The following is a 55580-nucleotide window of genomic DNA, read 5'->3' on the forward strand; positions in this document are numbered from 1 at the left end:
ATCAGAGGTGTTCATCTCGCTGCGGGCCATGCTCGACGACATTCCGCCGCAGCGGATGTACACCCTGGCGGCCTCGGCGATGTCGACGGTCTCGGCGGGCATCCTCGGCGCCTATATGGTGCTCATCGACCCGAAGTACGTGATCGCGGCCATCGTGCTGAATATGCTGGGCGCCTTCGTGGTGTGCTCGCTGATCAACCCCTACAAGGTCGGCGCCGCCGACGATGCCCGGCTGATCGGCGAGGAGATCGCCGACAGCCGTAAGCGGCAATCGTTCTTCGAGATGCTCACCGAATACATCCTGGTCGGCTTCAAGGTCGCGTTCACCGTCGCGGCCATGCTGATCGGATTCATCGCCTTGCTCGCCATGGTCAACGGAATCTTCGCGGCGCTGTTCCACGGCACCACGTTCCAGGACCTGATGGGCCACGTCTTCGCCCCGCTGGCCTGGTTGACCGGCATCCCGTGGGACGAGGCGGCGGCCGCGGGCCGGTTCATGGGCACCAAGCTGGTGTCCAACGAAGTGGTCGCCATGCAGGAACTGAACCGGCAACACGCCGGACTGTCGGACCACACCGTCGCGATCGTCTCCACCTATCTGGTGTCGTTCGCGAACTTCTCCACCATCGCCATCGTCACCGGCGCGGTCCGCAGCCTCAGCGAGAAACAAGGCACCGTCATCGCCCGCAACGGGCTTCGCCTGCTCTACGGCGCCACCTTGGTCAGCTTCCTGTCCGCCACCATCGTCGGACTGCTGAGTTGACGGTTCAGCCGTTGGCCCCCTCGACCGCCCGCAGTTCGGCCTTCCACTCCCGGAAGCCCTCCTCGGTGCGGCCGCGGCGCCAATATCCGGAGATCGACGCCGCCCACTCGGCGGAAACGCCGCGATCCTTGCGGATGTAGCGGCGCAGGTCTTTCATGACTGCTTCGGCTTCGCCGTGGATGAACACCTGGACCTGCCCCGGCGTCCACGGCGCGGAGCGAACGGTCTCGGCGAGCACCTCGCCAGGGGGCCGCGCGCCGCGGTGCAGCCAGGTCAGCTCGATGCCGTCCGGCTTCTTCACCGGCAGTTCGTCGTCCGGACCGGCGACTTCGACGAACGCCAGCCCCGTCGCCTCGCCGGGCATCGCCTCGAGCGCGGCGGCGATGGCGGGCAGCGCCGCCTCGTCACCGGCCAGCAGATACCAGTCGGCGTCCGGGCGCGGGGCGTAGGCGCCGTTGGGGCCATGGAAATCGATGGTCTCGCCGGGCTGGACCGCGGCAGCCCACGGTCCCGCGATGCCCTCCGCGCCGTGGTAGACGAAGTCGACCGCGATCTCTCCGGCGACGGGGTCGACGGACCGGACGGTGTAGGTGCGCAGCACCTCGTTCCCGTCCTGCGGGAAAATGAATTTCACGTACGAGTCGGTGAACTCGCTGGGACGGAACGCGGCGAAGCCGGGACCGCCGAGGTACACCCGGATCAAGTGCGGGGTGAGCCATTCGGTGCGCTGCACCGTGAGGGTGGTGCGGGGACGTGCCAAGAGAACCTCCGATATAAATAATTAGGATTGCCTTACTTACCCTACCTGTGTTCCGCTCAGGCTGCGGCCAACCGCTGACGGCGCGCCGTCCTGGCGAAAGGATGATGCCCATGACGCAGTCCGTGCCGACCCCGACCCACGCCGTGCAACAGCGCTACCGCGACCCGCAACCGGTCGAACCCGCGCAGTGGAACCAGGTCCTGCAGGTGCTGCACGAGCATCGCTCGGTGCGCCGCTACCTGTCCGACCCGGTGCCGGACGCCACACTGCGGCTGCTGATCTCCGCGGCGCAGTCCGCGCCGACCTCGTCGAATCTGCAGGTCTGGAGCGTCATCGCGGTGCGTGACCCGCAACGCAAGGCGCGCCTGGCCGCGCTCGCGGGCGATCAGGCCCACATCGTGCAAGCGCCGGTGCTGCTGGTCTGGACGGCCGATTTCGCGCGCCTGCGCCAGCTCGCCGAAGACCGGAGCGCGCCGCTGGAGGGTGCGGACTACCTGGAATCGAGCTACGTCGGATTCATCGACGCCGCGCTCGCGGCGCAGAACGCGGTGGTGGCGGCGGAATCGCTCGGGCTCGGCACCGTCTACATCGGCGCGCTGCGCAACAAGCCGGAGGAAGTCGCCGCCGAGCTGGGATTGCCGCCGCAGGTCTTCGCCGTCTTCGGCTTGCTGGTCGGTCACCCGGATCCCGCCGAGGACACGCGGGTGAAGCCGCGCCTGCCGCAGGACGCCGTCCTGCATCGGGAGACCTACGACTTGGACGCGCAGCGGGTGCACGTGGCCGAGTACGAGACCCGGATCGCGGAATTCTATGCCGAACAACGGCTCTCGCATTCCTGGACCGAACGTGTGCTGGCCCGGCTCGCCTCCGCGGCGGCACTCAACGGCAGGCATCGGTTGCGGGAATCGCTGGCCAACCACGGCTTCCGCTTGCACTGACCCGCCTCAGGCCGCGACCTTCTCGGTGAGCAGTTCGAACGATCGGGCGCGGTCGTCGATGTCGTAGACCAGCGTGTTGATCATCAGCTCGTCGGCCTGGGTGCGGCGCAGCAGATCCTCGAGCTGACCGCGCACCGTCTCCGGGGAGCCGAGCAACTGCCCGGCCCGGCGCTGCCGGATGAACGTGCGCTCCTGTTCCGACGGACGGAACGCGGCCGCTTCCTCCGGCGTGGCCAGTGCCTGCGGTGTGCCGCGCACCAGGTTCAGGAAGGCCAGGTCGCGCGGGCCGGCCAGGATTTCGGCGCGCTCGTCGGTGTCCGCGCAGATCGCCGCGACCGCGACCATCGCATGCGGGCGCTCCAGGCGCTCCGAAGGCCGGAAGTGCTCGCGGTAGAGCGCGAGCGCGGGCTCGGTGTTGTCGGGGGCGATGTGGTGTGCGAAGGCGAACGGGACCCCGAGCAGCGCCGCGACCTGGGCGCTGTAGCCGCTGGAGCCGAGCAGCCAGACCTCCGGTTCCTCACCGCGCCCGGGCGTGGCGGCGATGCCGCCGGGGTCGGACCCGCGGAAGTAGCCCAGCAACGCGGCCAGTTCCTGGGGGAACGACTCCGCCGACAGTCCGTCCGCGGTCCGCCGCAGCGCCCGTGCGGTCGCCTGGTCGGTGCCCGGCGCGCGTCCGATGCCCAGGTCGATCCGTCCGGGATGCAGCGCGTGCAAGGTGCCGAACTGCTCGGCGACGACCAGCGGCGCGTGGTTGGGCAACATCACCCCGCCGGAGCCGACGCGGATGGTCGAGGTGGCCGCGGCCAGGTGGGCCAGCAGCACGCTCGGCGCCGAACTGGCGATGCCGGGCATATTGTGATGCTCGGCGACCCAGAAGCGGTGGTAGCCCAAAGCCTCGGTACGCCGGGCCAATTCGGTGGTCGCGTCGAGCCCCTCGCCGACGGTGCGGCCGGACTGCACCGGCGCGAGATCCAGTACGGACAGCGGGACGTCGATCATGGGTCTCCTCACAGTGGCGATCTCCACTGCCAACGTCGCGGGTCCCCGGTGTATTTCGCCGGCCGGCTCAGCCGCGCGCGATCGCGCGGAACACCTCGATGGTCTCCTGCTCGTCCTGGGTGGTGCCGTAGTCGCTGAGTTTGACGATGACGGTGCCGCTGGGCGGGTCGACGTAGACGTACTGGCCGTAGACGCCGACGGCGGTGAGATCGGCGCCGTCCCCACCGGTCGGGTGCCACCACTGCGCGCCGTAGGGCCAGTCGCCCACCCGGTGGACCGGGGTGCGGATGCGTTCGATCCAGGTCGGCGGCACGATCTGCGCATCGCCGACGCGCCCGCCGTCCAAGACGATCTGGCCTATCTTGGCGAAGTCGCGGGCCGTCGCGTTCAGGCAGCAGAACGCTTTCTCCTGACCGCCCGCGCGATCGAGATTCCACAGCGCGGCGTCCTCGGCGCCGATCGGAGCCCACAGGTCGCGTTCCAGCAGTTCACTCAGTGGCAGGCCCTCGGCCCGCGCCAGCGCCATGCCCAGCAGTTGGGTGTCCACGCTGCGGTACTCGCCCGCGCTGCCCGGCGGAAACCGCAGGCCCTGATGCTCGCGGACGAACCCGGCGAGGTCCTCGGTGAGGTACATCCGGGCGGTGCCGGTCAGCGGCATGTACTTGTTGTAGTTCTCGTCGACGTCGACGCCGGAGGCCATGTCCAGCAAGTCGCGGATGGTCACGGTGTCGTACGGGCCGCCGGTGGTCAGCTCGGGCAGGATTCGCACCAGGCGGTCGTCTTCGTTGAGCCGCCCCGCCGCGATGGCGCGGCCGGTCAGCAGTGACACGACGGACTTCGCTACCGACCACGAGGACTGGCGGGTGGTGGCCGTGACGCCGTCGCGATACCACTCGTGGGTGAGAGCGCCGCCGCGCAGAACGAGGAACGAATTGGTGTGCGTGGCGCCGAGGAAGTCGGCGACCGAGATCTGCGAACCCTTCCACGGCACCCCGTCGGGCAGCGGCCGCGGTGCGACCGGCAGCGGACGCGGCGTGGGGGAGGCGGCCACCGTGCGGCTCTCGAACAGTTCGCCCTGTGTCGAAGGCGGGTCGGTCAGCAGTCGCAGCAGCGTCGGCGGGGCCGGGATGTGCAGGACCGCGGTCGTCGCGAACGCCGCGCCGGCAAAGACTGCGACGACAGCGAGCAGGACGACGGCGGTGCGGAGCGCGTAGCGGTGCGTTCGCGTGCGCCGGGACGGCGATTCGGTCATGACGGGAACCCATCGTCGGGGAATCCGATGATGGCATGCCGGACGCCCGTCCGGTAACCGCGCACGACCGCCGCGGTCGGCCCGGAGACGACGCGCGCGCGGGCGGGGCGGTAGCGTGACCACGTGCTCCGGACCGGACGTGCGATGATCCGACGTCGCGTGTTCGGCGACCGGATCGTCGCATCGCTGCCCAGCGAAAGGACCGCAGTATGACAGCCTCCGACCGTCACCTCCAGGACGCGGGACCATCGGTTCCGGCGGACACCGGCGACTCGGAGGGTTATGCCCGGGGCCTGAGCCCGCGCACCATCCAGATGATCGCCATCGGCGGCGCGATCGGCACGGGCCTGTTCTACGGCGCGGGCGGCGCGATCGAGCAGGCCGGGCCCGGCCTGATCCTGGCCTACCTGGCGGCGGGCCTGGCCATCTTCGTGATCATGCGGGCGCTCGGCGAACTGCTGACCTACCGGCCGATCTCGGGGAGTTTCGCCGAGTACGCGCACGAGTTCCTCGGCCGCTTCGCCGGCTTCGTCACCGGCTGGTCGTACTGGGCGGTGTGGGTGGCCACCTGCATGGCCGAGATCACCGTGGCGGGCAAGTACGTGGAGTACTGGTTCGACATCGCCCCGTGGGTCACCGCGCTGGTCGTGCTCGCGGTGATGTTCTGCGCGAATCTGATCTCGGTGCGGCTGTTCGGCGAGGGCGAGTTCTGGTTCTCCACCATCAAGGTCACCGCGATCGTCGGCATGATCCTGCTCGGCATCGGCGTGCTGCTGTTCGGCTTCGGGCACGCGACGAACCCCACCGTCACCAATCTGTGGGCCGACGGGGGCGTGTTCCCCAACGGCATCGGTCAGTCGCTGCTCGTTTTGCAGATCGTGCTGTTCGCCTACGTCGGCGTGGAGTTGGTCGGCGTCACCGCCGGGGAGGCGCGCGAGCCGCGCAAGACTCTGCGCAAGGCGATCAACACGCTCCCCTTCCGGATCGGCCTGTTCTATGTCGGTGCGCTCGTTGTGATCATGTCGGTGTCCAGCTGGCGCAATTTCCACGCGGGCAAGAGCCCGTTCGTGGAGGTCTTCGAGCTGATCGGCATCCCGGGCGCGGCGGGCATCGTCAACTTCGTGCTGCTCACCGCGGCGCTGTCGTCGTGTAACTCGGGGATCTACTCCACCGGCCGGATGCTGCGCACCTTGTCGCTGCACGGCGAGGCGCCCGCCCGGCTGAACAAACTGAGCGCGAACGCGGTGCCTTATGTGGGGATCTCCGTGTCGGCGGCGGCGATGGTGATCGGCGTGATCGTCAATGTCATCTCCCCGGACAAGGCCTTCGCCTACATCACCTCGGTGTCGACCATCGGCATCATCTTCGTCTGGGGCGTCATCCTGGTCTGTCACCTGCTCTACCGGGCCAAGGTCGCCCGCGGCGAACTGCCCGCCAGCGACTACCGGCTGCCCGCCGCGCCCTACACCACCGTGCTCGCGCTGGCGTTCCTCGGTTTGGTGGTCGTGCTGCTGTTGTTCACCGACAGCGGGCGCACGGCCCTCGTCGTCGGCGCGGTGTGGGCGGTGCTGGTGTCGGCCGGATACTTCGTGCTGCGCAAACTCGGCAGTTCCAGCACGCCGACCGACGTTACGCACACCAGCTGACGGCCCGTTTCCGCTAGACGGCGAGGAAGAGCGCGGCGGCGCCGATCGCCTCCACCGCGCCGTAGAACCAGGTGGGATAGAACGCGGTTCGCTCATCGAGCACGGCCGAGAGCACCCGGCCGAGGGCCATGCCCGCCAGTGCCGCGCCGATCGCGACCATGATCCCGCCGCGCAGCCCTGCGAGGTCGATGGCGGCCACCGCGAGCACGGCCGCCATCGCCAGTCCGAAGCCGCCGTAGACGGCGCGCACCTCGTAGCGCGCGCTCGGTTCGGTGAGCCGGATGCCGAACGGCTGAATCAGAGCGGCGGGCGCGGCGATCGCGTAGCTACCCATACCCAGGAAGAACACCCCGATTATTACGCATACGGCCTGCGCCACTGCGACCTCCAGAATCTCGTTCGGCTGGAACGCCAGCTTGCGCCGGCCGCGGTGCGAACGCTTCCGAAAACCCGCTGTCTCGCCTCAGGCGTTCGCCGAACGCCGGGGCATCATGGCCGAGGCGACGAGCAGGACGACGGCCATCGCCGCGATCGTGACGAAGACCAGATGCACCGCCGAGGCCAGTGTGGCGGGCTCCGGATGATCGGTGTGGCCGACGCGCGAGTTCACGATGGCGCCGAACACCGCGACGCCCACCGCACTGCCGATCGAGCGTGCGAACATGTTGGCCGAGGTGACCACACCCCGCTCGGTCCATTCGGCGCTGGTCTGCGCGGCGATCAAGGTGGGGGTGGCGACCAGTCCCATCCCGGTGCCGATCACGAAGCAGGACGCCGCGACCTGCCACAGGGTGGAATGCTGCGTGATGAACAACGTGCTGGTGGCGCCGAGGGCGGCCAATCCGCTACCGATCAAGGCAGTGGTGCGAAAGCCGAAGCGCAGGTACACCTTTCCCGCTTGGGACGCGGCCAGCGGCCACCCCAGCGTGAGTGCGCCCACCGTCAGACCCGCGACCAGCGCCCCGGTGCCCAGCACGCCCTGGGTGAAGGTGGGGACATAGGAGGTCGCGCCGAGCACGACGGCGCCGACCAGCACCGACGCCAAGCTGCTCGCGATCACGACGCGCCGGGTGAACACCCACAGCGGCAGGATCGGATTCCGCGCTCCGCGTTCCACCAGCCCGAACAGCACGAGCACGACCGCGCCGCCCGCGAAGATCCCGATGCTCGACGGAGACGACCACGCCCAGGCTTGCCCGCCTTCGAGCAGTCCGAGGATCAACGCGCCCGCGCCGAACGTCAGCAGTGCCGCGCCCAGATAGTCGACGCTCTGCCGCTGCCGGGGCGCGCTCTCGGCGAAATTACGCACCAGCATCCATCCGGCGAGCGCGGAGAGCGGAAGGTTGATCAGGAAGATCCAGCGCCAGCTGACGTACTCGGCGAACAGGCCGCCCAGCAGCGGGCCCGCCACACTCGACATGGCCCACACGCTGGCCAGATAGCCCTGGACCTTGGCACGCTCGGACAGCGTGTACAAGTCGCCCGCGATCGTCATCGTCATCGGCTGGATCGCTCCCGCGCCGATACCCTGGACGGCGCGGAAGACGATCAGTCCGAGCATGCTGGTCGCGACGCCGCACAGCAGCGAACCCAGCGCGAACATCGCGATGCCGAACAGGATCACCGGTTTACGGCCCACGGTGTCGGCGAGTTTGCCGTAGATCGGCACCGTCACCGCCTGCGCCAGCAGATAGATGGAGAACAACCAGGGGAACCGCGCGAAGCCGCCGAGACTGTCGGTGATGGTGAGCACCGCCGTGGCGATGACCGTCGAGTCGAGCGCGACCAGCGCGGTCGCCAGCATCAGCGAGCCGAGAATGGCACCGCGCTCGGATCGGAAACCCACGGACACCGTCGCGGTCTCGGTCGCCACCCGCGGCCCCTCTCGTTCGCCTGTCTAACCACCTCGAACGACCGTATCCGGTTGCCGACTATTCCCGCATGGAATTTTTTTTCCGCCCTGTGAACCGGGAAGGGCTGCGCACCGGAGCATCGGTGAGCAGCCCGTGCTCCGATCTCAGTGGGACAGATCCGCCCCGGTGGGTGGCGGTTCGGCTTCGAGTACGGCGAGTTCCTCGTCGGTGAGCAGCCGCGAGCGGATCAGGAAGCGCACGCCTTCGGGCGCTTCGAGAGAGAACCCGCTACCTCGGCCGGGCACCACGTCCACGGTGAGATGGGTGTGCCGCCAGTAGTCGTACTGGTCGGCGCTCATCCAGAACGGGGTGTCCGCCGCCGGATACCCGAGCAGCACGTCCGACCCGCCGACCCGGAATTCGCCGCGCGGGTAGCACATCGGTGCGCTGCCATCGCAGCAGCCGCCGGACTGATGGAACATCACCGGACCGTGCTGTTCGATCAGTCGGCGCAGCAGCGCTTCCGCGGGTCCGGTGAACTCGACGCGGCGGACCGGCTGCGGCATCAGAAGAATCCGAGCTTGTCCGGCGAGTAGCTGACCAGCAGGTTCTTGGTCTGCTGGTAGTGGTCGAGCATCATGCGGTGGTTCTCGCGTCCGATGCCGGACTTCTTGTACCCGCCGAAGGCCGCGTGCGCGGGGTAGGCGTGGTAGCAGTTGGTCCACACCCGGCCCGCCTTGATCTGGCGGCCCAAGCGGTAGGCGGCGTTGATGTCGCGGGTCCACACACCCGCGCCGAGTCCGTAGAGGGTGTCGTTGGCGATCTTCAGCGCCTCGTCCACGGAGTCGAACGTGGTCACCGACACGACCGGTCCGAAGATCTCTTCTTGGAAGATCCGCATGTCGTTGCGGCCGGAGAAGATCGTGGGCTCGACGTAGAAGCCGCCGGGGAACTCGTCGACCTTGCGCGGGCCGCCGCCGGTGAGCACCTCGGCGCCTTCCTGGCGGCCGATGTCGATGTAGGACAGGATCTTCTCGAACTGGTCGTTGCTGGCCTGCGCGCCGATCATGGTGGCCTCGTCGAGCGGATTGCCGCTGCGGATGGCCTTGGTCCGCTCGATGCACCGGGCGATGAACTCGTCGTAGATCGAGGAGTGGATCAGCGCGCGGGACGGACAAGTGCACACCTCACCCTGATTGAGCGCGAACATCACGAAGCCCTCCACGGCCTTGTCCAGGAAGGCGTCGTCGGCGGCCATGATGTCGGGCAGGAAGATGTTGGGACTCTTGCCGCCCAGTTCGAGCGTGACCGGGATGATGTTCTCGCTGGCGTACTGCATGATCAGCCTGCCGGTGGTGGTCTCGCCGGTGAAGGCGACCTTGGCCACGCGCGGGCTGGCCGCCAGCGGCTTGCCCGCTTCGACGCCGAAGCCGTTGACCACGTTGAGGACTCCCGGCGGCAGCAGATCGGCGATCAGTTCGACGACCTTCAGGATCGAGGCCGGGGTCTGCTCGGCGGGCTTGAGCACCACCGCGTTGCCCGCGGCGAGGGCGGGCGCGAGCTTCCAGGTGGCCATGAGGATCGGGAAGTTCCAGGGGATGATCTGGCCGACGACGCCGAGCGGCTCGTGGAAGTGGTAGGCGATGGTGTCGGCGTCGATTTCGCTGATCCCGCCTTCCTGGGCGCGGACCGCCCCGGCGAAGTAGCGGAAGTGGTCGACCGCCAGCGGCAGGTCGGCGGCCAGCGTCTCCCGTACCGGTTTGCCGTTCTCCCACGTTTCGGCCACCGCCAGCGCCTCGAGGTTGTCCTCGATCCGGTCGGCGATCTTGTTGAGGATGTTGGCCCGTTCGGTCGTCGACGTCGCGCCCCACGCGTCGGCCGCCTGATGCGCGGCGTCCAGGGCCAGGTCGATGTCGGCGGCCGAGGACCGCGCGACCTCGCAGAACGTCTGGCCGTCCACCGGCGACGGGTTCTCGAAGTAGCGGCCTTCGACCGGCGCGGTCCACTCACCGCCGATGAAGTTGTCGTAGCGCGTGGCGAATTCGACGACGCTGCCCTCGGTTCCCGGCTTCGCGTAGCTCATGGCGGGTGACTCCTCGCTGGTTGCGGACGTGATGCACACGGCGGGTCGGCCGTGATGCGGGTCACTATGCCCCGCGAGGGTTGACGAAACGTTGAGGCGCGCGAGCTCAGTCGCGCAGCGCGCCGTGCAAACGGGCGACCGCGAGCGCCCGGCGCCCGTCGCCCCGGAGAAGCAAGCGCAACGCGTGTTCGTGGATCTCGATGTCGTGCGGTGCGCGCTCCCCGTAGCGCAGCGCGTGCTCGACGTTTCCGCTGGACAGCACCGCGGTGCGCACACCGACTTCCAGGTACTCGCGCCACTGCACGATGCCCGGCGTGTCCGAATCCGGCAGCAAGGGGCCGCGATACAACTCGACCGCCGTCGCGGTGTCGCCCGCTTCGAGCGCCGCGAGCACGTCCACGGCGTCACAGGACAGGGGGCTCACCAGACGATAGACCCGGCTGGTGATGTCTCCGCCGGTGGCGCGACGCAGATAGGACATCTCCGATTTGAGCGTGCTCGTGCCGACCGGCCGGTCGCCGTACACCGCGAAGTGCAGGCGTTCGTGGGTGAAGCCCTCGGGCTCGAGCGCCAACAGCGTCAGTAGCTCCAGGTGCCTCGGGCGTAGCCGGACGGGTGCGCCGTCCCGGATCAAGCGGGCCGCGCCGAGGCAGGTCAGTCGGACTCCGGGCGCGGCCATCCGGTGGTGCAGCTTGGTCTCGATGGCGGTGACCAGGGTGCGGGCGGTGGACATGGCCAGCGGGTGGGCGCGGTCCCAGGTGGTGGACAGGTCGAGTACGCCGAGCTGGCGACCGTCCGCGCCACGGATGGGTGCGCAGTAGCAGACCCAGCCGTGCAGTGCGGCGACCAGGTGCTCGGCGGAGAACACCGTGTGCGGCTGTTCGGTGCGCAACGCCAGCGAGAGCGCGTTCGTGCCCATGTGCGCCTCGTCCCAGCGACCGCCCGGCGCGAAGTTCACCTGTTCGGCGCGGCGGCGCATCACCGGACCACCGTGCGACCAGAGGATGGTTCCGGTCTCGTCGGTGATCGCCGCGACGTAGCCCGCGCCCTCGGTGATGTCGCGCAACTGATCGGTCAACTCGGATACCGGTGTGCGCAAAGAAGACGCGGCCCAGCGCGCGGTCACGTCGGCGTCGGCGACTGGCGCGTGCTCGCAGGACGGATCGACGGTGCGCAGCGACCGCAGCCATGATTGCGCCACCTCGCTGCGCAGCGCGGAATCACCCTGCGGTGTCCCGGCCGGTATCCATCGGGACCACTCTTGTTCCAGTGCAGCGCGCCGCTGCGAGAGGGAACTGCGCTGTGCCATCTCGCGGATCCTGTGTCTCGCTCCGATCGTCTTCGTGCCATCCCATCATGCCCCAGCGCACGGCCGGGCATTTGGTTTTGGCTCGCGGTCCACGGGGCTGGACGGCAACCATCGACGGTCGGATCGCCGCGTCCCCCTCGGCGAGTGGCGCGCGAGCGCACGCGCCAGGGAATCCCGGCGGTTCGACCGGCGATCGGTGTGCGGTCGCCCTGCGGCGGCCGCACACCGAACCGGCCGACTACGGCGTGGAGAAACCGATCAGCGCACCGATGCCCGCGCCGATCGGGATGGTGACCAGCGCGCCGACCCCGCCGAGGAAGAAGCCGAGCACGGCGCCGATCCCCGCGCCGATGAGGGCGCCGATCCCGGCGTTGTACTGCTTGCGGGCGAGCGTCTCGTCCTCACCGACGAACTGGTTGAGGCGCTCGGTGGTGGCGGGCGAACCCACCGGCGTCACCGTGAGGGTGCGGCCCGCGTCGGTGATCGCGGGGGCCAGCCCGTGGGTCGCGCCGGAGGCCTGGAACGCCAGCGGCAGCGTCGCGACGACCTGTCCCGTTTCGCTACGCAGCTCGACCGCCGCGGCGTCGGCCGTCAACGCGAAGGTGCCCGCGTCGAGGGTGGTGACCACCCCTGTGCCGTCGGCGGCTGGAGCCGAGGTGAAACCGAGGCCCTGCTCGACACCGTGCACACTGACCTGCGCGGGCGTCGCGGGCTGGGCGTGCGCGACGCCCGTCGCAATTCCGGTGGCCCCGACCGCGAGTAGGGCGGTTGCGGCGAATCTATTGACTCTCATCGTATTTCCCCACTTAGTCGTGTCGGCCACGAGTGCCGACGAATCCCCAAGATGCCGGTTCTCGGCCCCACCATTCTGGCCGCAGTGGATTCCCGAAGCAATCGTTCTGCGAATTCCGTGGAAAAATCCGTGCCGCGCTCGCGACGAATGCGCGCATGAATTATGCGGGGACACTGGTGGTTTCGTCGATACGATGCTGCCGATTGCCGAATATGTGCTATTGGCCTGCGGCGCAGCAAAATTGGTCAAGCGCGTGGGGCGATTTCAGCAAAAAGTCCTGGTTCCGAGAGTGATTCAGTCAATAGCGACAGCTGGGCGCTGCGGGGATGCTGCGTCAATGCCCCCACTGCACTCAGGTGAGCGGTGGCCGCGGCGCCGGTAGTGCGTGGTCGCGGTCGTCGCGGCGGCGCTCATCCCACGGGCCATCGCTGATGCCTCGAGCGTAGGGGTGCCGGCAGCGAAGTGGGATCGGCGATCGTCTCGCCCCCGGCGGCAGATGATTCCGGTTCCGCACGCGCGATGCCGCGCGGAGCCGGGATCACCTGGCCGACTGTGCGGATCGTTGGTCTCAGAACGCGCTACCGGAGCCGGGCAGCAGCCAGGCGATGCCGGGCCAGACGCCGAACGGGCTGCCCCAGTAGCCGAACGGGCTACCCCAGTAGCCGCCGTAGCCGCCCCATCCGCCGTAGCCACCCCAGCCGCCGTAGCCGCCGTGGCCCCACCCGCCGTGGCGGTGCCAGCCGCCGTGGATCTCGTCGGCCTGGGCCGTCTGTGTAACGGTCGGCTGCGCCACAGCGGGTGCGGCGACCGCGGGCACGGCGGCCGCGGCAACGGGGGTCAGTGCGAGCGCGGCGACCATCGCCACGCGGACAACCGCTCGCCGGGCGCGTCCGGTCTCGACGTCGTGAATCATCGGTACTTCCTCACTTCGGTACGTCATCGTCCGGTCGGTGACCGATTCGGAAGGTCATCGACCCAATCTCACCACCACGCATCGTACCGTTGAATAACGGTACGTTCAATGTGGTTCGGTCGTGCGAAAATTCGCGGCACGTATGTCGGCGCTCGTGCCGGGCGGTCACGCTGGGTACCGTCGGGTCAGCGGACACTCGAGAGGAGTCGATTGATGGCGACCAGTGCCGACGTGCTGACCGACGCTTACGAGCGGATCAGGGAGGTGGTGCACGAAGCGGTCGACGGACTGGGGGAGGACATCCTCGCTCACCGGATCGATGCCGGCGCCAACTCGATCGCGTGGTTGATCTGGCATCTGACTCGTGTGCAGGACGACCACATCGCGGATGTGGCCGGTATCGAGCAGGTCTGGACCGCCCATGGCTGGTACGACCGCTTCGGGCTACCCATCGACAAGGGCGCGACCGGCTACGGCGACCAGCCCGCCGACGTGGCGGCGGTCCGAGCGCCCGCCGAGTTGCTCACGGGGTATTACGACGCGGTGCACGAACAGACGCTGCGCTTCGTCCGGGGACTGGTGGACGGCGATCTGGACCGCGTCGTGGACACCCGATGGGATCCGCCGGTGACCCTGGGTGTGCGGCTGGTCAGCGTGATCTCGGACGATCTGCAGCATGCGGGTCAAGCGGCATTTCTGCGCGGCGTGCTGGAACGAACGAGATAACCGGCACCGGGAAGTCGCCGGCCCTGCGTGGCCCGCGCTGTGACGTAAGTTGATGCCGCGCAAGCCGAATGTTCACAGAGAGTGCCGCCGTGGTCGTGAAGAGTGTTCTGGTCGGTGTCGCCGTGCTCGTTCTCGTGGGAGTCGTCGTGCTCACGGTGGTCGGCGCGCACTGGTATATATGGCGGCGACTCGTGCGGGACACGACCACAGCGGGTTCCCGCACGCGTCGCGTCGGCACCGCCGTTGTTTTGGCAGGACCCTTGCTGCTGTTGGGCACGACGGTGGCGGAGTTGGCGTCCGCTCCGTTCGCGTTGATCCGGATCATCGCCTGGCCCGGCTACCTGTGGGGCGCGTTGTTCATATACCTGCTGCTCGCGCTGGTGGCCGGCGAGCCGATTCGAGCTTTGGCGCTGCGCTGGTCTGATCGAGGCCGGGTGCCACGCGAACCGAAGACACATGCGGAAACCGGGTTCGCGTCGGAGTCCGTGGCGGGAGCCGGGTTGGGACCGGGTTCCTCGGCGGGAGCCGTGCAGGAGTCGTTGGCGGGGGCCAGGTCTGAGCTGGAGTTCCCAGCGGGAGCCGGGCTGGGGCCCGAGTCGTCGGCGAGGCCGGAGTCGCTGGCGAGGGCCGGGTCTGAGCTGGAGCTCTCAGCGGGAGCGAGGCTCGGGCCCGAGTCGTCGGCGGGGGCGGGGTCTGGGGCGGAGGCCCCAGCGGGCCCGGAGTCGTTGGCGGGGCCCAAGTCTGGGCTGAAGCCGTCAGCGGGAGCTGGGTCAGCGCCGGATTCGTCGGTTGGAGCTGGGGCTGGGCTGGATTCGTCGGTTGGAGCTGGGGCTGGGCTGGATTCGTCGGTTGGAGCTGGGGCTGGGCTGGATTCGTCGGTTGGAGCTGGGGCTGGGCCGGAGTCGCTGGCGAGGGCCGGGTCTGAGCTGGAGTCTTCAGCGGAAAGCGGTTCCACCTCGGCGAGAACCGTCTCCGCTCCGGAGTCCCCGCGGGGCACGACCGCTCCGGCCGAGTCCCCGCTGACCCGGGTGCCGCGCCGTGTCTTCGTCGCGCGGGTGATGGGTGGCGCCGCCGTCGCGGCGGCCGCGACCACGGTCGGCATCGGCGCCCATGACGTGCTGGACGGACCCAGTGTGAAGCGGGTCGCCGTGCCGCTGGCGAAGTTGCCGCGCCGAGCGGACGGGTTCCGCATCGCGGTGGTGAGCGACGTGCATCTCGGCCCGACCCTGGGACGCGGCTTCGCCGAACGCGTGGTGCGCACCGTCAACGACACCCGGCCCGACCTCATCGCGGTCGTCGGCGACCTGGTGGACGGCAGCGTCGAACACCTCCGCTCGGCCGTCGAGCCGCTGGCCGGACTGCGTGCCCGCCACGGTGCGTTCTTCGTGACCGGGAACCACGAGTACTTCTCCGGCGCCGAGCAGTGGGTGGAGCATGTTCAGGAACTCGGCATGCACCTGCTCGCGAACGCCCGTACCGAACTGCCCGGCTTCGACCTGGCGGGCGTGAACGACGTGCAGGGCGAGCGAACCGGACAGGGCCCGGACTTCGGCAAGGCGCTCGGCGACCGCGACCGCACGCGCACCGCCGTGCTGCTGGCGCACCAGCCCGTGCTGATCGAGGACGCGGTGGCGCACGGCGTCGACCTGCAGCTGTCCGGCCACACCCACGGCGGCCAGCTCTGGCCGGGCAATTACCTTGCGGGCCTGGCGAATCCGACCGTCGCCGGGCTGGAACGGTACGGCGACACCCAGCTGTACGTCACGAGAGGGGCCGGGGCGTGGGGCCCGCCGGTGCGGGTCGGCGCACCGTCGGACATCACCGTCGTGGAACTCGTATCGCTCCAGGCTTGAACGCCGAACTCGCGGGTCAGCCGAACAGGCCGCCCAGCACACCGCCGCTCTGGCCGGCCTCCTGCCCGCCGCCGGTGCCTCCGACGAAACCGCCCGGCGGCAGCTCCGACGGCTGCACGATGACGAAGCCGCGTCCGGAGAACGACAGCGTCATCCCCTCGCCGGTGCTGCGGCCCATCAGCCTGCCCAGCCCGAACGAATCATTGCGTTTGATGCCGGTCTGCAGGCTCGACGACCACGCCACCGCCGCCTGCGGATCGGCGTAGGTCGGCTGGTCGACGTTGAGCACCACGGGCGTACCGTGCGTGGTGATGGCGATGCGGCCGCGGCCGGTGAAGACGCAGTTGAACAACCCGGCGTTGCTCGCGAATCCGGCGGCGCCCTGCACCATCCGGATGTCGTAGCGCAGGCCGGAATCGAAGGCGAGCACATTGGCGCCGTTGATGGTGAGGCCGTCGGTGCCGTCCAAATCAATGGTGTGCACGTCGGCGGCGCCGTTGGCGACGAACAGGTCGCCGCGCCCGGACACCTTCATCAGCGGAACGCCCTCACCGGTCAACCGCTGCTGGATCGCCCGGCCGATCCCGCCCGCGCCGAGCGCCTGGAACTGCAGATCGCCCTGGTAGGCGACCATCGATCCGGCCCGAGCCATGACCTCGCCGTTGACGGCCACCTTGATCATCTTGCCGCCCTGCTTCTGGATGCCCGCGCCGGTGACTTCGGCGTGGCTGGGGGCGAACAGTTCGCTCTGCATCGGCAGCGCTCCTTGCTGAGGTGAGGGCATCGGTGGTGGCGGCACCGCGGCGGCCGGCGCGGAATAGGCCGGTTGCGGTGGATAGGCGGGCGGGGGCGCGGGCTGGTACGCGGGAGGTGGCGCAGGTTGTTGTGCCGGGGGCGGCGCAGGTCGGTATGCCGGTGCGGGAGCGGGTGACGAGGTCGGCTGGGCCGGTTCATCATCGATGTTCACACCGAAAGCCGTTGCGATACCAGCCAAACCGTTGTCGTACCCCTGGCCGACCGCACGCACTTTCCATCCGCCGCCGCGGCGGTAGATCTCCACGCACACCACGGCGGTCTCGGTGCTCAAGCCCGTCATCGGAAAGGCGAGTGTGCTCGACGAAGACGCGATGGTCGCGCGCAGCGAGCCCGCGGCGGCGAAAGTCGGTGGCCCGCTGCCGTCGAGGCTCGCGGTGACCACGACGCGGTCCACGTCGCTGGGCAGCGCGCCGGTCTGGATGTCCACCACGTCGCCCGCGCCCTGGCCGTGCCGGTAGGTGACGCCAGGGGCGACCGGTTGATTGAAGAACACGAAATCGGCATCGGAGCGCACGCGCCCCGCCGAGTTCAGCAGCAGCGCCGATACGTCGACGGGAGCCGAGCAGGTGACGGTCACCGCCAGCCGGTCGCCGGGCGCGGGGCGGTTCTCACCGCGGGCGAGATCGGTCACGGCAGGCCGTCCGATCCGCGGCGGTGTCGGGTTGACATGCGATTCACGGGCTCCAGTGTGTCGTGCGCCCGCAACCCGCGCCACACGCGTACCCGAAATGGGCGGCCACCAGGCATTTTCTTGTCACGCAGCCCCATTCGCTCGGGCCGGGCTTGCTGGTCGGGTGCGGTACCGGCAACTGCTGCCGACCGGACCGAACAGGGACAACAGCGTCGCATGGCGCCCGCGTCGACGTGAGCCGGCGCGAGGTCGCCACGACGCGGGCGGATCGCCATCTGTGCGCGAGCGGCAGGGAACGTATCCGCGCCTTCATCGCGTGATGGGGGAGCGCGCGGTAGTGATCGAGCGGAGGTGCCGAATCCGCCTGGCTGCTACGGCGAATCCCCGTGACCCGGAAGAGCCCGGCCGGGTCTGCCGGGCTCGAGGCTGGTCAGAGGACTTCGGCGTACATGGTGCCGTCGAGGATGCCGAACTCGACCTGTCCGGGGAACAGGGGCAGCGCGCCGGTGGCGTGCTTGGTGTGGTTGAGGGCGATAGTTTCGGTGGCCCACCGGTGCAACGGCTCGGGTAGCCGCAGAACCCGGTGGTCGGTGCAGCGAACATAGGGATAGGTGATCTCGCCCGGCCGGGCGAGCGGGTTGTGGATGTCGAGCGCGGCGATGTCCAGGACCAGGCCGGTCTGCTTGGCGGAGGCGACGGTCGGTGGCTGCAGTTCGATGTCGTCCATGACCGAAGACGGTAGCTCGAAGGATGCCCAATGCGGGTGATTCCCACTGAATGTCCTTCGGATTTCATAGAAAATGGGGGACGGCGAGGTTCATCTATTCGGGTGAACCCCACCGCTACCACCAGCGATCGCGGCACGCTTGGGCGTGCGGTGCCGCGCCGGATGTCCCGGAGCCACCGGGACGGTGACGAGCCTAAGCGACGCTGAAGATTCGCGGAGGCGTTTCCGCGGATTCGGCAGGAGTTGCCGACCGGCCCGCATCCGGGGGCGACCGGTCGGTAACCGCCGTCGGAATGTCCGGTTTCCGGCAGCCGGGCTTACTATGCCAGCGGCGTGAAACAAGCTGTGCGCGTTGCTTATCCGGCACGGCTGCGTGCTGTTCGGTCTACTTCAGGAGGGTGGAAGACGTGCTCTATGTAGTCATCGCGGCCATTGTCGTGACCTTGTTGGCCGTGTCGGCCGTGGCGATGGTGTGGGATCCGCGCCGCCGTGCGGAGTCGGACGAATACGACTACGAGTACGACATGAACGAGGAGGACGCCCTGGCGGACGAGTACGCCCGCCCGCGCAATGTCGAATGGCCGCGCAAGGAGAGCGTCTGATCGGCGGCAGCGGCCGCCCCGCAGGCGGTGGCAACCCTGGCGCCCAGCCGAGTGTGGCTGGGCGCCATTCGTTTTCGGGGAACTCCGCGCGAAGGTTGGGATCCGGTCACGCCACGGTGAAGTCGCGCCACGACGCGTGCAGTCCCTGCCCGCGCAGCGACGTGCTGCGCCCGTCTTCGATCGGATGCAGGGTGATGATGCCGAAACCGATCTGCACCGTCTCCGGCAACTGCGGCGCGCGCGTGGTGTACACCGGGATGTCGTCGACGTACCAGCCTGCGGTGCCCGCGGCACGGTCGATGGTGACGCTGTAGCGGTGGAACTCGCCGGGTTTGATGTCGACCCCTGCCAAGGGAGCGTGCACGACGTGGGTGAACGCCTCCTCCGCGGGGACGACTCCCGGCACGAACAGCCGCTCGTGAATGGCGTACGCGTGCCTGCTCGTCGCGATGAGGTCGAAGACCTGGGCGCTGCTCATGTCGAGGACGTTGAACGCGGCGAAGCCGTCCCGGTAGTCCTCGCCGGTGACGCCGATGTTCTCCGCCGCCAGCTCGACCGCGAAGGTCCGCGGTCCGCCGGTGAGATCGAACGTTTCGGTCGACACCAGCAGATGCTTCGGGTTGTCCAGAATCTGGACCTCGGCGTGGGATCGGGTGAAGGCGTCGATCCGGACCGATACCGCGCCCTCGCCGACCTCGGTGCGGGCCGCCGGGTCGGCGTAGCGCCACGTCTGGTCCGGTCCGAGGGGGACTTCGAGGAAGCGCCACCGGTCTTCGCGTAGATCCGGTCCGCTCAGGTCGTCGTATATCATCGCGGCAGTTACCTTTCAGCCGATTCGTTCGGGGGGATCCGATAGGTCGTCCTCGGTCGCCCGGCGGCGCAGGGGGGTCACGACGCCGTTCGACGATCCGGACTTGTAGCCGACGCCGCCGAGCAGCAGACGTTCCTCCGTCAGCCGCGGCCGCAGCGCGGGCCCCATCGGCCACCAGTCGTCGAGTTCGACCAGACCGGGCTCGATCAGTTCCAGATCGCCGAAGTACGAGGCGATCTGCTCCCGGGTGCGGTACCACCCGGAGCCCAGGCCCATTTCGGTGAAACGCCGTTGCAGCTCGATGGCCATCTCGTGCGCCTCGCCGCCGTCGGCGGGATCGTAGAAATGCGTGATCGCAACGTAGGAGCCGGCGGGCAGCGCATCGATGTACTGACGCATGATCCCCGCCGGATCGAGATCGTCGTCGACGTGGTGCAGGATGCCGCACAGGATCAGCGCCAGCGGTCGGGTGAGGTCGAGGTGCTGGGTCACCTCGGAGTTCGCCAGCAGGGTTTGCGGGGCGGTCAGATCCGCGGGCACGAAATGGGTGAACTCGTTGCGCTCGAGCAGTACGCGGCCGTGGATGTTGCACACCGGATCGTTGTCGACGTACACCACGCGCGCCGCGGGGTTCTGCTGTTGCGCGATCTCGTGTGTATTGCCGACGGTGGGCAGACCGGCGCCGATGTCGAGGAATTGGCCGATGCCGACGGTCCCGGCCAGATAGCGCACGACGCGGTGCAGCCAGCGGCGATTCATGCGGGCCACGTCGCTCTGCCGCGGTGCGACTTCGGCGACTCGGTCGCGTACGTAGCGGTCTACTTCGTAGTTGTCCTTGCCACCGAGGGTGGCGTCGTAGACGCGGGCGATGCTCGCGCGAGTCGTGTCCACGCCTACCGGCGCGCGGACACCGGTCTGGGGAGCGGGATCGGACATGGAGACCTCTCTCTAGTTTCCGTCGCCTGGCTCACCAGCCTAGGGACCGCCGAATCGGGGAGCAATCCGTGCGGATGCATTCGGCCAGTGCTGCTTTCGTGAACCCATGGTGGTCTTGCCGAGCGCGACCGAGCATGGGAACCGGTCGGTATTCATCGGTTGCGGGCGATGACTCAGGACGCGCCGGGCCGGTACAGCACTCGTCCGGGCAGCCACCCGCCCTGGACATGCGTCACGCGCCACCAGTCGATGTGCACCTCCACCGCCTCGATGGGCGTGGACAAGAACGGTTCGATCTGTGGCTCCTTCCGTAACAGCGTCCGGAACGTCTCCTCCCGTTCGCTCGCACCGGTGCGGACCACGGCCGTGCCGAGGCCTTGTGCGAACGGGTTGAGGAATCCGGCGGGGACGACCTTGACTCCGATGCTGGGATTGGCGCGCAAGCAGTCCAACGTCCGTCCGCCCGACTCGAGCACGAGCGTCAAGCGGAACGGATCGCCGTTCAGTTCGGCGAAGAACGCGTTCGAGCACCAGTTCACGCCCGCTTTCGACGTGGCGAGGTCGATGCTGGTGAGGCCGAGGACACCGGTCAGCTTGTCCTGGATGTCCTGATCGGTGATCCGCACGTCGTTCGATGTCATGTCGGGCTCCGTGGTGGGGGGACGGGTTCAGGTTTTGCGGCCGACGCCGCCGAGCATGAGACGTTCATCCGGCCACGGCGTGCGCAGCGCTGGGCCGCCGGGCCACCATTCGTGCAACTCCACCAATCCCGGTGGAACCATCTCCAATCCGTCGAAGAAAGCCTGGATCTCCGCGCGGGTGCGCCAGCGTCCGGTGCCGAGGCCCCCGTCGTGCAGTGCTCGTTCGGCCAGTCTGGCCAGCGCGTGCAGTTGTTCGCTCTCGGCGGCCGGATCGAAGAAGTGGCTGATCATCACATAGGAACCAGGGGCGAGGCGATCGATATACCGCCGCATGATGCCCGCGGGGTCCCGATCGTCGTCGACGTGGTGCAAGGTGCCGCACTGCATCAGCAGCACCGGTCGGGTCAGATCGAGGTAGCCGTTGACCGCGGGGTCGTCGAGCACGTCGTCCGGCCGGGTCAGGTCCAGGTCGAGAAAGTGCGTGCGTTCGTTGGCTTCCAGCAGCTTGCGCCCGCGCGCGGCGCAGATCGGGTCGTTGTCCACGTAGACCACCGCGACCTCGGCGCCGAGTTCCTGGGCGACCTCGTGGGTGTTCTTCTGCGTGGGCAGCCCACTGCCCAGATCGAGAACCTGGTCGACGCCCGCCGACCGCGTGACGTACCGGACCACCCGCTCGAGCCAGCGCCGATTCGCGGCGCCGACGTCGTCCTGGTGCGGCACCGCCTTCTTCAAGCGCTGGTACACCTGCCGGTCGGACTCGAACCAGTCCGTCCCGCCGAGGGCATAGTCGTACACCCGCGCGATACTGGGTATCTCCGGGTCCACACCCGCTAGTCGGGTCGATCCCTCTGCCGACGTCATGGCGCTCCTCCTCCGCGTGGCCACCGTCGGGGGCGACTCTACGCACAGCCGTCTCGGCGCGCCGGGGAATCCGGCCCGGATATTGCGTTGGCGCTCTTGCGAATCCATTCGTGCGTATCCGATTCGCGGCGCGCGCTCGCGTCCGGGCCGGCGTTTGCGTGCGGCCGAGTAGGATCGTCAGCCGACGTTCCGACAGCTGTGATGGTGGAGGCACTACGCCGCGCGGTCTAACCCCCGATCGGCCGGAGGCATGCATGACCAACGACGAGGACAGTGGTGACAACGCCGAATTCCCTGCGGCAGAACGTGGTCCGACGGTACTGCGGATCGCGCTCGGCAGCCGGTTGCGTCAGCTGCGCGACGGCTGCGGAATCAGCAGGGAGGCGGCGGGCGACGCGATCCGTGGATCGCATGCCAAGATCAGCAGGCTGGAGCTGGGCCGGACCGGGTTCAAGGAACGCGATCTGCACGACCTGCTGAACCTCTACGGAGTTGTCGAGCCCGCTGAACGCGAAACGTACTTCGAACTGGCTCGGCGGGCCAACGACCCGGGGTGGTGGCAGCACTACAGCGATCTGCTCCCGGCGTGGTTCGAGACCTACATCGGCCTCGAACAGGCCGCCACCACGATCCGCACCTACGAGGCGCAGTTCGTCCCCGGGCTGTTGCAGACCGCCGATTACGCACGGGCGGTGATCCAGCTGGGCAATACCGACGAGACCGAACGCCGCGTCGCCATCCGCATGCGCCGCCAGCAGATCCTCTACCGTGCCGCCGCTCCCACGCTATGGGCTGTCATCGACGAGAACGCGCTGCGCAGGCCGGTCGGCGGAGTGGAGGTGCTGCGCGAGCAGATCGAGCATCTGGTCGCGATGGCCGACCGTCCCAGCATCCGGATCCAGGTGCTGCCGTATGCGGCGGGTGGGCACTCCGCCGCGGGCGGCCCGTTCAGCATCCTCCGGTTTCCCGAGCCCGAGCTGCCCGACATCGTCTACACCGAGCAGCTCACCAGTTCCCTGTATTTCGACAAACAGCGCGATGTCGAGCTGTACATGTCGGTCATGAACCGGATCAGCGTGGAGGCGCTTTCCCCGGCCGAGAGCGTGCGCTTCCTGCGCGAGCTGCTCACCGAGCCGCAATCCGGCGAATAGGACTGACTCGATCGTCGTTTCCGAGTGCGGTATCCGTGCTCCACGTGTGTGCGCCCGGCTCGGCGCGGGAAGTTTGCCAAAAGGGTCGCGGGCGACCGAGGAGTCGCCGCGGCGTGCTGTCGATGGCGGGACGGCGTCGTGCGTTCGGAAACCGGTCGGTCGGCGCGGAGCGGCGGAGAGTAAAGGCTCCGAATCGAATCCTCGTTGCGTGACGTGAAATCCGTTGTCGTCGGCGAGAACTCGGTGAAATGCGATCGGCGGAAGGTAACAGTTCGATATCGGCGCATTGCATCCGATACTGATTCGTTATCGATCAGCCTGCGTTCACCTCGATTTTCGCGGTTTTCGAGACCGGTGGCGCCAATGCACATGCACGCGCGCATGTACGTACCGATGGACGATCACCGATGCGACGCGGCCGCCGTGGTGTGGCAGTATCCCTGTCGAGGTCGGGGTCTGAGGATCGGCTCGGGCACTGGCTGGTTCGGCCACGGCGACCCCAACGCGAGTTGGGGTCGCCGGCGGAGCCGTCGCGAACCGCTCCGATGTCCGGATTGCCGATAGTTCACGGCGTCAGCACGATCCGGATCGGATTGCCCTCCTTGCTTTCCAACGCGTGTACCGCTTTGTCCGCTTCGGACAGGGGGAGCACGGCACTCACCGACTTGGCGAAATCGAGCCGATGCGCGCGGCGCAGGCGCACGAGTTCGAGCACATGGTCGGGCTCGGAGCCGTAATGCCCGCGCAGCTGTTGTTGCCGAAAACTGAAGATGGTGCCGTTGGTGATCGTGATCGGCTTGTCGGTGAGCCCGACCAGCACCAAGCGTCCCTCGTCGGCGAGACATCCGACGGCTTGTTCGCGCACGGGCGCGAAGCCGGCGAAGTCGAACGCGGCATCGAGTCCCGCTCCCGCGGTGGCGGCGTACACCTTTTTCGCCAGTTCCGGGTCGGACGGATCGAGTGCGAGGTCCGCCCCGAATTCGAGCGCGCGCTGCCGGGCGGCGGGCAAGGGATCGACCGCGATGATCGGCGCGGCGCCGATCAGCCGGAGCAACTGCACCCCGTGCGCGCCGAGCCCGCCCACGCCCCACACGCCGGCCGACTCCGCGGCCCGCACCTGACCGGTACGGGTGATGGCGGCCCACGGCGTCGATACCGCGTCGGGGATGAAACAGGCCTGCTCGAACGGTAGGTCGTCGGGAATCGGCACCAGGGTGTCCGCGGTGGCCAGCGCGTATTCCGCCCAGCCGCCGTCGTAGTCCACACCGCGGGTGTAGGTTTTGCCGTCCCGGATCTCGCCCGCCTGCAACAATACCCGGTCGCCCGGCTGGGGACCCTGCACCTCGGGCCCGAGGGTGTGCACCGTACCCGCGACCTCGTGCCCGAGGGTGACCGCGTCGCCGGCCAGGTACATCGGCGACAGCACGCCCTCGATGAGGTGGACATCCGACAGGCAGACACCGGCGGCCGCCACCTCGATCAGTACCTGACCCCGGCCCGGGGTCGGCACCGGGACGTCCTCCAGGCGGAACCGATGCCCGTCGGCGGCACGCGGGAACAGTCGTCCAGCAAGCATGTTCAACTCCTCAGCAGGCCGATCGGTTGATGTGCGCCGCGCGTTCCGGGGCGATCGATCAGGGCGTCCATGTGAGGCGGCCGCCCTCGAAGTCCTGGGCTTTCCCGTTCTCGAAGTCGTACTCGTCGCTGGTGGGGTAGCCGTAACGCCCGGCTTCGCCCCCCGCGGCCTCCCAGTTCTCGCGGATGGATCCCCAGACGACATGGGCGCCGGTGCGCGGGGCGTAATAGATGGCGCCGCCGCCGAACAGGTTGTAGCGGCCGTTGCCCGCGCGGGCGGGGGATTCGTCGGTGATGGGGAACCCGAGCGGGCTGCTCTCCCAGCCGAAGGAACCCCACTTGTCGCGGATCACGCCGCCGATCTGATGCGCGGCGGTGCCGAGCGACCAATAGATCGACCCGTTCTGAAAGACGCTGTAGCTTCCCGGCTTCGATGGTGTCGCCACCTCCCGCGCCACGGGGTAGCCGAGCGCTCCGCCCTCGTAACCGAGATTGCCCCATTTGTCGCGGATGGCGCCACCGACCTGACGGGCGCCGGTGTCGGGGTGCCAGTAGATGGACGAGCCGCGCTCGAACGCTTGGTAGCGGCCGCCGCGCGCGGCGGAGTCCTCGGGTGTGACGGGGTCGCCGAAAAACGCGGGCCCACCGGCCTCGTCGTACTCCGCTTCGATCGCCCCGCCCACGTCGTAGGGGCCGATCGGGCGCGCCGCCGCATCGGGGAGGATGCCTGCGAGCAGAATGCCGAGCGCGGCGACGATGGCGAGCGCGCCGCGGGTGCGCGAGTGGTTCGGGCGACGGTGCCGTGCCAAAGTGAACTCCTGTGCATCTCGGGTGGGTGCGGGATGGAGCTGAAGCTTTCGGTCGGCGTGCGGAGATCAAGTTACCTCGCCGGGTCGCGATGCGGAGCGATACGAGGTACTCGAATGCCCTGGTGTCGTGCGGTGCGGTGGACGGCGGCCATCCAACTCATCCTGGGCTCCGAACAAACTGGCGGTGCTACCGTGCCCACGGTCGCGCCTTCTCGGATACGGTGCCGCCGGGGCAGGGTGCTCGCACCCTGCCTCGGCGGTGTCATGAACGGAACATGTTGCCGGGCAAGGGGTAAGTCCGATTTCAGCGGAGGACGTTCGCCGCCTCGGCGGCGATGGTCGCGGCGACCGCACCGAGGGCGGGGGAGTCCAGACGCCACTGCTGCCAGTACAGCGGGACATCGATGACGACGCCGGGATCGATCGAGACCAAGCGGCCGTCGGCTCGGCCGTCGCGGGTCTGCAGATCGGGGAGCATCCCCCAGCCGAGCCCGAGCCGGACCGCCTCGGCGAATCCGGTGGACGACGGCACATAGTGGCGTGGCGGATTCAGCGGTTTGCGACCGCGCCTGCGCAGCAGGCGATCCTGCAGGTCGTCTTTGCGGTCGAACAGCACGACCGGAGCCGCGGCGTAGGACTTCGCCGTCGCACCGTCGGCGAACCAGTTGGCGGCGAATTCCGGGCTCGCCATCGGCCGGTAGCGAATCGCTCCGAGTCGATCGACCTTGCAGCCCTGCACCGGCTGGGCGGTCGAGGTGATCGCCGCCATCACGGTGCCGTCGCGCAGCAGACGCGTGGTGTGTTCCTCGTCCTCGCGATGGATCTCGAAGCACACGCCGCGCGGTGCGCGGGCCAGCGCGGGCAGCACCCAGGTCTCCAGGGAATCGGCGTTGACCGCGATGGGCACCCGGATCGGACCGTCGGAGGGTTCGCCGCCGAGTTCGCGTGCGGTATCGCCCGTCAACAACTGGATCTGCCTGGCCAAGCGCAGGACGGCCAGCCCCGATTCGGTGGCGCGCACCGGCTTCGTGCGCTGCACGAGAATCCGGCCCGCGGCGTCCTCCAGCGCCTTGATCCGCTGACTGATCGCCGACGGCGTGACACTCAGCCGTCGGGCCGCGGCGTCGAAGGTCCCTTCGGTGATCACGGCGTCGAGTGCGCGGAGCTGGTCGAGCTGGAGATCCATATTAAGGAAGCGTAATGATAGATAAGAATCTTTAGCTTGTCTGGGTATGATCCGCGGCCTTAGCGTCGCTGGACGTGAGCGTTTCCTCGGCGGTGGTGGCGGCCGTGTCCGGTTTGGGCTTCGGCCTGTCGTTGATCGTGGCGATCGGTGCGCAGAATGCGTTCGTGCTGCGGCAAGGGATCAGTGGCAGGCACGTACTCGCGGTGGTGACGGTGTGCGCGGTGTCCGACATCGTGCTGATCGCGGCCGGGGTCGGCGGGTTCGGCGTGGTCGTGCAGTCGGCCCCGGAGGTGCTCGTGGTGGCGCGTTACGCCGGGGCGGCGTTCCTGATCGGCTATGCGGTGCTGGCGGCACGGCGGGCGTTCGGCTCCGCCGCGCTGAGCGCCGAATCCGGGCGGACCACCGCGGCGCTCGGCGCGACGGTGGTCACCTCCCTCGCGCTGACCTGGCTCAACCCGCACGTCTACCTTGACACCGTGGTGCTGCTCGGCTCCCTCGCCAGCACGTACGCGAGCCCGGATCGCTGGTTCCTCGGCGCGGGGGCGATGCTGGCCAGCGTGCTGTGGTTCACCGCACTGGGCTTCGGCGCGCGCCTGCTCGGCCCGTTGTTCGCCCGTCCGCGCGCGTGGCGCGTGCTGGATTCGGTGATCGCGGCGGTGCTGCTCGTCCTCGGGCTGGGACTGTTGTGCATCGGGTGAAGGCCGCGCTCACAACTGCTCCTTGATCTTCGCGGCGAACTCGTAGCCGGCCTGCCACTCCGGGCCGGGAAGGGCGAGGACGACGCGCGCCGCGCCCGCCTCCGCGTAGGCGGACAGTTGCTCGGCGGCCTGACCGGGATCGGTGGCCAGCGGGGGCGCGACGACCGTCACAGTGAGCGGCGGACGGCCGTATTCCGCAGCGAGTGCGGACAATTCGGCTACGTGCGCGCCGATCTCGCTCGGCTCGAGTCCGATGGCGACCCAGCCTTCGGCATAGGCGGCGGCGCGCCGCCGCGCCCGTTCGGCGTCGCCCGCGACGAGCACCGGCGGCATGGTCGCACCTGGCGCCAAGGCGACCTCGGTGCCGTCCGGAAGGACGACCGGCCGCCCGGCGACCAGATCGGGCAGCAGACTCAACGCCTCGTCCGTGCGGCGGCCGCGCTCGGCGAAGGACGCGCCCGCGGCACGCCACCCGACATCCCCGTGCGCCGGGTTGCCGGTGCCGACACCGAGGATCAGCCGGTCACCGGAGACGTACTGCAGCGTGGCGATCTGCTTCGCGGCCCAGGCGACCGGCCGCAAGGCCAGCAGCATCACGCCGTACCCGATGCGGATGCGATCGGTCGCGGCGGCGGTGGTGGCCAGCACCACGGTGCTGTCCAGGATCGGCGCGCTGGCCACGAGATGATCGGTGGACCATACCGAGTCGAGGCCGCTCGCTTCGGCCAGGCGAGCGGCGGCTCGCACGTCGCCGAGGATGGGTTTCGCGGGGTCCGGCGTCGAGGTGGGCAGGATGATGCCGATTTCCAAGGTCATGCTTCCGACGCTACGAACACCTCGCGTCCGAGCCAATGTTCCGCTCGCTCGAGTCGATATCCCGGACGCTCACATCGATTCGGCTGCCGCGTAGCGAGTTTCGGCGACCGCCTCCGGTGCGGGCCGCAGGCGGGCACGGATGACGTGGGCCGACCGTATGTCGCGGACCGGCTGATGCGAGTCGGCGAGCAGTGTGGTCCGCGCTACATTCCGGATCGGTCGGACTCGCGGGAGGGCAGCGCATCGACCAGCGGGTCGGGACCGTAGCCCGGCCGAACGCGGTGTCGTGGCCGATATCGGCGTGGTCGCGGGCGTAGCGGGCATGACCGCGCTCGAGCGCGCTGGATCTGGAGCCGGACATTGGAGGCGAACGGCGGCTTCTTCCTCCGGTCGGAATCGCTGCGGCGGTGGTCGTCGGACACGAACCGACATCGGCGGGTGGCGCCCGCGCTCGAGGCTAGGGTGGGCGCATGGTCGAGTCGACGCGAATCGTGCTTGCTTCCCGGCCGGTGGGTGCGCCCACCGCGCAGAATTTCCGGACCGAGACCGCGGAACTCCCCGCTCCGGGCGAAGGCGAAGTTCTGCTGCGCACCCTGTACCTGTCGCTCGATCCGTACATGCGGGGCCGGATGAGTTCGGCGAAGTCCTACGCCGATCCGGTCGAGATCGGCGCGGTGATGGTCGGCGCGACCGTGGCCGAAGTGGTCGAATCCCGCGACCCGTCGCTGACGAAAGGCGATGTGGTCTTGGCCTATTCGGGGTGGCAGTCCCATGACGTCGTCCCGGCGCGCGGACTGCGCAAGCTCGACCCCGGCAGGGTTCCGGTCTCGACCGCCCTCGGCGTGCTCGGCATGCCCGGCTTCACCGCCTACGCCGGACTGCGCAAGATCGGCAGACCCCAGCCGGGCGAGACGCTCGTGGTCGCCGCGGCCACCGGACCGGTGGGCTCGGCCGTCGGCCAGATCGCCAAGATCGACGGCGCCCGCACGGTGGGGATCGCGGGCGGCCCGCGCAAGGTCGCATATCTGAACGAACTCGGATTCGATGTCGCACTCGACCACCGCGCTCCCGATTTCGCCGAGCAGCTCGCGGCGGCGGTCCCCGACGGCATCGATGTCTATTTCGAGAACGTCGGCGGCGCGGTGGCGGACGCGGTGTACCCGCTGCTGAACACCTACGCGCGTGTGCCCGTCTGCGGGCTGATCGCAAACTACAACGTCGCCGGCGCCCCGGAGGGCCCGGACCGGCTGCCCGCCTACTACAGCCGGATCCTGACCAAGAGCCTCACGGTGCGCGGGTTCATCCAGAGCGAATTCGTCCGTGAGCTGTATCCGGAATTCTTGCGCGAGATGGGCGAGTGGGTCGCCGACGGACGCGTGCGGTACCGCGAGGACGTCGTGTCCGGCTTGGCCGCCGCACCCGAGGCGTTCATCGGCATGCTCGAGGGCCGCAACTTCGGCAAGCTGGTGGTGCGGGTCGCCGACTGATCAGCTCGCCACCGCGCCGCCGCCGATTCCGAGGTAGACCACCATCAGCACGAACAGGAACCAACCCGCGCCCTGCCAGATGGGCCAGGTCCGGCCGCGGCGCCACTGCACGTAGGTTTCGACGAAGGCGCCGATGCCGCCGATCAGCAGCACCACCGACGGCCCGAGCACCACAGCGACCTGCGCGGCGGTATCGCACAGCAGGTTGTCCGCGTCCGCGCACTCGCGCTGCGCGGCCCACAGCACGGCCAGCAGGAAGACCAGCGCGGCGGTGGCGAGCACCGAAGCGACGTAGGTCGCGGCGCGCCGGAACCCGCGCGGATCGCGCCAGCGTTTCTCGACGTCTTCGACCATGTTCACCACCTCGCCGTCCCTGGCCGCCGGTTCCTCCGACGTGATTGCCGAACGGCGGCGGCTCAAACGCCGCTCAGGGTTTGCGTCCGACGCCGGCCAGGTACCAGGCGGACCGCGTCGCGGCCGGGGCGACATCCGTGTCCGGGCGCCACGCGTCCACCGGAACGATTCCCGGCTCGACGAGTTCCGTTCCGGCGAAGAAGGATTCGGTCTCCGCGTGGCTGCGCGGCTGGAACGCGATGCCGGCCTGCTGAGCGGCTGCCGCCGCGCGCGCCATCGGGCGCGGGTCGAAATCGCCGGTGAAGTGGGTGAGCACCAGATAGCTGCCGGACGGGGCCGCGTCCAGCAGTCGGCCGACGACACCGTACGGGTCGTCGCTGTCGCGGAAGAACATCATGACCGCGACCAGCAGGATCGCGATGGGCCGGTCCTGGTCGAAGGTATCGGCCAAGGCGGGTGCGTCCAGGATGGCGCTCGGATCGCGCAGATCCGCGTCCAGGAAGGCGATCCTGCCCTGCGGCGTGCTCGCCATCAGTGCTCTGGCGTGAGCGAGCACGAGCGGATCGTTGTCGACATAGACCACCCGCGCGGCCGGATCGGTGTGTTGGGCCACCTCGTGCGTGTTGCCCGCGGTGGGGAGACCGGGGCCGATGTCGAGGAACTGATCGATGCCCGCCTCGCAGGCCAGATGGCGCACCGCCCGGCCGAGGAACGCGCGGTTGGCGCGGGCCATGTCGCGGATACCGGGGATGTGCATGGCGACCGTGTCGCCGAGGGCGCGGTCGGCGGGGTAGTTGTCCTTGCCCCCGAGCCAGTAGTCGTACACCCGTGCCTCATGGGGGAGGCTCGTGTCGAGCTTGGTCGACGATCCGGCGCGCACTTGCGCGTGACCGTCCGGCATGGCGACTCCTTTCCCGGCGACGCAGGACCGGCGCCGCACCCCTGTCGCCTCCAAAGGCGACCTCGCGCTACGAATTACGCGTCAAGAATAGGGTGACGCATCCACAATGAGCGGTAATTCGGCCGATTGGTCCGTTTCCGGAGAGTCAGTCGGCGGCGGCGAATCTGGCCGCGATCTCCTGGGCGGTGACCTTCGCGAGTTCGACGAAGAACGGCACCCGTTCGGGAATCATCAGTGTCGTGGGGCCGCGCAGACCGAGTGCGAACCGGCAGCGGCCCGCCGGATCGAGGATGGGCAGGCCGATGGTGCGGAAGCCCGGATCGAGTTCCTCGTCGTTGTAGGCGTATCCGCGCTCCCGCGTGGTGACCAGCTCGGCGCGCAGTTCACCGGGGCCGGATACCGAGCGCTCGGTGCCCTCGTCGTAGGGGAGTTCGCGTAACTGCTCGTCGGTGGCCTCGGACCAGGCGAGCAGGGCCTTGCCGAGCGCACTGGCGTGCAGGGGCAGCCGCACGCCCTGCAGTTTGTGCCCGTCGGTCTCCCGCCACCGGCTGGTGCCGAGCAGCACGGCGTGGATGCCGTGGCGGGTGGCGACCGAGCAGCTTGCCCCGGTGGTGCCCGCGAGCTGCTCCAGATACGGTTCGGCGAGGTAGATCCGGTGCTGGCGGTAGGCGATCTGCCCCCACTCGGCCAGCGCGCCGCCCATGCGGTATCGACTGGATTCGGCGTTCTTCTCCAGAAAACCCGCCTGCACCAGCGTGGTCAGCAGCCGGTGCGTGGTGCTGACCGCCAGACCCTGTTGCCGCGCGACCTCCGAGACGCCGCGCTCCCGGCCGTCACGGAAGCAGTCCAGCACGGAGAGGGCGCGGGTGACGGTCTGCACGCCGGAGGGTTCCACGACTGTGACGGTAACACAAGCATGCGGACCAGAGAGTTTGCTCTTTCCGTTATTTGGAAAACTCTCGTGTGAGCAGCGTGGACCGATCGGCGATGGCGGGGTCCGATCCACATTCACAGTCGCATTAAGTCCGGGCAGTACAGAGAGCTCGATATGTCAAGCTTTCCGATCTACGGAAAGCATTACCTCGTGACCCAGCGCTGCCGTCCCTACTCTCCGAGAGCATTGATCGACGATTCGGACAAGGAGTCCTCACGATGTGGCGGCAAGCCCTCATGCGCATCGCGCTGGCGATCGTTCCCCTAGTCGCACTCGTCGCCGCGTGTGGTTCGGACACCGACCGCGACACCGGCGCAGGCGCTTCCTTCGTGCTCAAGGTCGCCGACCCGGGGAACTCCGGGCCGCTGGCGGTCGGCAAGCGCGACGGCACCTTCGATGCCGCGCTGGCACCACTCGGCGCGAAGATCGAGTGGGTCAGCATCACCCCCGGCTTCAGCTCCAACCTGAAGTTGTTCAACACCAAAGAACTCGACGTCTCCGGCGCGGCGTTCAGCCCCGTCGTCGGCGCGCTGTCCAAGGACGTCGGTGTGCGGATCGTCGCGGTACAGGATCCAGCGGGCAAGGATCAGAGCGGCATCATCGTCACTCCGGAATCGGGCGTGCACTCGGTCGCCGAGTTGGTCGGCAGGCGCGTGGCGGTGAACCCGGCGGCCAAGGGCGAATACATCCTGCTCAAGGCGCTCGCGCAGGCAGGCGTCCCGGCCGACAAGGTGACCAGGGTTCCGTTGCAGCAGAAGGACGCCGCCTCGGCGTTCGCGACCGGCAAGGTGGACGGCTGGTCGTCGTTCCTGGTGCCCTACCAGGAGGCCAAGGCCAACGGCGGCGTCGAGATCGCCACGGAGAAGAGCATCGGCTCCAACGACAACTCGGTGGTGGTGTTCCGCACCGAGGTGCTCGATCAGCGTCCGGACATCGCGGCGAAATACCTCGAAGTGCTGCAGGACCTCACGGCGAAGCAGCGCGCCAACCCCGCCGAGTTCGAGAACGTCTTCGAGAAGACCGGCCCGCGCGCCCTGTCGGGCCAGCGGCTGTCGGACGCCTACCGGGTGGGGGCGGAGGCCACCGTGCCGCACCTGCCGAACGAGACCGACGCCACCGCGCTGGCCGACGTGGTGAACACCTTCTTCGACAACGGCGTCGTCACCCGCAAGGTCACCGCCGCCGACATCTTCTACGACCTGAAGTCGAAGCTGACGCCCGAGCAGCTGGCATCGGTGAAGGCGGGCAGCTGAGATGGCGGTCGTCGTGGCGGCCGGGCTGGGGCCGACCGAGCTCGCCCCGCCCCGCACGCGCGTCGGCAAGCGCAGGCCCGCATGGTTTTCCGTACCGCTGCGGTTCCTGCTGCCGGCAGTGATCGTGGCAGGTTGGTGGGCGGGTTCCGCGAGCGGAGCGATCTCCGAGCGCGTGCTGGCGGGACCGCCCGCGGTGTGGACGGCGTTCACCGAATTGCTCGGCACCGGCCAGTTGTTCGACTTCGCGGTGGCGTCGTTCACCCGCGCCGCGTTCGGCGTCGGGATCGGCGTGGCCATCGGACTGGCGCTGGGGTTGGTCTCCGGGTTGTCCGGTCTCGGTGAGGAACTGGTCGATTCGACCATGCAGATCCTGCGGGCGGTGCCGTTCCTTGCGCTGGTCCCGCTGTTCATCGCCTGGTTCGGCATCGATGAGCTGTACAAGGTACTGCTCATCGCCGTCGCGACGGTCGCGCCGATGTACGCCTACACCTATCTCGGCGTGCGCAACGTCGATCGCAAGATGGTCGAGGCCGCCCGCAGTTTCGGGCTGATCGGGCCGCGGCTGGTGCTGGAGGTCATCCTCCCCTCAGCGCTGCCCGGCGTGCTGATGGCGCTGCGCGTGTGCCTGTCGATCAGCATCACCGGTCTCATCGCGGCCGAGCAGGTCGGCACCAAGGAGGGCGTCGGCTACCTGGTCACCTTGGCCCAGGAGTACAACCGCACCGACTACATGGTGCTGTGCGTGGTGTTGTACGCACTGCTCGGCCTGGTCTTCGACGGGTTGGTGCGGCTGGCGGAGCGCTTCGCCATGCCATGGCGCGGACAGGTGGCGATCCGATGACCACCATTACCGAACCTGGAGCCGAGGTGGTCACCGCACCCGCCGGGGAGGAGCCGGTCGCCGTCTCGATCACCGGCCTGCGCAAGTCGTTCGGCGCCAAGACCGTGCTCGACGGCGTCGACCTCACCATCCGGCGCGGCGAGTTCGTCGTCCTGCTCGGGCCCAGCGGCACCGGCAAGACCACACTGCTGCGCCTGCTCACCGGACTGGAGGCGCCGGACGCGGGACAGGTGCTCGTCCCGGCGCGGCGCACCACCGTCTACCAGGAGCCGCGGCTGATCCCCTCGAAACGGGTGCTGGCGAACGTGATCGTCGGACAGCGGCGTTCCCGGCACAACCGCGAAGCCGGGTTACGCGCACTGGCCGAGGTCAACCTCGACGGCAAAGCCAGGCAATGGCCCGCCACGCTCTCCGGCGGCGAGGCGCAGCGCGCGGCGCTGGCACGCGCCCTGGTTCGCGAACCGGAACTGCTGCTGCTCGACGAGCCGTTCGCGGCGCTGGACGCGCTGACCCGCCTGCAGATGCAGGATCTGGTGGGCGATCTCGTGGCCCGGCACCGTCCCGCGGTGCTCATGGTGACCCACGACGTCGACGAGGCGATCCGCCTGGCCGACCGGGTACTGATCCTGGACAAAGGGCGCTTCGCCGTGGACGTCGACATCGACGTGGCCCGTCCGCGCGACCGCGCCGACCCCGAAACCCTGCATTTCCGATCACTTTTCCTCAGCCGGCTCGGCGTGGGTAGCACCACGTCCGCTCCAAGGAGTGCCTCATGACCGACACCCTCTGGTACACCCGCTGCCCGGTGCCCACCGCGAGCGGGCTCGCGCACAGCCTCGGCTGGCTCGGCGACGCCGCCACCCGGGCCGGGCTCGAGTTCGGCGTCCTGCAGGACGCCGGGCCGGAATTGGCCGGCCACCATTTCCTGCACGATCTGTCCGGGCTGATCCGCGAGGGCGGCAACGTTCCGGCCCTGGCGGCGCGCGCCCAGGGCTCGCCGACCCGGTTGATCGGACTGACCTGGATCGATGAGGCGCAAGCCATTCTGGTCGGTCCGGAATCCACCGTCGGGGGCCCCGCCGAGCTGGCCGGTCTGCGCATCGGCGTCCCGGCGTGGGCGCGGGACCAGCCGCGCAGCTTCCCCCGCGCGATGGCCTTGCACGGTTTCGCGAACGCGCTGCGTCTCGGTGGACATACCCTCGCCGACGTCCGCGTGACCGAGATCGGCGTCGAGCGGAACCCGCAGGTGCGCACGGAGCTACAGGCGAATCGCCGCGTGGTCACCTGGGGCGTCGAGGAGTTGCTGCGCGGCGAGGTGGACGCCATCTATGTCAAGGGGGCCCGGGCGCAAGAGGTCGCCAGGGAGCACGGCCTGCGCGTCGCGGTGGACCTGGATGCCACCGAGGCCAAACGCTTCCGGGTCAACAACGGCACGCCACGCCCCATCACCGTGCACGAGGAGCTACTCCAGGCGCGTCCGGAGGTGGTCGTCGAGTTCCTCGCGCAGAGCCTGCGCGCGGCGGACTGGGCCGCGGGCGATCTGAGCGGAGTGCGGGACGTGCTCCAGCGGGAAACCCTGTCCGGTCCGGAGGGGGTCGTCGCGGCGTACGGCGAGAACTTCCACCGGGATCTGCACCCCTCGTTGTCGGACGAGCGGATCGAGCTGATCGGCGTGCAGAAGCAATTCCTCTACACGCATGGATTCCTCGCCGCCGACTTCGACCTGGATTCCTGGGTCGCGCCCGAGCCGCTGGCCCGGGCCAGGGAGATCGTCGAGTCCGGGAAGGTCCCCGCATGACAGAGTTCTTGTGGCGCTTGCCTTCCCGTGGAGACGGCCGCCACGCCCGCCCAGATCGACGCAATCGCGGCGGATTCGGCGGGCCCGCGCCGGTGACGCCGGTGACCGACCTGCGGCCGGGGCGGTTCGGTCCGTTCGACGACCTCGCCCAGATCGTCGACGCCGCCGAATTGGCCGGGCTGGACGGCGTGCTCGCGCCCTACGATCCGCACGGCGAGGAATCGTGGATCGTGGCTGGCGGCGCCCTGCGCGGCACGCGGTACTCGCGCGTCGTCGTCGAATTCCAGCCCGCTTTCGGCACTCCGGTCTATGCCGCGAAGATGTCGGCTACCCTGCAACGCATTTCGGGTGGTCGCCTGGCTTGGCAGCTGGCCATGGACACCGATACCGACGACGCGCGAGCACGCGGTGATCGCGTCACCGGTGACGACCGCTACGCCAGGGCCGCGGAGTTCCTGACCGTCGCCCGTGGCGTATGGAACGACGCTCCGGTGCCGTCGGCGGGATTCGCCGGTACCGGATTCCACTACGAAGGCACGTACTACGACGTGATCGACGGCGGTTTCCGCGGCATCCTCTCCGGGCTGCCGTTTCCGGCGGTCTACTTGTCCGGCGATTCCGCGGCGGCGCTCGAGCTGTCGGCCCAGCACGGGGACGTGCACGTCTTCACCGAGACCGCGGCGGGCGTGGATACCGCGATCGCCGCCCTGCGCGAACGCGCGACGGCGGCGGGACGCACGGTCCGCGCCGGACTGGAGCTGCCGGTCGTCGCGCGGGAAACCGAGGACGAGGCGTGGGCCCGCGTCGAACGTCAGTGGCGCGAGGTGCGCCCGGACGGCACCGGCGCGAGGCAACACGATCTGGGCGACGGCCGCTGGGCGGGGTTCGCCGAACTCGGATACGCCGCGAACATCGGCCTCGTCGGCAGCTATGAGCAAGTAGCGCAACGTCTTTCGTCCTATGTGACGGCGGGCGTCGACAGCGTGGTGCTCTCGGGACACCCGCACATCGAGGAACTGCACCGCGCGGGCGAACACCTGTTGTTCCTCGCCGACCCGGCCGGCCGCACGCTGACCGCGCAGGAGGCAACCGCATGACCATCGACATCTACTGGCGCATCGGCATGGAAGGCGACCACGCGTCGCTGCGCACGCCGCGCCGCTACAACCGCGGCCACGCCAACGGTTACGGGCCGGGCAATATCGCACCGGCCATCCGCGACGGCGCGCTCGACGGCTACGGCTACATCGACCACATGGCCGCGGTCGCGAAGGCTTCCGAATCGGCCGGATTCCTCGGCGGCCTGCTGCCGTCGTTCCCCGTGACCGACGACCCGTGGGCGGTCGCGGCGGCCCTGGCCAGGGAGACCACCACCTACCGGTTCATGGTCGCCTTCCAGCCCGGCTTCCTGCATCCGGTGCAGGCCGCGCGGATGTCGGCGAGCCTGCAGCGCGCGACCGGCGGCCGGTTGGTCTACAACATCATCAGCGGCGGCGGTGGTCCCGCCCAGCTGTGGTGGGGCGACAAGGTCGCCCACGACGACCGCTACGCCCGCACCAGCGAATTCCTCGACGTGCTGCGCGGCGTGTGGGACGGCGAGCCCTACGACCACGACGGCCGGTTCTTCCGCACCGAGGGTGCGGCGCTCGCGCCGGGCATCGCCGGTCAGCCTTTCCCCGAGGTGTACTTCTCGGGGTCGTCCGCCGCCGCGGTGCACGCCGCGGGCAGACACGCCGACTACTACCTGTCCTGGCTGGAGCCGTTCGCCGATCTGCGCGCCAAGTTCGACGGCGTCCGCGCGAACGCCGAAACCATCGGCCGTACACCGAAATTCGCCGTCCGCATCGACGTCCTGGCCCGGCACACCGAGGAAGCGGCGTGGGCGGAGATCGAGAAGGGCTGGGCTTTCGTCGACCGTGGCGCGGCCGAGCGCGCCGCCAAGGGCGATTCGGTCGGGGCCGCCCGCATCCAGGGCTGGGTGCCCGAGACCATCACCGGCTACCGGGACCTCGAGGTCGAACCCAACGTCTGGTGCGGATTCAGCCTGATCCGAGGCGGTCCCGCGTTCGGCCTGGTGGGCAGTTACGAACAGGTGGCGCAGCGGCTCGACGAGCTGATCGATCTCGGCGTCGACGCGTTCATCCTCGCGGGCAACCCGCATCTCGAGGAGGCCTACCGCGTCGGCGAAGAGGTGCTCCCGCTGCTCGGCCGATCCCGGCTCACCGCGTCCGCCGCCGCGGCATCCCTTTCCCCCGCTCGATAGATTCAGGAGAGACCATGACCACCACCGAGACCCGGTTGCCGGAGTCCGTCACCGCTTTCGTCGCCGCCGCTGTTCGCGACGCCGAGAAGGCATTCCGGGTGTTCCGGGAGACCGGCACCGTCGCGGGCAACGGCACCGTCAATTTCGTGGAGCGAGTGCCCGGCGAGGAGATCGCCGTCGCTCTGAACGAACCGGGCCCGTGGGCCGATGACCGCACCGTCGCGCCGGTGGTCGCCACCTTCGACGGCGAGGTGCTGTCCGGCACCGGCTCCGCGGGATTCGTCACCGGGTACGCGAAGGTGTTCCGCGCGCATCCGGAAATCACCTCCGTGGTGCACATCCACACACCGTGGCTCGGTGGATGGGCGCAGACCCATCGCACGCTGCCGATCCGCTACGCGGCCGCGCAGCGGCTGACCCTGTCCCGGGCCGTTCCGCCGCACATCGATCGCAGCATCGGCGCGGGCGATTTCATCCTGTCCAAGCTGGTCGACGACCCGGATCTGGTCGCGATCTTCGAGGCCAACGGCGGCGCGAACGTCATCGGACGCTCGGGACTGCTGGAGCTGGCGAAGTTCGTGGTGCTGCTGGAGGAGGGCGCGCAATATCAGGCGATCGCCGAAACTCTCGGCGGCTCGGTCGAATTCGACCCGTCCAATCTCGCGGTGCAGTGGGGCCGCACCGGTCTCGCCGACGAGGCGCGCCGCCGCGGCCTGATCTGACCGGCCCCGCACATCGAGATCGAGGAGCGATCATGACCATTCGTGTCGGCTACTTCCCGCACAACAACTCCCTGTTCGTCCTGCGCCACCGTGGCATCCTGGAAAACCTGCTGCCCGATGTGGAATGGGTCGACCTGCGCGAGCTGCCGCGCCCGGCTCCGGTCGACCCCGCGCGCGGACTGCCGTCGCTGCATTCGGATCATCTGTTCGACGGCGGCTACGACTTCATCGGCACCGGCTTCACGCCGCCGGTGACCGCGCTCGCCAACGGCCGCGACATCGTCTACGTCGGTATCTCCGGGCCGCGGGTGGAGAACGGCCGCCTGGTCGCCAAGGCCGATTCCGGCATCGAGACGGTGCTGGATCTGAAGGGCAAGCGGGTCGGCATCGCGCACGGTTCCTGGCAGACCACGCTCGCGCTGTTCGCGCTGGACCAGGCGGGCCTGGCCTGGAAGGACATCGAGCCGGTGGACGTCGACGTGCACGACGGCGGCGCGGCTCTGCTGCGCGGCGACCTCGACGCGTGGGTCGGCGCGTATCCGGGTCTGGCCGCGGTCGAGGCGGCCGCCGACCTGCGCACTCTCGTGGACACCGAATCGCTGTTCAGCCACCCCTCGCTGTGGTTCACCCGCCGGGACTTCGCCGAAGGCAACCGCGAGGCGCTGACGGCGATCATCACGGCTCTGCAACAGTCGGACGCGTGGATCAAGGCGAATCCGCGCGCGGCCGCCCAGTACTTCGTGGACGACGTGGTGGCTCGCGGCGGGACGGCGAGCCTGGACGCGTGGGAAGCCGCGCTGCGCGGCAGGCCCTTCGGTGTCGAACCCGTTTCCGAGGACTTCCTGGACGAACAGCAGCATGCGGCCGATCTCCTGGCCGCCAACGGCCTGCTGCCGCGGACGGTGCGGGTCCGGGACGCGGCCGTGCCGTGGATCGGCGACACGGTGCGCGCCGAATCCGGCGTAACGGCGTAAATCGGAGGAAACGGGCGGGCCGGGGTGTCGCAGCGATCCCCGGCCCATTCGGCTGTCCGGGAAGGTCAGCCCTGCGAGATATCCGGACGGCCGCCGTGCCTTTCGGTGGAGCGCAGCTCGAACCAATAGGCTGCGACGACGGTGGCGTAACCGGCCACAACGGCCGTCGCCGTGACGATCAATAGTGTGATGAGCAGTGGAATCAAGAAAGCGGTGTGCATTGTGCCCTCCCCGCGGTCACGGTGATCTCAGCGGAAGGTTCGGCGCCGCACTGCACCGATGTCATATCAGCCCCTGCACCTAATGAAATCCTAGAGGTCGCAGCCTTGTCCGGCACGGGGAAGGGCTGTGAGTTGAATCATGCGCACGACGGTGTGTCGCGCGGAACACCCCTTCGCAATGCGGTCTAATCGATCTTGTCACGCGTTTTCCGGCAATTATCCGGCAAACGGGATACGATCACGACGCGGAACCGCCGGAACGGCGGCCGTGGGCCTCGCAGTGCCCGTGGCGCGCCGAACGTCCCGGTAGCGCAGCTCTTTCTCTCGAATTGTCTCCGGCATCACCTCGGCATGCGAAAAGGAGCACGAACGTGAGCATGATTCTCGCCGCGCTGCACGACACAGTGATCGCGCAGCAATTCGATAATCCGACCGCCGAAGAGCCGCCGCTGGCGGACAAACTGATGCAGATGGGCCGCTACTTCACCTGGTTGGTGCAGCTGTCCGGCATCACGGCGATCACTTACGGCGGGGGCAGATTCGCGTGGGAGAAATGGAACGGCGGCACCCTGCAGTCGCCGAAGATGGTCGCCAGCGCGATGGCCGGTGGCGCGGTGGCCACGAGCGCGGGCACGATCATGAACTCGATCGTCGGCTGACCCCAACCGCGCGGGCCGCGAGGTCGCGCGCCTCGAGTGGCGTCGACCGCGTTCCTGCGGCGTGGCGCTCGGTGAAGGCGTGCTCGCCGAGCGCCACGGTGGCGCGGTTCGCCGGACGGTCGATGTCGGGGCGTTCGGCCGGAAGCAGCGCGATGCCGTTGGCCTCGCGCACCGCCGCCGCCGAGCCGAGCAGCTGTGCCGCGATCTCCGGCAGGCCCAGCTCGGTGAGCGCCGAGGCGAGCGCGGCCAGGGCGAAGGCGGTGTCGCGTGGTGCGCCGATGCGTTGCGCGCCGTCGAACGCGGTCAGATAGAGGTCGAACGCGGTGCTCGGTTCGCCGCGCTGTTCCAGGATGTAGCCCAGCTCGACTTGCAGCATCGGCAGGAACAGCGGCGTCTCCGCACCCGCGGCCAGCGGGAGGGCGAGTAGTTCACGCAGAATTCGCTCGGCGGCATCGGTTCGGCCGTCGCGGCGCGCGGTGAAAGCGAGCACGAGCGCGGCGAACAACCGGCCCGGCTCGTACCCGTGTTCGGCCGCGATGCGCTGTGCCTGTTCGCCGAGCGCCCGCGCCCGGCCGAAATCGGTGTGCTGCATGGCGATCCAGCCCAGCCAGCACAGATGGGTGCACGCCTGCCCCCACAGCTCCAGCTCCTGCGCCAAGCCGAGTGCTTCGGCGTGGATATCGGCGGCGGAGGTCAGATCGCCGGTGAGTTCGGCCAGGCCGCCGAGCCATTCGGCGGCCTGGAGCCTGCCCCAGCGGTCGTCGAGTTCGGCGAACAGCCGGGCGGCCGTGCGGGCGTGCCGCTCCAGCGCCGGGAGATCGACCCGATTGTGGGCTGCCTTGGCCAGCGCGACGTGCGCGGCGGCCACACCCCAGCGGTCGCCGAGATCGGTGCAGACCGGAAGAGCTTTGCGCAGCAGCGCTTCCAACTCCTGCACGTCACCGGAGTCCAGTGCGGAGAAGCCGAGGAAGAGTTCCGCGCGCGCCCGCCCGGCCGGATCGTCGACCATGTCGTACAGATCGAACACGGCGGCGCGCTTGGCCGAACCGTCCTCGAAATCGCCTTGCTGGAAAGCGAATCCGACGCTCCACGCCAGCGCTCGCGCCCGGTGCCGTGGCGAGCCGCCGAGCGCCAGCGCGGCGTCGAGCCAGCGCCGCGCCTCGGTCGGCCTGCCACGCAGCTGCCAGTACCAGGCGAGCGCGTTCACCAGCCGCAGGGCCTGATCCGCGTCGCCCGCGCGCACGAAACCGTCCAGCGCCGCGCGTAGATCCGCCGATTCGTCGTCCAGCCGACGCAACCAGCGACGCTGGTCGGCGCCGTACAGCTCGGGCTCGGCGCGCTCGGCCAGACCCAGGTGGTACCGATGGTGGGCGAGGTGCACCGCGTCGAACTCGCCCGCATCGGCCAGCCGGTCGAGGCTGAACGCGGCCACCGATTCCAGCAAGCGGTAGCGCTGTCCCGCCGGGTGCACCAACGACCGGTCGACCAGCCTGCCGATCACGTCGGCGACGAGCGACGCGTCCACCGCGGGCTCGGCGCCCGCCGAGCACACCGCCTCCGCGGCCGCCAGGGTGCAGCCGCCCGTGTGCACCGCGAGCCTGCGCAACACCGCCTGCTCGGTCGCGTCCAGCAGTCCCCAGCTCCAGTCGATCATCGCCGCCAGCGTCTGCTGCCGCGGCGGCACGCCGCGATGCCCGGTGGCCAGCAGCTTGAACCGGTCGTCGAGCCGGGCGACGATCTCGTGCACGCCCAGCGCGCGTACTCGGGTGGCGGCGAGTTCCAATGCCAGCGGTATGCCGTCGAGCCTGCGGCACAGCGTCGCGACCGACGTGGCGGCGTCGGCGTCGAGCGCGAAATCACGGGCGCCCGCGCGCGCTCGGGCTACGAACAGCCGCACCGCTCCCGCTCGGGCGATCTCGTCGAACGCCGCGTCCCGCGCGGGCACATCGAGGGGTCGCAGCGCGACGACGTCCTCACCGGGCAGCCGCAGCGGTTCCCGGCTGGTGGCCAGGATGCGCAGCCGGGGAGCCGCGCCGAGCAGCGTCTCGGCCAGATCGGCGGCGCGATCCACCACGTGCTCGCAATTGTCCAGGACGAGCAGCAGTTCCTGTTCGGCCAGCGCCTCGCACAACGACGCGGTGATGTCGGCGCCGTCGGCGGCGCGGATGCCGAGCACACCGGCCACGGCGTCGGCGAGGAACGTGGCGGCATCGGTCGCGGTCGGTTGCAGCGGGGCCAGTTCCACCAGCCAGGTGCCGTTGGCGAATCGCTGGGGCAGCACCGCCGCGGCGGCGAGCGACAAGCGCGTCTTGCCCACGCCGCCGGGCCCGGTGAGCGTGACCAGCCTGGCGTTCTCGACGGCGTCGCACAACTGCGCGAGGTCGCTGTCGCGGCCGATCAGCTCGGTGCGCTGCGCCGGAATGTTCGAGCTGCGCCGACGGGCGACCACGATCTCCGGCGGCGCGGCCTCCGGCAGATCCTGGGCCAGGAGCGCGCGCTGCAGCGCGACCAGCTCCGGGCTCGGGTCGATGCCGAGTTCGTCGGCGAGGTGCCTGCGCAGATCCTCGTACCCGTCGAGCGCGTCGGCCTGCCTTCCCGCGCCGTACAACGCGCGCAGGTGGGCCGCGCGCAGCCGCTCGCGCAGCGGATGCGCCGTCACGACTTCGCTGAGCTCGCCGGCCACTTCGCGGTACTCGCCCAGCGTCAGCCGCGCCTCCGCCAGTTCCTCCACCGCCACCAAGCGCTGCTCTTCGAGTTGCGCGATGGCGGGCTGGGCGAATGCCGCGTCCCGGAAATCGGCGAACGCGGGCCCGCGCCAGAGAGCGACCGCCGCGGCGAGCGCCCGGGCCCGCTCGGCGGTGTCGGTCGTCGCTCGCGCGGACGCCACCAGTGCGCGGAACTCCTGCGCGTCGGTGTCGGAGGCGGCCAGCCGATACCCGGGCGGCGGGGACACCACGAGGTCCCGGCCGCCGGGTTCGGCGTCTTCCAACGCCCTGCGCAGTTGCGAGGCCTTCGCCGCCAGCGTGCCCGCCGGATTGCCGGGCGGGTCGTCGGTCCAGATGTCGTCGATCAGCCGGTCGCCCGATACCGGTTGGCCGGGCGTGACCAGCAGGTCGGCCAGCAGTGCCCGCACCTTGGCCCCCGGAATCGGCACTACGGCGCCCGCATCCGTCCAGACCGTCAACGGACCCAGCACCCCGAAACGCATTGGGGCAGCCTATGCGAGCGGCGGCGGAAGGCGACCGCAAACAAATCGGAAGGTGGCGCGCCCACGATGAGAACGCCGAAGGCCGAACTCGTGGAAGGAAAGCACGATATGCCACTCATCGCGACTATCGCACGTCGAATCAGCGGTGGTGAGAGTCCTATCGAGGAGGCGTCTGCCTGTCTGAACAGACCGCGCGGGGACCGCAGGGCGCACCCGGTACCCGGACAGCGACGGGTGCCGGGCGACGCCGATCGACACACGAGGCCGGGAGCCGATGCGCCACCGGTGCGTGACGTGCGATGAGGGGACCCCGCCGGGTACGGGTGGCGCTGATCGTGGGCAGCACCCGCACAGGTCGCTTCGGCCCCACGGTGGCGGAGTGGTTCGCCGGGCGGCTGGGCCGCCGCCGCGATATCGACGTGGACCGGATCGATCTCGCGGAGACCGGGTTGCCCGATCGATTACCCGATCCCGACGAGCCGCTACCGCCCGCCGTCCGCGCGCTCGGCGAACGGCTGGCCGCCGCGGACGCGTTCGTCCTGGTCACTCCGGAGTACAACCGGAGCTTTCCGGCCGCGGTGAAGAATGCCGTCGACTGGTTCGACGCGGAGTGGGCCGGCAAACCGGTGACTGTGGTGGGATACGGCGGCGACGCCGACGGCGGTCACGCCGCCGCCCAGTTGCGTCCCGTCTTCGGCGAACTGAACGCGGTCCCCATCCGCCGCACGGTCACCGTGACCAAGGTCTGGCAGCGCTTCGCGAGCGACGGCAGCTGGCCGCGCCGCGACGCGGAACTCGACGAGGCCGTCGACGCCACGCTGGACCAGCTCATGTGGTGGGCCCGCGCCTTGCGCCAGGCGCGGGCCGAAACGCCGTTCGTGCGGTAGAAAGCAACCTCGAACACCGGTTCGCCCGAAACGACGGACCGACCGTAAACAAACCGTAAGGCGCGGCCAGCAGAGTCGTTGTCGACAGCGGCACCGGGCCGCACCCGGCGACCGCCGCACCCGATGAAAGGAAAAACATGGGAACCATCGCAGTCCACGAGTTCATCGCCCTCGACGGCGTGTACGAGGATCCGTCCTGGACCTTCGAGTACGGGTTCGACCCGAAGATGGGGGAGACCCTCGCGGCGATCACCTCGGCGTCCAAGGCGATCCTGTTGGGCCGCACCACTTTCGAGATGTTCGCACCGGCCTGGTCGACCCGCACCGTCGAGGACGACCCGGGGGCGCCGTTCTTCAACGACACGACGAAATACGTCGTCGGTGCGCGCGAGCCGCAGGTGGAGTGGGCCAACAGCACCCGCGTCGGCGCCTACGACCCGGAGGTCATCCGCAAGCTGAAGGACGAGATCGACGGCGTCATCTACATCAGCGGCAGCGGCACACTGGTGCGGGCGTTGCTCGCCGACGGCTTGATCGATGATCTGCACCTGTTCGTCTACCCGATCGCACTCGGGAAGGGCAAGCGCTTGTGGAGCGACGGCGTCGACGCGACCAAGCTCGCGCTCAAAGAGCACGAGGTCTACGCCAATGGCGTCGTCCACCTGTCCTACGGTCCGGCCGAGGGCTGATCGCACGCGGACGGGCGGCCCGTTCGGGCCGCCCGGGCGATCCGGCTCGCCGCCGGTATGGGTATCAACGCCCTCCGGTGCAGTAGCCCTCTGGGGTGTACTGGCACGGGCGCTCGTTGCGTCCTTGGTATCCGCCGTGGTTGCTGCTCCGGGCGCGCTCGCCCACTCCGGAACCGCGCTTGTCGGCGGGGTTGTGGGAGTACCGGTCGGCTGTGGTGGTCACCGTGGATTCGGGCGAAGCGACTGCCGCCGCCATGACGACCGCTCCGCCGATCAGCGCCGAGGCCACCACTCGACGCACTGTCACGCGCTTGCTGGTGTTGTGCATTAGTTCATCCCGTCGATTAACGTGCCGTCATATAACGATACATTCATCGGTGATTCACTGGATAGCGCGTTCCCAATGGTGGGAAGCTATGTGTCGCGAAACGGCTGTGAACTGCGGCTTTGATCAAGTTGTCCTCGCGGTCGAGGAAATCTCTACCCTGACCAACGTGCCGTTGTACGGGTCACTCAACGGTAGATCCATGCTGTCCTCGCGGACCGTAGAAGGCGGGCGTCACGCCCTCGCCCCGAAGGAATCGGCGACGGGCGGCGCCATGCCGGATCACTCGCCCGGCGGCCGTGGCGTGCCCATCTCGTGCGCTCGGCGCTTGTGCTTCCAGCGGTGCGGGTCGGCTTCCAGGGCGGCGCGGTCCCAGTGGCCCAGATCGGCGGCGGCCTCGTAGGTCGTCTCGAGGAATTCGAGCAGCGCGCGTTCCGGGGTGGGGGCGGTGCGAACGGCCTCGTACGGCAGGAGGAACTGGCCGTTCTCCCGGCTGTAGAAGGCTTCTCGCGGGCCGACCGGGTGTTCGGCGAATCCCGCGGGCTCCGGGTACGCGTAGGCGTAGAAGGCGCCCTCCGACCCGCCGCCAGGCCAGAAGCCGCAACTGCTCAGTTCGTGTGAGTAACCCTCGATCATGACCCAGTCGCCACAGTTCGGCGCGCCACCCGGGTGTCGCGGAGCCGCCCGCCCTGAGAAACGGGTGCACGCCAAGTCCATCGCGCCCCAGAAGAAGTGCACCGGACTCACTTTCCCGATGAAGCGCGCGCGGAACTCGTGCATGACCCGGTCGGCGGCCAGCAGTTGCCGCCAGAACAAGGTGGCGGCCGCGGCGTCGTAGGAGCGATGTTCGTAGTCGTCGGCGAACGGGATGGCGAGTTCGACCTCGTTGGGCTTGGCCTCGATTCGCACCGGAATCCCGAGTTCCTCTAGCGCCGCGACGGTTTCGGCGTAGAAAACGGCTACCGGTTTGGGTTCCAGCGCGACCTGCCTGCTACGGCCGTCGCTGGACCGGATGTGCAGTCGATGATCGAGGAAATCGAATTCGATGTCGAAGCATCCCGCCGGGTGCGGAATGGCGGAGGTGGTCAGCCCTCTCGGGCTGACGTAGAAGGTGACCTGCCACCAATGGTTGACCAGCGGGGTGTGTGAGAGCCTGATCTTGCCGATGATCTGCGTCCACATGTGCAGCGTCTCCCGTGTGGGAGTCCAGTCATCGACGCGCAACACCGGCCACGGCTCGGGCGCGGTTTCTGAGCCTGTCACTGCCGCACCTCCGTCGTCTCGGGATTCTCGGTGCCAGTGCCGCACGCGGACGCCTGCGAAGGCGCAGCGCAGCGCCCACCGTACCCGGTGCGCCTACGTCGTGAAGCAGAACATGCCAAACGGTTGGCAACTGTTTGGCAACATCGCGGGCTGTGGCGGCAGCTCGGACCGATCGGCTCGGCGGACCAGAAGGAACGGGTCGCGGCGGGGCGAAGCGTCAAGATCGCCGGGGCCACCTGTCGTGCGGCGATGGCATGCCCGCCAACGGCAGCGCTGCGCTCCGATCGGTCGCCCGGGCTTTCCGGCGGGGATTCGGATCCCACACCATCGCCGCGGCCGCACCGCCGAGCAGAACCACGACGATGGCAACGATCACCACCCACAGCAGTACCACCGCTATTTCTCCAGTCATCCCCGTCCGCTCCATATGGCGCGTTATCCCCAGGCGGACAATTACTTTCGTGATTGCGAGCATTCTTCACACGTCGCGTGCGCCTGCGCGAATCGACGCGCGGATTTCGTGGTGTGCCAGCACCCGGGCACACGGAATTTGGGATACGTCTGGTAACGCATAATGGCGCGACCGGACGCGCCCTCCCGCACCGCTCACCGCGGCGCGGCCCGGCCTCGAAACCGTCCCAGCAGAACCAGAATCCGTTCCTCAGAGTTCCAGTAGGTCGGCGGTTTCCTCGCCGAGGACGGGGCCGAGGGTCATGCCGCGACCGCCGGGTCCGGTGATCACCCAGACATGGCGTTCGGCTCGTACGCGGGTGACCGCGGCGCGGGGATCGGCGCTCTGGCTGTACACGCCTGCCCAGCGACGCACCACGGGTGGCAGTCTGCGGCCCAGCAACTCCTCGGTCACCGACGTCAGGTGCTCGTAAGGAGCGTCGTCCAGGTCGAATGCGAACGGCTCGGTGTACTCGTGGGTGTCGCCGATGGTCAATCCGCCGTCCAGGCGCTGGACGCACAGCAGTTGCATCGCATGCTCTGCGGCGGTCGCGGTCTGCGATTGTTCCCGGTTCAGCGCGTCGACCTCGGGACCGGCGAAGCCGGGGTGGTAGCGGAAAGTGTCGCCGTCGGCGACGGCCGTGGGAAGCGGCTCACCCAGCGGAGCGGTTTGCATCATCTGTAGCCGGACCCGCCGCACGGGCAGCGCTCCGGCCAGTTCCCTGGCCAGGCCCGTGTGCGCGGCGCCGGGGCAGACGAGCGCGAGGTCGGCATCGAAGAAACGATTACGGTCGTCGCGCACCCGCACGCCGGAACCGGTGTCGGCGACTTCCCTGGCTTCCGTGCCGGAATGAAAGGTGTAGCGCCCGCTCGCGGTGAGATAGGCGCGCAACGCCGGCAGCGCCTGGCGCGACTCTACGGCCGCGTCGGTCGAACAATGCAGTCCGGCAAGGAATTTGCCCCGCAGAGCGGGATTGACGGCGCGGACGCGTTCGGGGTCGAGCAAGGCGAAGCCACGTGCCTCGGCTCCGGGGCCGGCCGCCGCGGCCTCGGCGACGGCCAATTCCTCCGGGGCGCGCACCAAGGTGAGCGAGCCCGAGGGCCGGAAACCGACGCCGGGCACTTTCCCGCCGATCTCCTCCCACAGCCTCCGCGCACGCAGAGCGAGATCCAGTTCCGCGGCCGACCGGCCCGACACCCAGACCAGGCCGAAGTTGCGCACGGTCGCACCGCGCGCTTCGAGTTCCCGTTCCAGCTGCACGACCTCGTGCCCGCGGCGGATCGCGGCCATGGCGTGTGCGGTGCCGAGGATGCCGCCCCCGATGATCGCCAATCGCATGGACCGAGGATGGCAAATGGTCTGGACCGATCGGTGTGGTCCGCGCGAACGTGAGGTTAACCACCGCGAGCCCGTCGAGCGCGTCCGGTCGCTCGCCCGTGGTGACGGGATCGCCTTCGAGGCCCGCCTCGCCAACTGATCGGCATGCGCCGATCCTGGTCGTAATCGTCTGTGTCGGGGCTACTTTCGTTGCGGCGTTCGGCGGTCCGCCTGCGCCGGGTCCGGTGTGCGGATGGATGCGGGTAGCTCTCTGTCGATCCGGTCGCGTCGCCGTTTCGTGACTCCCCAACGGAGTTCGTGGTTCTGGAACAAATCCGGCAGCATCTCGGCTGCAGGCCGCGCGCAGCTGGGTAGCCTGCGCGGCGGACTGGCGGAGCGCCGCTCCGCGGTGGCGCGGCTGTCGACCACGAGCGCGACCAGCCGTCGAGGTCGCCGCCGCGAGCGGCGGATCGTTCGCGGGCGGAGTTCAGCTCGCCTCGAAAGCGGTGGCGACCATGGAGCGCACCTGCTCCATGGTGGCCGCGCCGGATTCCCTGGCCACGGAGGACATATCGACGTCGGGGAGCCCGCACGCGACGGCCCAGTGCCATGGCTCGAGGTCGCCGTTCACATTGAGGGCGAAGCCGTGACTGGTGATCCCTCGGCTCTGGCGCATGCCGATGGAGACGATCTTGCGGCCGGTGTGCCGGGTCCACACGCCGGTGAGCAGTTCGGAGCCGGGCGGAGTGTCGCGGCGTTCGGCGGGCACGCCCAACCGGCCGAGTGCCTCGATCAGGCGGAACTCGACCTCGCGGATGTAGTCCACCACCCCTTCGCCGGAATCGAGCCGGACGATGAGATAGCCGACCAGCTGGCCGGGACCGTGATAGGTGAGCTGGCCCCCGCGGGTGGTCTGCACGACCGGGATGTCGTGTGCCGGGTCCGGCAGGTGCTCCTGCGGCGTCTTCCGCCCGATGGTGTAGACCGGCGGATGGCTCAGCAGCCACAGGGTGTCCGGCCGCGCGCCGCTGTGGCGTTCTTCGACCAGCTCTCCCATGCGTTCCATGGCCTTGTCGTAGTCGACGAGGTCGTCCTGGATCAAAGTCAACGGCCGGGCTCGCATGCTCCGACGATAGCGCTCCCCGCCGCACCGGGAATTCGACCCCATCGCCTGTGCAGTCGTCCGCACCGAGCATCACTCCGGTATGGAGTTCTCGTTCGGCCGTCGAAGCACCGTCGGCAACCCGAACGGCCGGAACAATTCGTCGCCGAGGAAGACAGTGATGCGTTCTATGGCGGTATCCGTGGTGCCGAGAACGTGGATGGAGTGCGCGCGGTGGGTCCCGTCCGCGTCGCGCAGGTAATAGGCGACGGCGGGCTGGGTGTTGGCGGCTGTCGGCACGGCGCGCCAGGTGGCGCCGTCCCGGGCCGCCTTGGCCGCGAAGAAACCCACTACGTGGGCGCGGCCCGCGAACCACAACAGGGCGGGCGGCATTTCGAGCACCACGTCGTCGCGCAGCAGCTTGCTCAACTCGTCCATATCGCCGTTGCCGAAAGCGGTGACGTAGCGGTCGATCATCGCGCGCTCACCGGGGCTCAACGACTCGGACGTCCGATCGATCATGGGGGTGGCCTTCTCGAGCTGGGCGCGGGCGCGTTGCAGCGCGCTGTTGACCGCGGCGGGGGAGGTGCCGAGCAGGTCGGCGACCTCTGCGGCAGACCAGGCGAGCACGTCGCGCAGGATGAGCACCGCGCGCTGGCGGGCGGGCAGATATTGCAGCGCGGCGATGAAGGCCAGGCGGATGCCGCTGCGCGCGGCCACCACGGTCGCCGGATCATCGGCCGAGCCGCCGAGCAGCGCGTCGGGAATCGGTTCCAGCCAGGACACTTCGGGATGCCGGGCCGGCCGGGTCCGGAGAGTGGCGGCCGGTCCGTTCAGATCGGTGGGCAAGGCCCGCCTGCCACGCTGTTCGAGCGCGGTCAGGCAGGCATTGGTGGCGATCCGGTACAGCCAGGTGCGCAGCGAAGCCCGCTGCTCGTCGAACCGGTCGGCGGCACGCCAGGCCCGCACCAAGGTCTCCTGCACCAGGTCCTCGGCGTCGTGGACGGACCCGAGCATGCGGTAGCAGTGCGCGAGCAACTCCGGCCGGTAGGCCATCGTCTCGGCCGTGAAGTCGGCGCCGATCGTCATGGCCGCAACCTACCGAGCCGCGACCGGCTGCGCGTCGGAGCGTGCCGCGACGGGCGCGCCCGCGGGTAGCAGCAGCCCGAGCGCGGCGCCGATCAGCGCCAGCAGCGCCGCCGTGCCGATCGCCGCGGCGAATCCGGTACTGAACGCAGCGGTGGATCCGAGTCCACCGAATGTCGCGAAAACCGCTGCGGGCAAGGCGATCCCGAACGTGCTGCCGAGCTGGCGCAAGGTGTTGAACGTGCCCGACGCCGCACCGACCGCCGCTAAGGGCACCGAACGCAGCACGGCGCTCTGGGCGGCGGGAATGGCCATCGAGACGCCGACACCGCAGAGCGCGAACGGCGCGATCATGGCCGGGTAGGACAACTGCGGCCCGGCCGTCAGCGCGAGCCAGCCGTAGCCCGCGGCCTGCATCAGCAGTCCCACGACCACCAGCGGCCGTTCCCCGAAGCGGTTGACCTGCTTGCCCGCCACGGGAGCGACGAGGAACAAGGTGATCGTCCAGGGCGCCAGCCGCACTCCCGCGCCGAGCGGGCCGTGGTGCTGGACCGTCTGCAGGAACTGTGCGAAGAAGAACGCCCCGCTGAAGATCGATCCGAACAGCAGGAAGCCCACCGCGTTGCCGACCGAGAAGCCGCGCGCGGCGAACAGCCGCATCGGGATCAGCGGGGTCGCGGTGCGCAGCTCCCAGCGTACGAACGCGACCAGCGCGATCGCCGCGAGCAGGAACGCGGCAACGACTTCGCCGCTGCCCCAGCCCGCTTCGTCGCCGCGCAGCAGGCCCCACACCGAGCCCAGCGCGGCGGCGCAGGCCAGCCCGATGCCCAGGCGATCGAGTCCGCGTGCCTCGCCACGGCTCTCCGGCAGCCGGGTCAGCATCAGCGGCACGAGCAAGGCGGCGATCGGCAGGTTCAGCCAGAAGATCCACTGCCAGGTCGAGCCCTCCACCACCGCGCCACCGAGGAGCGGGCCGCCGAGCGTGGCCAGGCCGGTCACCGCCGCGAAAAGCCCGAGCGCGCGGGTGCGCTGCGCGGGCGGGAAGGCGGCCGACAGCAGCGCCATACCGACCGGCATGACGGCCGCCGAGCCGGCACCTTGCACCGCCCGGGCGGCGACCAGCCAGCCCAGGTTCGGCGCCGAGGCGCACGCGGCCGAGGCCGCCGAGAACAGCAGCACCCCCGCGACCAGTACGCGGCGCCGTCCATATCGCTCGCCGAGCGCCGCGCCCGCCATCAGCAGTACCGCGAAGCTCAAGGTGTAGGCGTTGACGGTCCACTCCAGTTCGGCCAGCGAGGCGCGCAGGTCGAGCTGGATCGCATGCAGGGCGGTGGTGACGACCAGCGCGTCCAGCATGATCATCAACGCGGCCACCGATGTCAGCGCGAGTACCCAGCGCTGTCCCGTGGTCGTTCTCATGGGCGAAAGTCCTCCTCCGATGGGTTCGCCGGTACATACCGGCGCCGCCGCCCCGATTCATCGCAGGTTCGGAGAAAACTTTGTTTCGTGCCGATCGCGGACGTACGAGCGGCCGGCAGGAGCCCCGCTTCGGAAGCGTCGTCCGGAGTTGCCGCCCCGGGTTCCACCGGGCTCGGCGGCGCCCGCGTCCGCCCCGGCCGACTAGGACGTGGCGAGGCGACCGGCGCGCCGACGTCGCACGGCAAGCGGCAACACCAGCATGTAGAGGCCGGAGAACAGCAGCAGAGCGAGCGGCAGCAGCGGCAGGTAGGACACCCAGACGATCGGTTCCTCCTGCGCCAAGGCGACGAAAGTGGCGAGAACGGTCGCGACGAAGCCGATACCCGACCAGCGATGCAGCTGCCGGACCCGCGGTGCGGGCACGACCCGCCGCGGCGAGGTGTTCCCGGCCGCCCGGCCGCGCCGCTCGGCGGACCACGACAGTCCGAATACGCCGAGACCGGAGAAGAGAAGCAAGGCGAGCGGTGGCAGAGGCACGTAGGAGACCCACACGGGCCCCTTCAGCGCCAAGGCGACGACCGTGACGACGACGGTCGCCGTGAATATGACGGCCAGCCACCGGTGCGTCTGCCTTATCCGTCTGTCCCAGTTCATGAGTCCTCCTCTGCGTGTGAACGGCTCGCGTCCCAACGCTAACGGCAGCGCGCTGACCAGCGCTTCTCGATTCCTGATCGTCTCACTCCGCACACCGCGCGGCCGGGTGAAGGGTTGACAGCGACCCGTCGGCGGATGTTATGCATGAGTCATGCATGATGCTCGCCTGGAGAACCTGCTCGGAGCAGCGGCGCTTGCGATCAACGACGTGATGCTCGCCGACGTGCACGGCGCCGGTGCGGTGAGCGGCAGTAGCGCGGCCGCCTTGGTGACGCTCATGGAATCGCCGGGCATCAGCGTCACCGACCTGGGCAAACGGGTCAGGCTGACGCAATCCGCGGCCGTTCGCATGGTCGATTCGCTCGCGGCCGCCGGACTGGTCGGCCGCTCTCCCGGCGCCGGACGGCTGGTCAGCGTGAACCTGACGCCGTCCGGCCGGGACACCGCGGACCGAATCCTCGCCGCCCGCGCCCGGTCGTTGGCCGAGCTGGTATCCGCACTCGACGACGCGGAGCGCGAAGCCATGACGAGCCTGCTTGCGAAACTGCTGGCCCGGCTGTACGGGGAGATCGGCGATTCGAATGTGCTGTGCAGATTGTGCGACCGCGCGGGCTGTACGCGATCCGCGGTGTGTCCGGTGGGACAGGCCGAGCGCGACCGGAAGGCCTGATCATGGGGACGCTTCTGGCGCTGATGTCCGCGTTGAGCTATGGCCTGTCGGATTTCTGGGGTGGAACCGCGTCCCGCCGAGTCGGATTCGCACGCGTGGCGCTGCTCGGCCAACTCGGCGGGCTCGCCGTCACCGCGCTCGCAGGCCTGCTGGTATTTCCCGCCGGGCCCCATCCCGCCGATCTCGGCTGGGGAGCGCTGTCCGGAGTGGGCACCGGTATCGCGATGACCTTCCTGTTCCGCGGAATCAGCCGCGGCGCGATGTCCGTGGTCGTACCGATCAGCGCCGTGGGCGGCGCCGCACTGCCGGTTCTGCTCGGAACCGCTCTGCTCGGTGAGCGTCCGGCGGCGTCGGTATGGGCGGGTATCGCGATGGCTGTGCCCGCGCTCTGGCTCGTCGCGGGCGGTGCGACCGGCGCCGGTCCGAATGCCAGGGCCGCTGTCGGCGACGGGCTGATCGCCGGTGTCGGCATCGCCGTGCAATACCTCGCACTGGCTCGCGCCGCCCCGGCCTCCGGTATTTGGCCGGTGACCGCGGGCCGGGCGGTGGCCGTCGTTCTCGTCGCTGCGTTCGCATGGACGCTGGCATCCGGATCCTCGGATACCGCGCCAGGCCCTGGACATCGGGCCGATCTCACAGCCGTGTTCTCCGGCATCCTCGCTGCCGCCGCGCTCGTGTCCTATCTCTTCGCCACGCGGACCGAGTACCTGGCCGTGGCGGTCGTGTTGTCCTCGCTCTACCCGATCGTCCCCGTGGTACTCGGCGTGACCGCGCTGCGGGAGCGATTGCACAGCAGCCAGATCATCGGGTTGGTCGCCGCCTCGGCCGCCAGCATTGTCATCGCCACATCGTGACGACGGACTCGCAACCTGGCTCTACGCCGTGCGCGGTCCCGTGGAGCTGTCCCGCATAGCGCCGCGCCGCTGAGTTCCGGGCAGCCGGGTCACGCCGTACCGGGTCGCAGTATCGCCGGTCCGTACCAGTGACAGACGAGCAGTGCGAGCTCGACGTCCAGCCGGTCTTCGGCGATGGGCTTGCCCCGTCGCGAAACCGCCCGGCCCACCCGGTATTTCACCGAGTTCGAGTGGAGGTCGAGCTCCGCGGCGGCTGCCTTGTAGCTCGATCCGGTGCGCAGGAAGACCTGGAGCGTGTCGCGCAGCCGCGCGTCGTTGTCGGTGTCGGAGGCCAGGTCGCCCAGCACGTCGCCGACCCATTCCCGGACTTCCGCGATGCTCTCACCGAGCAGGGCCGCGACCGACAATCCGGGGTCTTCGGCCGCGACCACCCGGTGTTCGGCGTCCGCCCCCGCCAGCGCTACGGTGCGTGCGTCCTGAGCCAGGCGATGAGATCGGCGGAACCCGGACAGGCCCGGGACCATCGTGCCGATCGCCACGTTCGGGGCGTCGCGTTGCGCGGCCGCGAATGCACGGATATCGGCGACGGCATCGGGTCGCGCCGAACGGTAGGGCAGCCACGCCCAGCCGCTCAGCTGATCGTCGGCGACGAAGAGGGGCTGCCCGGAGGTTCCCGTGGTCTCGGCCGACCCACGAACGAACCGTTGCAGCTCGGCCAGTTCGTCACCGTGGGCTTCCGTGTCGGGATACCAGACGATGAGCGCCAGGTGATGCCAACGCAGGGGATAACGGATCTGCTCGGTGGCGCTGTCGACGTCGACGGACTCCTTCCCCTTCAGTAGCTCGCGCACACAGAGCGCTCGCACACTGTTGCGGGTGTCCAACCACTGCTCCCGCTCTCCTTCATAGACCGCGACGACCTCCCGGATCACCTGGTCGAGGTAGGTGAAGAGCCGGGTGGCGATGGCCCGGCCGACGACGAATCGATCGACCGGCCCGACGTCGGCGGCCTGCAACTCGGCGAAGATCAGTTCGGTCGCCCGCCGTTGTCCGATGTGATAGGCGCGCACCAGGGCGTTGAGCGGGACGTCGCGCTGCGC

The 55580-nt window shown here is 69.1% G+C and carries 56 protein-coding genes (2 of these 56 running past the window's edge); 22 read left to right on the forward strand and 34 right to left on the reverse strand.

Annotated features, from left to right (window positions below; translation table 11 throughout):
• On the forward strand, positions 1-763 hold the 3' portion of the coding sequence (locus ACWESM_RS14500) for a NupC/NupG family nucleoside CNT transporter (RefSeq protein WP_364433478.1). 449 nt of this gene lie to the left of the window's left edge; the window shows 763 of its 1212 coding nt (coding positions 450-1212); its start codon lies beyond the left edge, outside the window; its stop codon occupies positions 761-763.
• 4 nt (positions 764-767) lie between these two features.
• Here the strand turns inward: ACWESM_RS14500 and ACWESM_RS14505 are convergent, their stop codons facing one another.
• The gene (locus ACWESM_RS14505; RefSeq protein WP_355076359.1) at positions 768-1523 is read right to left on the reverse strand and encodes a siderophore-interacting protein; all 756 of its coding nucleotides are present in this window, start codon (positions 1521-1523) and stop codon (positions 768-770) included.
• A 110-nt stretch (positions 1524-1633) separates the two neighbouring features.
• Here ACWESM_RS14505 and ACWESM_RS14510 point away from each other — a divergent pair, with 110 nt between their 5' ends.
• Positions 1634-2461, forward strand: a complete 828-nt coding sequence (locus ACWESM_RS14510; RefSeq protein ID WP_452492114.1) for an NADPH-dependent oxidoreductase — start codon at positions 1634-1636, stop codon at positions 2459-2461.
• A 6-nt stretch (positions 2462-2467) separates the two neighbouring features.
• Here the strand turns inward: ACWESM_RS14510 and ACWESM_RS14515 are convergent, their stop codons facing one another.
• Both ACWESM_RS14515 and ACWESM_RS14520 read right to left on the reverse strand, forming a co-directional pair.
• Positions 2468-3460, reverse strand: a complete 993-nt coding sequence (locus tag ACWESM_RS14515) for an LLM class flavin-dependent oxidoreductase (RefSeq protein WP_356965329.1) — start codon at positions 3458-3460, stop codon at positions 2468-2470.
• Positions 3461-3527: 67 nt separating this feature from the next.
• Positions 3528-4712, reverse strand: a complete 1185-nt coding sequence (locus ACWESM_RS14520) for a serine hydrolase domain-containing protein (protein WP_452492115.1) — start codon at positions 4710-4712, stop codon at positions 3528-3530.
• Between the two features lie 209 nt (positions 4713-4921).
• Between ACWESM_RS14520 and ACWESM_RS14525 the strand changes: the two genes are divergently transcribed.
• A complete protein-coding gene (locus ACWESM_RS14525) occupies positions 4922-6358 on the forward strand; it encodes an amino acid permease (RefSeq protein WP_355076354.1) in 1437 nt (478 codons plus the stop codon).
• Between the two features lie 13 nt (positions 6359-6371).
• On the opposite strand, the gene ACWESM_RS14530 is transcribed toward ACWESM_RS14525, so the two are convergent.
• The 7 genes from ACWESM_RS14530 to ACWESM_RS14560 all read right to left on the reverse strand — a co-directional run bounded on the left by ACWESM_RS14530 (position 6372) and on the right by ACWESM_RS14560 (position 13309).
• Positions 6372-6737: a DUF4345 family protein gene (locus ACWESM_RS14530; protein WP_452492118.1), complete on the reverse strand. Its 366-nt coding sequence runs from the start codon at positions 6735-6737 to the stop codon at positions 6372-6374.
• Positions 6738-6821: 84 nt separating this feature from the next.
• Positions 6822-8231 carry an MDR family MFS transporter gene (locus tag ACWESM_RS14535; RefSeq protein ID WP_452492119.1) on the reverse strand — a complete coding sequence of 470 codons (1410 nt, stop codon included), beginning with the start codon at positions 8229-8231 and terminating at the stop codon, positions 6822-6824.
• 144 nt (positions 8232-8375) lie between these two features.
• A complete protein-coding gene (locus ACWESM_RS14540; protein ID WP_356965322.1) occupies positions 8376-8777 on the reverse strand; it encodes a DUF779 domain-containing protein in 402 nt (133 codons plus the stop codon).
• Positions 8777-10294 carry an acetaldehyde dehydrogenase ExaC gene (gene exaC / locus ACWESM_RS14545; protein WP_355076347.1) on the reverse strand — a complete coding sequence of 506 codons (1518 nt, stop codon included), beginning with the start codon at positions 10292-10294 and terminating at the stop codon, positions 8777-8779. The genes ACWESM_RS14540 and exaC overlap by 1 nt, the downstream gene beginning before the upstream one ends.
• A gap of 106 nt (positions 10295-10400) precedes the next feature.
• The gene (locus tag ACWESM_RS14550; RefSeq protein WP_452492122.1) at positions 10401-11603 is read right to left on the reverse strand and encodes a transcriptional regulator; all 1203 of its coding nucleotides are present in this window, start codon (positions 11601-11603) and stop codon (positions 10401-10403) included.
• Positions 11604-11841: 238 nt separating this feature from the next.
• Entirely contained in the window at positions 11842-12396 is a 555-nt protein-coding gene (locus ACWESM_RS14555) for a hypothetical protein (protein WP_364433457.1), read from the reverse strand.
• Positions 12397-12964: 568 nt separating this feature from the next.
• A complete protein-coding gene (locus ACWESM_RS14560) occupies positions 12965-13309 on the reverse strand; it encodes a hypothetical protein (protein WP_364433454.1) in 345 nt (114 codons plus the stop codon).
• A gap of 213 nt (positions 13310-13522) precedes the next feature.
• Here ACWESM_RS14560 and ACWESM_RS14565 point away from each other — a divergent pair, with 213 nt between their 5' ends.
• Both ACWESM_RS14565 and ACWESM_RS14570 read left to right on the forward strand, forming a co-directional pair.
• Complete coding sequence (locus tag ACWESM_RS14565; protein WP_355076339.1) at positions 13523-14035, forward strand: mycothiol transferase; 513 nt, start codon at positions 13523-13525, stop codon at positions 14033-14035.
• A 1028-nt stretch (positions 14036-15063) separates the two neighbouring features.
• Positions 15064-15888, forward strand: coding sequence for a metallophosphoesterase (locus ACWESM_RS14570; RefSeq protein ID WP_397279818.1), 825 nt, complete (start codon positions 15064-15066; stop codon positions 15886-15888).
• A gap of 16 nt (positions 15889-15904) precedes the next feature.
• Here the strand turns inward: ACWESM_RS14570 and ACWESM_RS14575 are convergent, their stop codons facing one another.
• Positions 15905-17335 carry an AIM24 family protein gene (locus tag ACWESM_RS14575; protein WP_355076335.1) on the reverse strand — a complete coding sequence of 477 codons (1431 nt, stop codon included), beginning with the start codon at positions 17333-17335 and terminating at the stop codon, positions 15905-15907.
• A gap of 430 nt (positions 17336-17765) precedes the next feature.
• Positions 17766-18062, reverse strand: a complete 297-nt coding sequence (locus ACWESM_RS14580) for a hypothetical protein (protein WP_355076333.1) — start codon at positions 18060-18062, stop codon at positions 17766-17768.
• Between the two features lie 407 nt (positions 18063-18469).
• Here ACWESM_RS14580 and ACWESM_RS14585 point away from each other — a divergent pair, with 407 nt between their 5' ends.
• Positions 18470-18664, forward strand: a complete 195-nt coding sequence (locus ACWESM_RS14585; protein WP_356965312.1) for a hypothetical protein — start codon at positions 18470-18472, stop codon at positions 18662-18664.
• Between the two features lie 106 nt (positions 18665-18770).
• Here the strand turns inward: ACWESM_RS14585 and ACWESM_RS14590 are convergent, their stop codons facing one another.
• From ACWESM_RS14590 to ACWESM_RS14605, 4 genes are all read right to left on the reverse strand, one after another.
• Positions 18771-19475, reverse strand: coding sequence for a DUF6081 family protein (locus ACWESM_RS14590; protein ID WP_412806371.1), 705 nt, complete (start codon positions 19473-19475; stop codon positions 18771-18773).
• Positions 19476-19490: 15 nt separating this feature from the next.
• Positions 19491-20411, reverse strand: a complete 921-nt coding sequence (locus ACWESM_RS14595; protein WP_356965310.1) for an SAM-dependent methyltransferase — start codon at positions 20409-20411, stop codon at positions 19491-19493.
• Between the two features lie 173 nt (positions 20412-20584).
• Positions 20585-21052, reverse strand: a complete 468-nt coding sequence (locus ACWESM_RS14600) for a hypothetical protein (RefSeq protein WP_397279812.1) — start codon at positions 21050-21052, stop codon at positions 20585-20587.
• 27 nt (positions 21053-21079) lie between these two features.
• Positions 21080-21913, reverse strand: a complete 834-nt coding sequence (locus tag ACWESM_RS14605; protein ID WP_355080513.1) for an SAM-dependent methyltransferase — start codon at positions 21911-21913, stop codon at positions 21080-21082.
• 254 nt (positions 21914-22167) lie between these two features.
• Here ACWESM_RS14605 and ACWESM_RS14610 point away from each other — a divergent pair, with 254 nt between their 5' ends.
• Positions 22168-23064 carry a helix-turn-helix domain-containing protein gene (locus tag ACWESM_RS14610; RefSeq protein WP_452492126.1) on the forward strand — a complete coding sequence of 299 codons (897 nt, stop codon included), beginning with the start codon at positions 22168-22170 and terminating at the stop codon, positions 23062-23064.
• A gap of 565 nt (positions 23065-23629) precedes the next feature.
• On the opposite strand, the gene ACWESM_RS14615 is transcribed toward ACWESM_RS14610, so the two are convergent.
• From ACWESM_RS14615 to ACWESM_RS14625, 3 genes are all read right to left on the reverse strand, one after another.
• Complete coding sequence (locus ACWESM_RS14615) at positions 23630-24640, reverse strand: zinc-binding dehydrogenase (RefSeq protein WP_355080509.1); 1011 nt, start codon at positions 24638-24640, stop codon at positions 23630-23632.
• Positions 24641-24698: 58 nt separating this feature from the next.
• On the reverse strand, positions 24699-25448 hold the full coding sequence (locus tag ACWESM_RS14620; RefSeq protein ID WP_355080507.1) for an LGFP repeat-containing protein: 750 nt from the start codon (positions 25446-25448) through the stop codon (positions 24699-24701).
• A gap of 304 nt (positions 25449-25752) precedes the next feature.
• Complete coding sequence (locus ACWESM_RS14625; protein WP_397279807.1) at positions 25753-26634, reverse strand: LysR family transcriptional regulator ArgP; 882 nt, start codon at positions 26632-26634, stop codon at positions 25753-25755.
• Between the two features lie 74 nt (positions 26635-26708).
• Between ACWESM_RS14625 and ACWESM_RS14630 the strand changes: the two genes are divergently transcribed.
• Complete coding sequence (locus ACWESM_RS14630) at positions 26709-27332, forward strand: LysE/ArgO family amino acid transporter (protein WP_364433433.1); 624 nt, start codon at positions 26709-26711, stop codon at positions 27330-27332.
• 9 nt (positions 27333-27341) lie between these two features.
• On the opposite strand, the gene ACWESM_RS14635 is transcribed toward ACWESM_RS14630, so the two are convergent.
• Positions 27342-28148 (reverse strand): LLM class flavin-dependent oxidoreductase, encoded by an 807-nt coding sequence (locus tag ACWESM_RS14635; protein ID WP_452492129.1) that lies wholly within the window; start codon positions 28146-28148, stop codon positions 27342-27344.
• Between the two features lie 470 nt (positions 28149-28618).
• On the opposite strand from ACWESM_RS14635, the gene ACWESM_RS14640 reads away from it, so the two are divergent.
• Positions 28619-29635, forward strand: a complete 1017-nt coding sequence (locus ACWESM_RS14640) for an NADP-dependent oxidoreductase (protein WP_364433429.1) — start codon at positions 28619-28621, stop codon at positions 29633-29635.
• Here ACWESM_RS14640 and ACWESM_RS14645 read toward each other — a convergent pair whose 3' ends face one another.
• The 3 genes from ACWESM_RS14645 to ACWESM_RS14655 form a co-directional block, all read right to left on the reverse strand.
• On the reverse strand, positions 29636-29989 hold the full coding sequence (locus tag ACWESM_RS14645) for a hypothetical protein (protein WP_355080497.1): 354 nt from the start codon (positions 29987-29989) through the stop codon (positions 29636-29638).
• A 73-nt stretch (positions 29990-30062) separates the two neighbouring features.
• Entirely contained in the window at positions 30063-30890 is an 828-nt protein-coding gene (locus ACWESM_RS14650; protein ID WP_364433425.1) for an SAM-dependent methyltransferase, read from the reverse strand.
• 145 nt (positions 30891-31035) lie between these two features.
• Positions 31036-31785 carry an IclR family transcriptional regulator gene (locus ACWESM_RS14655; RefSeq protein WP_355080493.1) on the reverse strand — a complete coding sequence of 250 codons (750 nt, stop codon included), beginning with the start codon at positions 31783-31785 and terminating at the stop codon, positions 31036-31038.
• Positions 31786-32042: 257 nt separating this feature from the next.
• On the opposite strand from ACWESM_RS14655, the gene ACWESM_RS14660 reads away from it, so the two are divergent.
• The 8 genes from ACWESM_RS14660 to ACWESM_RS14695 are packed head-to-tail and all read left to right on the forward strand — an operon-like array spanning position 32043 to position 39675.
• A complete protein-coding gene (locus ACWESM_RS14660) occupies positions 32043-33077 on the forward strand; it encodes an NrtA/SsuA/CpmA family ABC transporter substrate-binding protein (RefSeq protein WP_397279801.1) in 1035 nt (344 codons plus the stop codon).
• Between the two features lies 1 nt (position 33078).
• A complete protein-coding gene (locus ACWESM_RS14665) occupies positions 33079-33918 on the forward strand; it encodes an ABC transporter permease (protein ID WP_356965292.1) in 840 nt (279 codons plus the stop codon).
• Entirely contained in the window at positions 33915-34694 is a 780-nt protein-coding gene (locus ACWESM_RS14670) for an ABC transporter ATP-binding protein (RefSeq protein ID WP_356965291.1), read from the forward strand. Before ACWESM_RS14665 ends, ACWESM_RS14670 begins: the two co-directional genes overlap by 4 nt.
• On the forward strand, positions 34691-35716 hold the full coding sequence (locus ACWESM_RS14675; protein WP_452492132.1) for an ABC transporter substrate-binding protein: 1026 nt from the start codon (positions 34691-34693) through the stop codon (positions 35714-35716). Before ACWESM_RS14670 ends, ACWESM_RS14675 begins: the two co-directional genes overlap by 4 nt.
• Positions 35713-36813, forward strand: a complete 1101-nt coding sequence (locus ACWESM_RS14680) for an LLM class flavin-dependent oxidoreductase (protein ID WP_452492134.1) — start codon at positions 35713-35715, stop codon at positions 36811-36813. The genes ACWESM_RS14675 and ACWESM_RS14680 overlap by 4 nt, the downstream gene beginning before the upstream one ends.
• On the forward strand, positions 36810-37979 hold the full coding sequence (locus tag ACWESM_RS14685; RefSeq protein ID WP_364433407.1) for an LLM class flavin-dependent oxidoreductase: 1170 nt from the start codon (positions 36810-36812) through the stop codon (positions 37977-37979). Before ACWESM_RS14680 ends, ACWESM_RS14685 begins: the two co-directional genes overlap by 4 nt.
• A gap of 14 nt (positions 37980-37993) precedes the next feature.
• Positions 37994-38701 (forward strand): class II aldolase/adducin family protein, encoded by a 708-nt coding sequence (locus ACWESM_RS14690; protein WP_355080481.1) that lies wholly within the window; start codon positions 37994-37996, stop codon positions 38699-38701.
• 32 nt (positions 38702-38733) lie between these two features.
• A complete protein-coding gene (locus tag ACWESM_RS14695; RefSeq protein ID WP_452492136.1) occupies positions 38734-39675 on the forward strand; it encodes an ABC transporter substrate-binding protein in 942 nt (313 codons plus the stop codon).
• Positions 39676-39740: 65 nt separating this feature from the next.
• Here ACWESM_RS14695 and ACWESM_RS14700 read toward each other — a convergent pair whose 3' ends face one another.
• Positions 39741-39896: a hypothetical protein gene (locus ACWESM_RS14700; RefSeq protein WP_452492138.1), complete on the reverse strand. Its 156-nt coding sequence runs from the start codon at positions 39894-39896 to the stop codon at positions 39741-39743.
• 377 nt (positions 39897-40273) lie between these two features.
• On the opposite strand from ACWESM_RS14700, the gene ACWESM_RS14705 reads away from it, so the two are divergent.
• On the forward strand, positions 40274-40555 hold the full coding sequence (locus ACWESM_RS14705; RefSeq protein WP_355080518.1) for a hypothetical protein: 282 nt from the start codon (positions 40274-40276) through the stop codon (positions 40553-40555).
• On the opposite strand, the gene ACWESM_RS14710 is transcribed toward ACWESM_RS14705, so the two are convergent.
• The gene (locus ACWESM_RS14710; protein ID WP_452492140.1) at positions 40533-43763 is read right to left on the reverse strand and encodes a BTAD domain-containing putative transcriptional regulator; all 3231 of its coding nucleotides are present in this window, start codon (positions 43761-43763) and stop codon (positions 40533-40535) included. The genes ACWESM_RS14705 and ACWESM_RS14710 overlap by 23 nt on opposite strands.
• A gap of 299 nt (positions 43764-44062) precedes the next feature.
• Here ACWESM_RS14710 and ACWESM_RS14715 point away from each other — a divergent pair, with 299 nt between their 5' ends.
• Complete coding sequence (locus ACWESM_RS14715; RefSeq protein WP_356965285.1) at positions 44063-44650, forward strand: NADPH-dependent FMN reductase; 588 nt, start codon at positions 44063-44065, stop codon at positions 44648-44650.
• 137 nt (positions 44651-44787) lie between these two features.
• Positions 44788-45339 (forward strand): dihydrofolate reductase family protein, encoded by a 552-nt coding sequence (locus ACWESM_RS14720; protein ID WP_452492142.1) that lies wholly within the window; start codon positions 44788-44790, stop codon positions 45337-45339.
• Between the two features lie 64 nt (positions 45340-45403).
• Here ACWESM_RS14720 and ACWESM_RS14725 read toward each other — a convergent pair whose 3' ends face one another.
• The 8 genes from ACWESM_RS14725 to ACWESM_RS14760 form a co-directional block, all read right to left on the reverse strand.
• On the reverse strand, positions 45404-45646 hold the full coding sequence (locus ACWESM_RS14725) for a hypothetical protein (RefSeq protein WP_355080471.1): 243 nt from the start codon (positions 45644-45646) through the stop codon (positions 45404-45406).
• Positions 45647-45946: 300 nt separating this feature from the next.
• Complete coding sequence (locus ACWESM_RS14730; RefSeq protein ID WP_412806381.1) at positions 45947-46927, reverse strand: DUF5996 family protein; 981 nt, start codon at positions 46925-46927, stop codon at positions 45947-45949.
• Between the two features lie 217 nt (positions 46928-47144).
• Positions 47145-47339 (reverse strand): hypothetical protein, encoded by a 195-nt coding sequence (locus ACWESM_RS14735; RefSeq protein WP_355080467.1) that lies wholly within the window; start codon positions 47337-47339, stop codon positions 47145-47147.
• Between the two features lie 249 nt (positions 47340-47588).
• The gene (locus ACWESM_RS14740; RefSeq protein ID WP_397279780.1) at positions 47589-48716 is read right to left on the reverse strand and encodes a TIGR03364 family FAD-dependent oxidoreductase; all 1128 of its coding nucleotides are present in this window, start codon (positions 48714-48716) and stop codon (positions 47589-47591) included.
• A gap of 466 nt (positions 48717-49182) precedes the next feature.
• A complete protein-coding gene (gene lipB, locus ACWESM_RS14745; protein WP_364433386.1) occupies positions 49183-49818 on the reverse strand; it encodes a lipoyl(octanoyl) transferase LipB in 636 nt (211 codons plus the stop codon).
• 72 nt (positions 49819-49890) lie between these two features.
• Positions 49891-50886: a sigma-70 family RNA polymerase sigma factor gene (locus ACWESM_RS14750; protein WP_452492145.1), complete on the reverse strand. Its 996-nt coding sequence runs from the start codon at positions 50884-50886 to the stop codon at positions 49891-49893.
• Positions 50887-50895: 9 nt separating this feature from the next.
• Positions 50896-52302, reverse strand: coding sequence for an MFS transporter (locus tag ACWESM_RS14755; protein WP_452492147.1), 1407 nt, complete (start codon positions 52300-52302; stop codon positions 50896-50898).
• A 201-nt stretch (positions 52303-52503) separates the two neighbouring features.
• Positions 52504-52956, reverse strand: a complete 453-nt coding sequence (locus ACWESM_RS14760; RefSeq protein ID WP_355080459.1) for a hypothetical protein — start codon at positions 52954-52956, stop codon at positions 52504-52506.
• A gap of 151 nt (positions 52957-53107) precedes the next feature.
• Here ACWESM_RS14760 and ACWESM_RS14765 point away from each other — a divergent pair, with 151 nt between their 5' ends.
• Positions 53108-53626, forward strand: a complete 519-nt coding sequence (locus tag ACWESM_RS14765) for a MarR family winged helix-turn-helix transcriptional regulator (protein WP_364433376.1) — start codon at positions 53108-53110, stop codon at positions 53624-53626.
• Between the two features lie 2 nt (positions 53627-53628).
• Positions 53629-54480, forward strand: a complete 852-nt coding sequence (locus ACWESM_RS14770; RefSeq protein WP_452492149.1) for an EamA family transporter — start codon at positions 53629-53631, stop codon at positions 54478-54480.
• 89 nt (positions 54481-54569) lie between these two features.
• Here ACWESM_RS14770 and ACWESM_RS14775 read toward each other — a convergent pair whose 3' ends face one another.
• Positions 54570-55580 carry the 3' portion of a PucR family transcriptional regulator gene (locus ACWESM_RS14775; RefSeq protein WP_452492151.1) on the reverse strand. It continues 276 nt past the right edge of the window, so 1011 of the gene's 1287 nt are visible here — the last part of the coding sequence; the start codon falls outside the window, past its right edge; its stop codon occupies positions 54570-54572.

It is taken from the genome of Nocardia sp. NPDC003999 (genome assembly GCF_053604885.1).

Excerpts from the sequence above, each read along its gene's own strand:
- ACWESM_RS14510 (WP_452492114.1), top strand. The coding sequence starts at position 1,634 with ATGACGCAGTCCGTGCCGACCCCGACCCACGCCGTGCAACAGCGCTAC.
- ACWESM_RS14515 (WP_356965329.1), bottom strand. The coding sequence starts at position 3,460 with ATGATCGACGTCCCGCTGTCCGTACTGGATCTCGCGCCGGTGCAGTCC.
- ACWESM_RS14520 (WP_452492115.1), bottom strand. The coding sequence starts at position 4,712 with ATGACCGAATCGCCGTCCCGGCGCACGCGAACGCACCGCTACGCGCTC.
- ACWESM_RS14525 (WP_355076354.1), top strand. The coding sequence starts at position 4,922 with ATGACAGCCTCCGACCGTCACCTCCAGGACGCGGGACCATCGGTTCCG.
- ACWESM_RS14540 (WP_356965322.1), bottom strand. The coding sequence starts at position 8,777 with ATGCCGCAGCCGGTCCGCCGCGTCGAGTTCACCGGACCCGCGGAAGCG.
- exaC (WP_355076347.1), bottom strand. The coding sequence starts at position 10,294 with ATGAGCTACGCGAAGCCGGGAACCGAGGGCAGCGTCGTCGAATTCGCC.
- ACWESM_RS14550 (WP_452492122.1), bottom strand. The coding sequence starts at position 11,603 with ATGGCACAGCGCAGTTCCCTCTCGCAGCGGCGCGCTGCACTGGAACAA.
- ACWESM_RS14555 (WP_364433457.1), bottom strand. The coding sequence starts at position 12,396 with ATGAGAGTCAATAGATTCGCCGCAACCGCCCTACTCGCGGTCGGGGCC.
- ACWESM_RS14560 (WP_364433454.1), bottom strand. The coding sequence starts at position 13,309 with ATGATTCACGACGTCGAGACCGGACGCGCCCGGCGAGCGGTTGTCCGC.
- ACWESM_RS14565 (WP_355076339.1), top strand. The coding sequence starts at position 13,523 with ATGGCGACCAGTGCCGACGTGCTGACCGACGCTTACGAGCGGATCAGG.
- ACWESM_RS14580 (WP_355076333.1), bottom strand. The coding sequence starts at position 18,062 with ATGGACGACATCGAACTGCAGCCACCGACCGTCGCCTCCGCCAAGCAG.
- ACWESM_RS14590 (WP_412806371.1), bottom strand. The coding sequence starts at position 19,475 with ATGATATACGACGACCTGAGCGGACCGGATCTACGCGAAGACCGGTGG.
- ACWESM_RS14595 (WP_356965310.1), bottom strand. The coding sequence starts at position 20,411 with ATGTCCGATCCCGCTCCCCAGACCGGTGTCCGCGCGCCGGTAGGCGTG.
- ACWESM_RS14600 (WP_397279812.1), bottom strand. The coding sequence starts at position 21,052 with ATGACATCGAACGACGTGCGGATCACCGATCAGGACATCCAGGACAAG.
- ACWESM_RS14605 (WP_355080513.1), bottom strand. The coding sequence starts at position 21,913 with ATGACGTCGGCAGAGGGATCGACCCGACTAGCGGGTGTGGACCCGGAG.
- ACWESM_RS14610 (WP_452492126.1), top strand. The coding sequence starts at position 22,168 with ATGACCAACGACGAGGACAGTGGTGACAACGCCGAATTCCCTGCGGCA.
- ACWESM_RS14615 (WP_355080509.1), bottom strand. The coding sequence starts at position 24,640 with ATGCTTGCTGGACGACTGTTCCCGCGTGCCGCCGACGGGCATCGGTTC.
- ACWESM_RS14625 (WP_397279807.1), bottom strand. The coding sequence starts at position 26,634 with ATGGATCTCCAGCTCGACCAGCTCCGCGCACTCGACGCCGTGATCACC.
- ACWESM_RS14635 (WP_452492129.1), bottom strand. The coding sequence starts at position 28,148 with ATGACCTTGGAAATCGGCATCATCCTGCCCACCTCGACGCCGGACCCC.
- ACWESM_RS14640 (WP_364433429.1), top strand. The coding sequence starts at position 28,619 with ATGGTCGAGTCGACGCGAATCGTGCTTGCTTCCCGGCCGGTGGGTGCG.
- ACWESM_RS14645 (WP_355080497.1), bottom strand. The coding sequence starts at position 29,989 with ATGGTCGAAGACGTCGAGAAACGCTGGCGCGATCCGCGCGGGTTCCGG.
- ACWESM_RS14650 (WP_364433425.1), bottom strand. The coding sequence starts at position 30,890 with ATGCCGGACGGTCACGCGCAAGTGCGCGCCGGATCGTCGACCAAGCTC.
- ACWESM_RS14660 (WP_397279801.1), top strand. The coding sequence starts at position 32,043 with ATGTGGCGGCAAGCCCTCATGCGCATCGCGCTGGCGATCGTTCCCCTA.
- ACWESM_RS14665 (WP_356965292.1), top strand. The coding sequence starts at position 33,079 with ATGGCGGTCGTCGTGGCGGCCGGGCTGGGGCCGACCGAGCTCGCCCCG.
- ACWESM_RS14670 (WP_356965291.1), top strand. The coding sequence starts at position 33,915 with ATGACCACCATTACCGAACCTGGAGCCGAGGTGGTCACCGCACCCGCC.
- ACWESM_RS14675 (WP_452492132.1), top strand. The coding sequence starts at position 34,691 with ATGACCGACACCCTCTGGTACACCCGCTGCCCGGTGCCCACCGCGAGC.
- ACWESM_RS14680 (WP_452492134.1), top strand. The coding sequence starts at position 35,713 with ATGACAGAGTTCTTGTGGCGCTTGCCTTCCCGTGGAGACGGCCGCCAC.
- ACWESM_RS14685 (WP_364433407.1), top strand. The coding sequence starts at position 36,810 with ATGACCATCGACATCTACTGGCGCATCGGCATGGAAGGCGACCACGCG.
- ACWESM_RS14690 (WP_355080481.1), top strand. The coding sequence starts at position 37,994 with ATGACCACCACCGAGACCCGGTTGCCGGAGTCCGTCACCGCTTTCGTC.
- ACWESM_RS14695 (WP_452492136.1), top strand. The coding sequence starts at position 38,734 with ATGACCATTCGTGTCGGCTACTTCCCGCACAACAACTCCCTGTTCGTC.
- ACWESM_RS14700 (WP_452492138.1), bottom strand. The coding sequence starts at position 39,896 with ATGCACACCGCTTTCTTGATTCCACTGCTCATCACACTATTGATCGTC.
- ACWESM_RS14705 (WP_355080518.1), top strand. The coding sequence starts at position 40,274 with ATGATTCTCGCCGCGCTGCACGACACAGTGATCGCGCAGCAATTCGAT.
- ACWESM_RS14710 (WP_452492140.1), bottom strand. The coding sequence starts at position 43,763 with ATGCGTTTCGGGGTGCTGGGTCCGTTGACGGTCTGGACGGATGCGGGC.
- ACWESM_RS14715 (WP_356965285.1), top strand. The coding sequence starts at position 44,063 with ATGAGGGGACCCCGCCGGGTACGGGTGGCGCTGATCGTGGGCAGCACC.
- ACWESM_RS14720 (WP_452492142.1), top strand. The coding sequence starts at position 44,788 with ATGGGAACCATCGCAGTCCACGAGTTCATCGCCCTCGACGGCGTGTAC.
- ACWESM_RS14735 (WP_355080467.1), bottom strand. The coding sequence starts at position 47,339 with ATGACTGGAGAAATAGCGGTGGTACTGCTGTGGGTGGTGATCGTTGCC.
- ACWESM_RS14740 (WP_397279780.1), bottom strand. The coding sequence starts at position 48,716 with ATGCGATTGGCGATCATCGGGGGCGGCATCCTCGGCACCGCACACGCC.
- lipB (WP_364433386.1), bottom strand. The coding sequence starts at position 49,818 with ATGCGAGCCCGGCCGTTGACTTTGATCCAGGACGACCTCGTCGACTAC.
- ACWESM_RS14750 (WP_452492145.1), bottom strand. The coding sequence starts at position 50,886 with ATGACGATCGGCGCCGACTTCACGGCCGAGACGATGGCCTACCGGCCG.
- ACWESM_RS14755 (WP_452492147.1), bottom strand. The coding sequence starts at position 52,302 with ATGAGAACGACCACGGGACAGCGCTGGGTACTCGCGCTGACATCGGTG.
- ACWESM_RS14760 (WP_355080459.1), bottom strand. The coding sequence starts at position 52,956 with ATGAACTGGGACAGACGGATAAGGCAGACGCACCGGTGGCTGGCCGTC.
- ACWESM_RS14765 (WP_364433376.1), top strand. The coding sequence starts at position 53,108 with ATGCATGATGCTCGCCTGGAGAACCTGCTCGGAGCAGCGGCGCTTGCG.
- ACWESM_RS14770 (WP_452492149.1), top strand. The coding sequence starts at position 53,629 with ATGGGGACGCTTCTGGCGCTGATGTCCGCGTTGAGCTATGGCCTGTCG.